We start from the raw sequence: 57299 nt of genomic DNA, 5'->3' as shown, positions 1-57299 counted from the left end.
ATCCGCCAGGAGACAAGCAGCGTTGACCCGCTTCCCTTCCAGGACGACGAGACCGTCTGGTCGGTGGTCGGCGAGGAGATCGCCGCGGGCCGGCGCTTCCGGGGCAACAGCCCGGGAGCCCGCTCCCTCTACGGGTGATCGCCGGCCGAAGTCGCCCACGCACCGCGCGGTCTGCGCGGTGCGCGGCCGCCCTGCACTGGACCGGCACCAACCCCACCAGCCCTGACGCCAGGTACGCAGAAGACCGTCGCGGTCTCAGCGGAGGAACTCGCGGGCACCGCGGAGCCGGGTCCGCAACCGCTTCTGTGTCGCGCCGCTGTCGAGGCGTACGTCCAAGGCCCCGCGCAGGGACGTGCCGGCTCGTCGTCCGGCGGGCAGCCGCGCCTCGTCGAGGCCATCGCGCCGGGCGATCAGCACCCCGAGGTCGAAGCGGCTCAGGGCCTCCGCCCCGGCGAGGTGGAACACCCCGGCTGCGTCGGACAGGGCAATCTCCCACAAGGCGGCGGCCAGATCGTCGACATGGACCGGGCAACGGATGTCGTCGGTGAACAGGATTCCGTCGCGGGTGCCGTCCGCCAGGGCGTGCACCATGCGCTCGTGGACGGACCGGCCGTGTCCGATGATCAGCGAGGTCCGGGCGACGGCGGCGTCCGGCATCAGCAGCCGCACCGCCGTCTCTGCGGCGGCCTTCGCGGCACCGTACGGGGTGACCGGATCAGGCGAGCAGCTCTCGTCGTAATGGACGCGCGCACCGGAGAACACCGCGTCGCTGGAGACATGGACCAGGCGGCAGCCCTGCTCGGCGGCGGCCAGCGCCACGCGGACGGCGCCGTCCGCGGTGACCGCCCAGTCCGCCCCGCCGCTCGACGCGTTGACCACGACCGAAGGGGACACGTCGGCGATCACCCCGGCAACACGTGCAGGGTCCCGGACGTCGAGCGGATGCCAGGCCACACCCGAGGCCCTGCCGGGCCGGGACGCGAACGTCGCGGACGTCTCCTGCCCCGCAGCGGTGGCCTGTCGGATCAGTTCACCGCCCAGGAAACCACTGCCCCCGATGATCAGAACCGTCATGAACGGACACGGTAGCGCTCGGGGACGGTGCCTGCGGCGTGCCGGGAAGCCGAATCGTGACGACGAGGCCGCCGGCGGGGCGGGGTGTGAGGTCGAGGGTGCCGTCGTGTGCTCGGACGATGCTGTGCACGATGGCCAGCCCGAGGCCGGCGCCGGCATGCTCGCCGCCGCGTATGCGTTCTGTTCCGCGTCGGAAGGGTTCCGTGAGGGTCGGTACCAGTTCCGATGCGAGCTGATGGCCCGTGTTCTCGACCCGCAGCACGCCCGCGTCGTGCTGCGGTCCGGTGTGGACCACTACGGTGCCGCCGGCGGGGAGGTTGTGGACGATGGCGTTCTGGACGAGGTTCGTCACCATCCGCAGTATCAGCGCCGCGGAGCCGAAGGTCTGTGTCGTCTCGCCGGTGACGCCGAGCGTGATCTGGCGCCTTTCGGCGAGGGGAAGCAGCGTTTCGGCGGCTTCTTCGGCTATGAGGGAGAGGTCGACGGGCTCGCGGGTGAAGTTCCCGCGGTCGGCGCGGCCGAGCAGCAGCAGGGCCTCGGTGAGGTTGATCGCCCGCGTGTTGACCGTGTGGAGGCGTTCGATGAGTTCGTCATGGTCCCGCTTGGGGTCGTCGCGGGCCGCGTCGAGGAGTGCCTGGGAGATTGCCAGTGGGGTGCGCAGTTCGTGGGAGGCGTTCGCGGCGAACCTCTGCTGCTCGGCGACGTGGGACTCGAGTTGTTCCAGCATGGTGTCGAACACGTCGGCGAGTTCGCGGAATTCGTCCTGGCGGCCTTCCATGCGGATCCGGTGGGACAGCGACCCGTTCGCGGCCATCCGTGCCGCGTATGCGATCCGGGTGAGCGGTGCGAGCATCCGGCCGGCGAGGATCCATCCTCCCAGGAGGCCGAACACGAGGAGGAAGGCCAGTGCTGTGGCCGCGGCGGGGGCGAAGCCACGCAGGAGGTCGGAGCGGTTGGGCCCGATGATGATCAAGCCGCCGAACGTCCTCCGGATGGATCTGGCGTCGGCGGTCGGTATCCAGCGCAGCACGAAAATCCATACCACGGCCAGCAGGAGAGCGCCGGCGAGGAGGAGGAATCCGGCGTAGCTGAGGGTGAGTCTCAGTCGGGCGCTGAGCCCCGGGTATCTAGTCATGGGTGCCGCCGGGGTGGGTGGTGTCCATGCCGGCGTCGATTCGGTAGCCGACGCCGGGCACCGTGGCGATGATCCACGGTTCGCCGAGTCGTTTGCGCAGTGCGGAGACGGTGATGCGGACGGCGTTGGTGAAGGGGTCGGCATTGTTGTCCCAGGCCCGCTCCAGCAGCTCTTCGGCGCTGAGGACACCGCCTTCGGCGGCGACGAGGACTTCGAGCACGGCGAACTGCTTGCGGGTGAGCGCGACGTAGCGTCCGTCGCGGAAGACCTCCCTGCGGAAGGGGTCCAGACGCAGGCCTCCGATCTCGCGGACCGGGGGCCGGGCGTGCGCGCGTCTGCGGTCGAGCGCCCGCAGCCGCATGACGAGTTCCCGCAGCTCGAACGGTTTGGTGAGGTAGTCGTCAGCTCCGAGCTCGAACCCGGAAGCCTTGTCGTCGATCCGGTCGGCAGCGGTGAGCATGAGGATCGCGATGCCGCTGCCGGAGGCGACGATGCGCCGTGCGACCTCGTCGCCGGAGGGGCCGGGAATGTCGCGGTCGAGGACCGCGAGGTCGTAGGAGTTGACGCTGAGCAGTTCCAGGGCGGAGTCGCCGTCGCCGGCGATGTCGGCGGCGATCGCCTCCAGCCGCAGACCGTCACGAACGGCTTCGGCCAGGTAGGGCTCGTCCTCCACGATCAGCACGCGCATGTCCGAAGCCTAAGCAGCACGGCATATCGCCGACGTATGCAAAGACGGGCGCACACCGGACACGTGGCTCAGCCTGCCGGTGCCGGCGCGGGGCGAGGCCGGTCCTCCGGCGCCTTTGCCGTACTGCGCCACCAGCGGCGCGACGCCAGCGCGGCCAGCACGGCGCCGGCGGTGTTGACCAGTACGTCGTCCACGGAGGACACCCGGTCCAGCCACAGGACGTACTGTGCGGTTTCGACCAGGATCGAGCAGCCCGCCCCGAGCGCCAGGATCCGCGGCACGGACGCCAGCGCCGCGAACCGCATCGGGGCGAAGAACCCGAGCGCCGCGAAGACCAGCAGGTTGCCGACGATCCCGAGCGGCCCCATCGTGAGCAGGTCCCGCAGCGGTACCAGGCTCACCCGGCGGGGGGCGGTGCCGACTCCGGCGCCCGGCATCAGGGTCAACCACAGGAACGGCACCGTCCCGTGGACCATGCCCACCTCGGCCAGCGACATCCGCCACGCCGAGGTGACGCCGGCGGCACGCCGACGGCGCGCCAGAGCCCACACCACCAGCGCGGCCAGCGGCAGCGCCACCAACGTCATGAGCACCACACCGTTGAACGTGTCGAAGCAGCCGTGCCACCGCCCGGCCATGCACATCGGAGCGGACATCATGAGCGGCCGCCGCACGACGAACGCGGCGCTCGCCACGCCGAGGATCGCCAGGCTGAGGAGCACGATCCTGCGCATGCGGCAGGCCGGTGCTGACAGGGATGCGTCGTGGTTCATGCCCCCATTGGAGAAGGAGGTCCGTTGCGGTGGCGTATCCGATTCTTGATACGCCCGCGATACACGCAATCCCCGGCAGGTGCTGGAACCTAGACGATCCGGGCGGGCAGTGAGCGGTGGCCGTTGGAGATGAAGGAGCCGACGGGCTCCAACTGTTCTTCGGGCACCGCGAGTCGCAGGGCCGGGAAACGGTCGAAGAGCGCCGGGAGCGCGATGCGGGCCTCCAAACGGCCCAACGGGGCGCCGAGGCAGTGGTGCACGCCGTAACCGAAGGCGAGGTGCTCCTTGTCGGCGCGGGTGACGTCGAACCGGTCGGCGTCCTTCCCGTGTCGCTCGGGGTCGCGGCCGGCGGCGGCGTACGCGGCGAGGATCGCCTCGCCCTTGCCGATCACCATGCCCTCCGGGCCGCCCAGTGCGCCGAGATCGAGGTCCTCCACGGCGTAGCGCAGGGGCAGGCTGGCGACCGGCGCGTCCGACCGCAGTGTCTCCTCGACCACATCGTCCCAGGTGGCGCGGCCGGCGCGCAGTTGCGCGAGCTGTTCCGGGTGGGTGAGCAACGCGTGGATGGCGTTGTCGATGAGGTTGACCGTGGTCTCGTGACCGGCGCTCACCATGAGGACCAGGGTGTCGAGCAGCTCCTGTTCACTCAGCCGGGTTCCGTCCTCCTCGTCACGGGCGGCGATGAGGCCGGAGGTCAGGTCATCGCCGGGGGACTCCCGCTTGGCGGCGACGAGTTCGGCGAGCACTACGTACAACCGCTCGTAAGCGGCGGTCATTTCGCCCGGGTCGGCGGAGGTGTCGAAGATGCGGTCCACCAGCCGCCGCAGCTCCGGCCCCTGCTCCTCCGGCAGGCCGAACAGGTCGCTGATCACCTGGATCGGCAGCGGGTAGCAGAGTTGCTCGCGCAGGTCGACGGTCCTGGAGTCGCGGCCGGCTTCCTCGATCCCGTCGAGGAGCTTCCTGGTGATCTCCTCGATACGCGGCTGGAGGGCCGCCGTCCGGCGGGCGGTGAACGCCTTGGAGACAAGGATACGAAGGCGTTTGTGGTCTCCGCCGTACGCGGTGAACATGTTCCGCACGGCGACCCAGGTGAACAGCGGCCACTCCGGGGTGATCTCGCCGGCCATGAAACGGGCCCAGTGCTGCCGGGGGTCCTTGGACACCCGCGAATCGGTGAGCAGTCGCTTGAGCAGGGCGGGGCTGCTGACCGCCCAGGCCTCCACACCGCCGGGCAGCACCACCGGGGCCAATGGGCCGCTCTCGCGGATACGGGCGGCTTCCGCGTGAATGTCACGGCCGCTCGCGTCTATCACTATGGGGCTTGGGTTTCCCATCGGGAGCCTCCCAGGCACTCGAAGTCGATACGGTACGTCACGCTACGCGGTGGACACGGGCCGCCGCGAGGGCGCGCGCCGTGCGCTGCGTACGAGATCAACTTCCTTGCTCTGGGGTCAGCAGGCAGGAACGGTCGAGGTGATCGCTCGGGTGACGGCCGTGATCGCCGGGGTGGGGCGGCCGGGCAGGCGCGCCACGAGAACACGGCGGATCTCAGGAGGCGCGCCTTCGACGTGTACCAGGCTCACCCCGGGCGGTAGCACCGGCGAGAGCCGGGACGGCACCGTCGTCACCCCGAAGCCGCCTGCGACGAGCTGGAGTTTCGTCAGCCAGTCGCGTGCGCGGTGGACGATGTGCGGCCGTCCGGGCAGACCCGGCCAGACACCGAGCAGTGGCTCGGAGTTCGACGACGGGGTGGCGATCCACGCGGCGTCCACCAGTTCGTCGGCGTGCACCGTGGTGCGGCCGGCGAACTTCCCGGTCGAGGGCGTCGCCAGGACCAGTTCGGTGTCCACGACGGTCTCGACGTGCAGGCGCGGCGACTCGCTGTCCAAGGGCCGGTGGGGCGGGCGGGACGTCAGCACGGCGAGGTCGATCGAGCCCGCCCGCAGCGCGCGGATCAGGGTGGGTGTGGTGCCCTCGGTCGTCATGACCGTGATCTGCGGGTCGGTTGCCTTGAGGCCGGTGAGTGCGGCGGGCAGGATGACGGCTCCCGCGCTCAGGAACAGTCCGAGCCGCACCAGTTCGGTCCGTGGGACGGTGCCGGTGAGGTCGGACTCGGCCGCCGCGAGACAGTCCAGGATGGTACGGGCGTGGCGCAGCAGGGTGAGACCCGCGGGGGTGAGCCGTACCCCGTCGGGGCGGCGGTCGAACAGGGTGGTGCCCGCGCTCCGTTCGAGGGAGACGGCCTGTCGTGAGACCGCCGACTGCGTGTAGCCGAGCCTGACGGCTGCCGCGGTGAAGCTGCCGGATTCCGCGATCTGCTGCAGGACCCGCAGACCCGTACTGGAGATGTCCATGCGCCATACGCATACCACGGATGCTGGATCGTCGCTTCCCGCATGCTCGCCGGACTCCTAGTGTCGATGCCGACGGACCCGGACGAACATGGAGGTCATCGCATGCGAGCAGCAGTACTGACGCGGTTCGGCGCCCCTCTCACGGTGCGGGAGATACCCGACCCCGAGGCCGGCGGCGGTGCGGTGGTGGTCGAGGTACTGGCCACCTGTGTCCCCCCGTACGCGGCCGAGGTCTTCGGCGGCGAACGGAACTACCCCCTGGAGCCTCCCGTCGTGCCGGGGGTCGGCGGCGTGGGACGGATCGTCCACGTCGGTCCGGACGCCACCCGGCTGCGCACCGGGGATCTGGTGTGGTGCGACTGCACGGTGCGCTCGCGGGACGACGCCCTGACACCCGACATCACGCTTCAGGGCTGGAGTTCCCGCGGCGAGGGCGGCGCGCGGCTGGCCCGGTATCTGCATGACGGGGCGTTCGCCGAACTCATGCGGGTCCCGACGGAGAACGTCTACGCGCTGCCGGCCGCCGCGGGGGACGACCCGGCCCGCTGGGCCGCGCTCAGTGTGCACACCATCTCTTACGGCGGGCTGCTGGCAGGCGGGCTCGCGGCTGGTGAGACGCTGCTCGTCAGCGGGGCGACCGGCAACCTGGGCAGCAGTGCGGTCGCGGTCGCGCTCGCGATGGGGGCAGGCCGGGTGGTCGCGCCGGGCCGCAACCGGGCAGCGCTCGGCCTTCTCGCCGACCGGTTCGGTCCGCGTGTGCGCCCCGTGCCGCTGACCGGGGACGAGGCCGTCGACCGAGCGGCGATGTCCGCGGCGGCCGACGGCCCGATCGACATGGTGATCGATCTGCTCCCGCCGAGCGCACCCAGCTCCGCGGTGCGTGTGGCGGCCATGACCGTGCGCGAGTACGGCCGTGTCGTCCTCATAGGCGGCGTCGGCATGCTCGGTGGAGACGCCCTCGCGCTCCCGTACCCGTGGATCATGCGCAACTCGGTCACCGTGCGCGGCCAGTGGATGTACCCGCGCACAGCGAACGCCGGCATCATCCGGCTCCTCGCCTCGGGCACGCTGGACCTCGCCCCCGAACACGTCCGGTCGTTCGGCCTCGATGCCGTCAACGACGCCGTGGCGTACGCCGCCTCACACGGTGGCCCGTTCGACCGCACCACCCTCGTCCCAGTGGCAACTGTCAGGCCGGCTAGCACCAGGTGAAGCCGGAAGCCCTCCAAAACCTCGAGGCCATCGACCGGTTGTTCGGCGAGACGGACGTCCGCGGTCACGCCAGTCGGTGGGCGAAAGCACTGACTGCCGATATGTCCTGGGGTGAGGCACGAACTCTGGCCCGCCGGACCCTCGTCGCCCGGCTGGGCGGCTGGCGTCTGCCACTGCCACGCCGCGTGCCGCCTCGACACATCCATGACTGATCACGTTCGTCCGTATGCGGTCGGATCCCCCCGTACCGCCGCCCTCAGGGCCTCAGTGCCTCAGGTCCGCGCGGCCCGCGGCGGCGACGACGTGATCCCTTTCGGCGCGCGTGAACAGTCCCTCGGACAGCCATCCGTCCGCAAGGGCGCGCACCGCCCGCACGAAGCGGCCTGAGGTGGCGAAGGGAGCCTGCTCCCAGAGCACGTCGAGGAAGGTCAGTCCGTCACCGCGGGCCCGGTTGGGTACGCCCGAGTCGGTCGTGCCGAACACGACGACAGGTTCCGAGCGCTTGAAGTAGGCGTGGTAGCGGGTGTCGTCCGCTACGTGGAACGGTGCGAGGGTCAGGCCGTGCGTGGTGAAGTGCATGGGGCGGCCCTCGGGTCGGATCGAGTCGGCGAGGTCGCCCCGGAGTGTGAAGTCCTTGTAGAAGGAGAACACACGGAATTGCCGTTCCTGGCTCCTGGCGACCAGCAGGACCGGCCCGTAGAACACCGACTGGACCATGGGGTCGTCCAGGGCCCTTTCGATGCGAAGGCGGTAGGGGGTGGAGATCCGGATCCGGTCACCACGCCTCCAGTTCCTGCTCAGGGTGAGGTAGCTGCCGGGCACCGCCTCGGCCTGTTGCCGGACCCCGTTGACCGTGACGGTGAACCCTCCCGTGGCCCAGGACGGAACGCGGAGCCTCACGTCGAGACTGCCGCTGCCCTCACGGATCGTCAGAGTGCTTACGCCTTCGGCCGGGTACGCGCTCGTCTGCTCGACGACGAAGCCCCGCTCCGGCCACCGCAGCGTCGAGGCGAGATAGAGGTTGACGTACAGGGCGGTGCCGTCGGCGGAGCAGAAGTAGACCGAGTCCTGGTATTTGGTGTGGTTCTCCATGCCGGTGCCGCCGCAGCAGGTGCCGGTGTTGTCGTACTCGCGCTGCGCCCCTGGGCCCATCCCGACGAAGTAGGTGACCTCCGGGCTGTCCGTGCTGGGGGCGTCCCGGCGGGAGGCGAGGATGTGGTTGGTCAGGCCCCGCTCGTAGTAGTCCATGCAGGCGGGGTCCTGCTGGTGGAAGAACAACTGCCGGCTCAGCTTGAGCATGTTGTACGTCGCGCAGGTCTCGGCGTTGTCGTCGTCCAGGGTGGCCGCGATGGCGCCCCTGGCGCGGAACATCTCGCCCTGACCCGTACCGCCCAGGCTGTACGTCCGGGGGCCTGCCACCATGCCCCAGAAGTTGCGGGCGGCGTCGGCGTACTCCTCCTCCCCTGTGGCGTCGAACAGCCGCAGGTACCCGGTGAACTGCGGGATGTGCTGGTTGGCGTGCCTGCCCTCCAGGATGTCGCGCTTCTCGGCGCAGGCCTCCAGCAACGCCGTGTTGTCGAAGCAGCGGGCGGCAGCGAGGTGCTCCTCCCGTCCGGTGAGGGCGTACAGGTCCGCCAACACCTCGTTCATCCCGCCGTACTCCCCCGCGATGTAGATCGACCACATCCGCTCCAGTTGGGCCTTCGGCAGACGCCCGAGCCGGCTGTGCACCCAGTCGCCCATTTTCGAGGCGATGGTCAGGGCCTGCGCGTTCCCGGCCAGGGTGTGCGCGTCGAGGAGACCGCGCATGATCTTGTGGCAGGTGTAGTACGGCGCCCAGATGGTGGGGTACGTCGTGTAACTCTCCAGCAGGATGAACTGCGTCTCCGGGTACGCCGCCAGGAAGCCCGGGTGGCTCGGTTTCGGCGATCCGTGCTCCGCCAGGGCCTGCTGGCACTCGCCGAGCGCTCCCACCAGGTAGTCCAGCTTGGTCTTGAGCGCGGCCTCCCCGGTACCGGCGTACGCCTGGGCGATCAGTGTGAGGAAGTGGCCGCCGTAGTGGCCGCGCAGATTGCCGTCTGAGGTCTCCCAGCCCCCGGGCGGCTGGGCACCACGGGTGTCGAGCCCGGCATTGGCCCGGAAGACCGCCAGGATGCGGTCGGCCGGATATGCCCTGGCGTAGTCGAGCATCAGGTCGCGCTTGCGGCGGAACACGCCGTCACCGAGCGTCACCTGGTCCAGTGGGAAGGGGCGCACGGCCCAGGTAGTCGGGGCGTGCACCGGAGCCGCGTCGGCCCGGGCGGTTACTGCGGACGGGACCGGGCCGGTCGTGTCGGCGTACGCCGGCGGGGTGGCGTACTCGAGCGGGGCCGCGGACGCGGCCACGGCCGCGAATTTCAACAGACGGCGTCGGGTGGGCGGTTGGGACATCGTCGGACTCCGGTCATCGGCTATCGGCTATCGGCTATCGGTCATGAGGGGCTGTCCGGCGGGGTGGCACGGTCCGGTTCCACGGCCGGCAGCCACACCCGCATCGTCGAAGGCCCGCGGTTCGCCCAGGAGTGGTAAGGGACCAGGACGATCCCCGTGCGGTCGGCGAACGGCGTGGCGGCGGTCGCGTCGAGCGGCCGGTACGGCCAGGCCTTGTCGCGCTGAACGTCGTACGCGCTGATCTGCCCAGCGGCGACCACCGTGTCGTCCGTCCCGTCCTCCGGCGGCGTGGACGGGTCCACCCGGATCACGTCGACGTCGTGTCCGTCCGGCAGATCCACGGACTCGGCGCAGTACACCAGCGGCCCGCGCTGGACGGCCACCGTGCCCCGGACGGCGTCGACGCGCGGGTCGGCCCTGATCCAGCGCGGCCGGACGGGCAGTTCGAGGCGGATCTCGTCACCGGGCCGGAAACGGCGGGTCACCTCGGTCATGCCCGGGGTCACGGTACGGCGGGCCCCGTCCGGATCGACCAGCCATGCCGTGGCGCCCGCCGTCCACGCGGGGACGCGCAGCGAAACGGTCCACGGGCGGTCGGCCGGCGACCGGTCGATGCGCACGGTCACGCTTCCGCCCGACGGATAGTCGGTACGGACGCGCAGCGCGACCCCGTGGCCGCCTGCGAGTGAGGTGGCGATCTCCGCGTCGGCGTACTGGTGCAGTTGCACGCCGTGGTCGTCGGCCGTCGCAAGGTACGCGGGCAGCTGGGCCAGTGTCCGCGCCACGTTGGTCGGACAGCAGGACACGGCGAACCAGGGCGCGCGCAGGCTCGACTCGGCGCGCGGGCTCACCGCGTCCATGGCGGGCACGGCGCCCCGGTGGCGTCGGTGCAGGGTGTTGGCGTAGAAGAAGGCCCGGCCGTCCTCCGCCGGGGAGGTCGCGACCACGTTGAACAGGGTCCGCTCGGCGAGATCGGCGAAACGCGGCTCGCCGGTGGCCAGCAGGAGCCGCCAGCTGAGCATCACGGAGGCGACGCCCGCGCAGGTCTCCGAGTACGAGCGGTCCGGCGGGAGGACGAAGTCGTCGCCGAAGGACTCGTCCCGGTGGTGCGATCCCATGCCGCCCGTCAGATGGGTCCGTCGGGCGACCGTCGCCTCCCACTGCCGGACGACCGCGTCGAGCAGGTCGTCGTCCCCCGTCTCCACGGCCACGTCGACGGCGCCGGCCGCGAGGTAGAGGGCGCGGACGGCGTGGCCGCGCAGCACCGCGGCCCGTCGTACGGGCAGGTCGTCCTGGTGGTAGGCGCGGCCGAACTCACCGTCGGCGAGCGTGCCGTGGCCGCGGCGGTCGACGAAGAGCGCGGCCTGGTCGAGGTAGCGCTGTTCCCCCGTCAGCCTGGCGAGTTCCACCAGGGCCGTCTCGATCCCGGGGTGGCCGCAGACGCCCTCGATGCCGCCCCGCCCGAAAGTCGCGCAGACGTGGTCGGCAGCCCGTCGGGCGATCTTCGTCAGCTCGCCCTCGCCCCGGGCGCGGGCCTGGGCCACGCCCGCCTGGATCAGGTGTCCGTGGCAGTAGAGCTCGTGGCCCCATTCGAGGTCGCTGTAGCGGGGCTGCTGTCCGGGGTGGCCGAAGGCGGTGTTCAGGTAGCCGTCCGGTTCCTGGGCGGGTGCGACGGCCTCGGTGAGTGCGGCGATGTCCGCGTCGAGCGTGCCCGCGGCGCCGGCCTGCCAGGCCATGGCCTCGAGGAGCTTGTAGAGCTCGGAGTCGGCGAACTCCCGGCCGCGCCGGTCCCGGTGGACGCGACCCTGCGCGGCGGCCAGGAAGTTGCCGGTCCAGCCGACGCGTTCCATCCAGTCGCGGCAGTGGCCGAGCGTGGCGCTCTCGTTGGTGTGACGGCGGCGAGCCCAGAATCCCCCGGTGATCCTGACCTCGTCGAGACCGAGCGGTCGCAGCCTGCCGCGGGTCGGCGCCACGGGCAGGACGGGTGACCCCGCTGTGTTCTCCTTCACCACTTCATGCCTTCGGTTCGTCCCTTCGGTTGTCGGGCCGGGTCGTCCGCGCGTCAGCCATCGGTCATCAGCCCTTGAGCGCGCCGGACATGAATCCCCGTACGTAGTGCCGTTGCAGCAGCAGGAAGAGGACGAGGCAGGGCACGGCGAGGACCACCACGCCCGCCTCGGTGGCGCCGTAGTCGACGGCGCCCATGCTCTGCTGCCGCAGGTTCGCCACGGCCAGTGGCAGCGGCGCCTTCGCGCTGTCGGAGATGAGGATCAGCGGTGCGATGAAGTCGTTCCAGGCCGCGAGGAACGCGAACAGACCGACGGTGATCAGTCCCGGTCGCACCGCCGGGAGGAGGACCCGCCGCAGCGCGCCCGCCGTGCCGCAGCCGTCGACCAGCGCCGACTCCTCGAGTTCGCGGGGCACCGCCTCGAAGGAGATCCGCATCATGAAGGTGGCGAACGGCAGTTGGAACATGGCGAGCACCAGGCTCAGCCCGATCAGCGAGTTCTGCAGGTGGAGTCTGCCGAGCAGTACGTAGAGAGGGATGAGGAGGGTGGCGTAGGGGACCATGAGGATGGCCAGCGTCACCAGGAACAACAGGTTCTTGCCGGGGAAGTCGAAGCGGGCGAAGGCGTAGCCGCCCAGCAGCGACACTCCGAGGGTCAGGGCGACGGTCAGGGCGGAGACGACGGTGCTGTTCAGCAGGTACTGCCACAGGCCCGCGTCGTAGTCGAGCAGCGTCCGGTAGTTGCCGAAGCCGTAACCGGACTCCTGTGCGGTGCCGGGCTGTCCACTGACGGAGGCCCAGGCGTTCCACAGCAGCGGAAAGAGGAAGACGACGGCCAGACCTCCGGCGACGACGTAGTGGGGCGTCCGGCCGAGGGCGCGGGTCAGCACCGTGGTGTCCCTTCTCATGAGCCGCGGCTCATGACTCGTCGGCGCGGCGAAGACCGCGGAACTGGAGGGCGTTGAGCAGGAGCAGGACGCCCAGCACGGTGATCGACAGGGCCGCCGCGGTGCCCAGGTTCAGCCGCTGGAAGGCCTCGCGGTAGATCAACTGGACGACGGTGACGGTGCTGTTGTCCGGTCCGCCCTTGGTGAGGATGAAGAACTGGTCGAAGGCGAGCAGCGATCCGGTCACGCACAGCAGCAGCGTCAGGGCGAGGGACGGCCGCAACAGCGGCAGCGTGATGGAGCGGAAGATCTGGCCGCGGCTCGCGCCGTCCATGCGGGCGGCCTCGAACACCTCCTGGGGGATGCGCTGGAGGCCCACGAGGAGGATCAGCATGTAGAAGCCGGCGAACTTCCAGACGATGAGGAAGACCGTCGACAGCAGGGCGGAGGTCGGTGTGCCGAGGAAGGACACCGGGCCGTCGACGAGGCCGAGTTTTCCCAGGATGCGGCTGAGCGGGCCGGTGGTGGGGCTGTACAGGCCCCAGAACAGCAGGGACGCCGAGGCCAGTCCCAGGGCGCCGGGCAGGAAGTAGACCGTACGGAAGAAGCCCGCCCCGGGCCGGGACTCCTGTACCAGCAGGGCGAGGAGGAGGGCGAGGCCGAGGAGTACGACCGTGACGATCACGGTGTAGAGGAGGGTGAAACGGATGGCGGGCCAGAACAGGGTGCTGTCGGTCGCATCGGTGTAGTTCTCAGGGGCGTTGAAGCCCCGGTCGCCCGCGAGGAGCGGCCAGTCACTGAGCGACATCTGCCCGACGAGCAGCAGCGGCAGCAGGAAGAACACCGCGACGAACACGGCCGTGGGGGCCGCGTAGGCGAGACCCTTCACTTTGCGGGACCGCCACCAGGGCGGGGTTGCGCGGGACGGACGGACCCGGCGTTCCGGCCGGGTCCGGGGTTCGGCCGCCGCCGGGTCGGCTGCCTTCACCTGCATGACTCTCCTCTGCCGTGTGACGTGGGAGGGGTGCTGCGGGAGCCGGGCGCCGTTCAGTCGGCCAGCGAGGCGCTGACCGCTTCGTTGTCCTTGTCGACGGACGACCCGTCGCCGAAGACGGCGTCGCGCATCAGCTTCAGCCAGGGCCCGTTGGGGTCGTTGAAGGTCTGGCCGAACTTCAGCGCGTACGGGGTCCGGCCGTCGGCCACGAGTTCGTTGATCGTCACCAGTCGCGGGTCCGCCTTGGAGTACTTGTTGGACGCGAGGTCGGTGCGCGCCACCACGTCCTTGTGCGCGGCGACCACCTCGACCTGCGCCTTGTCGCCCAGTGACCAGGCGAGGAAGTTCCAGGCCTCGTCGGCCTTCCTGCTGGTGGCGGAGATGCCGATGGCGTCACCGCCGACGAAGGTGGACTTACCGCCGTCCGGTCCGGGGATGGGCGCGACGCCGAGGTCGAGGCCCTTGGGCATCAGCCCCAGGGTGGTCGACGGCATGGGCATGACGCCGACCTTGCCCTTCGGGAAGACCGCGGTCCAGGTCGTGCCCGTCTCCTCGCGTGCGCCGGGGGCCACGATGCCGTCCTTCACCCATCCCCGGTAGGTGTCATAGACCTTCTTCGCGGTGCCGGAGGCGAGAGAAGCCGCGGTTCCGTCCTTGTCGAGCACCTCTTCCCCGGCGGCCCAGACGGACGGCCACCAGGTGAAGACGCCGCAGCCGCCGCAGTTGCCGCCGAAGAAGGTGCCGTTGACGCCTCCGCCCAGCGCGTCCACGGCCCGTGCCTGCCGGTCCCACTCGCTCAGGCTGGTGGGCGGCTTGTCGGGGTCGAGCTTGGCCTTGCGGTAGAGGTCCTTGTTGTAGAAGAGCACCGACAGGTCGAGGGTGTGCGGCACGACGTACTTCTTGCCCTTGTACGTGCCGGCCTTGATGTGTGACCGGGCGAGGTGCTTGGCGAAAGGCAGGGCGTCGATGCGATCGGTGAGGTCGGCGAACAGCCCGCTGGAGGTGTAGTTGGGGACGAACACCACGTCGGAGGCGAAGAGGTCGGGCAGGTTCTTGGACCCGGCGGCCGCACCGACCTTGGCCTGGTAGTCGTCGGTGGGGACGACGGTCAGCTCGATCTTGTTCTTGTGGCTCTCGTTGTACGCCTTGACCAGCGCCTCGCTCTGCGGCCGGGTCGCCGCACGCGTCCACATCGTCAGCTTCGCACCGTCGTCGACGCCGTCGGCATCCGCTGCCCCGCCTTCTCCCCCACTGCCGGAGCCGCCTCCCCCCGACCCGCAGGCCGTGACCAGACTCGCCGCGGCGAGCAGGGCGACGGCACCGGTGACGAGGCGGCGTACGCGTCCACGTGGTCCGACCGTGCTCCCCATGTTCGCTCCCCCTCTTGTCGCGGCAGGCCGAGCGCGGCCTGCCGTCGGTGCGATGGATGCCGATGGCTGTGGTGGCACTGGACCGTGTGGCGGGAAAGGGCCGAAAAGGTTTTCTGAGACGCTAGAACCCGACTTGGTGCTCGTCAATCCCCTTGCAGCAAGCGGGTGTCGCCGGATCATCGCAAGGCAGGACGGACCCGCCTCCGAAACCTTTCGCGTACTGTTCTACGCCCGACGTGTCAGCCCCGACGGCCTCGGCACGCGACACGAGACAGGAGCACCCATGGCACAGGCCACCGACCCCTCTCGTTCGCAGCCCGCCACGCTCAGCGACGTCGCCCGGCTGGCAGGCGTGTCCATCGCCACCGCGTCCAAGGCGCTCAACGGCCGCAGCCAGGTACGCGCCGAGACCCGGCAGCGGGTGATCGACGCGGCCGAGCGGCTGTCGTTCCGGCCCAACCAGCTGGCCCGCGGTCTGCTCGCCGGGCGCACCGGCACCGTCGGTCTGCTCACCAGCGACCTGGAGGGCCGGTTCAGCATCCCGATCCTCATGGGCGCCGAGGACGCCTTCGGAGCGGGCGAGGTCGCGGTGTTCCTCTGTGACGCCCGTGGCGACACCATCCGCGAGCAGCACCACGTCCGCGCGCTGCTGGGCCGCCGGGTCGACGGCCTCATCGTGGTGGGCAGCCGGACCGACCCGCGTCCGTCCCTGGGCCGCGAGTTGCCCGTCCCCGTCGTCTACGCGTACGCGCCGTCGGAGGATCCGGCGGATCTGTCCATCGTCCCCGACAGCGTGGGCGCGGGCCGGATCGCCGTGGACCATCTGCTCGCCTGCGGCCGCAGCCGGATCGCGCACATCACCGGCGACCCCGGATATCTCGCGGCGCGGGAGCGGGCCGAGGGCGCCCGGTCCGCGCTCGCCGACGCCGGCCTCGCCCTGGTCGGCGAACCACGGTTCGGGGCGTGGTCGGAGGGCTGGGGACGGGCGGCCACCGCGATGCTGCTCGACCAGCACGCGGACGTCGACGCCGTGCTGTGCGGCAGCGACCAGATCGCCCGCGGCGTCATGGACGTACTGCGCGAGCGGGGCCACCGGGTGCCGGAGGACGTGGCGGTCATGGGCTTCGACAACTGGCAGATCCTGACCTCCGCCTCCCGCCCACCGCTGACCAGCGTCGACATGAACCTCGAACAGGTCGGGCGGGCGGCCGCACGCGCCCTGTTCAGCGCGATCGCCGGGGCCCGGCTCTCGGGCGTCGAGACCCTGCCCTGCCGCGTGGTGATCAGGGGGTCCACCGCGCCGCTGTCCTGATCTCCGCGACCGGCACCCTGGGGCCTCTCGCAGCCCTCTTGACACTTCCGGGGCCCACACCTACGTTGCGAAAACCTTTTAGGTTCGTTTCAGCACCTCTCGGGGACGCGGGGGAAACACTCCCCGGCCGGCCCCCTTGCTCGCACTTCAGCGCTTCCACGTGCACAGCTGTATGTCATGAGCACTACATGAGCGACGGCGATCGATGCCCCTTCACCATGCGCGCCCGGGTGCAGGCGCTTGCTGTCGACCGGACAGGGAGCATCCGATGAGAAGAAGTCCAGAAACGGCAGGCCCTGTGATGAAGCGCCTCCTCCTCGCGCTGGTGCTCATCGTCTGCTCCGTCCTCACCGCGGCCCCCGCCCACGCGGCGCAGACCATCGGGTTCCCCACCTTCAGCGGACCCGCGATCCCGTCCCCGCCCGTCGCCTACACACCGGGCGACATGATGCGGAGCATCTACGACGCGGAGAGTTCGGGAACCGACTTCTGGATGGACCGCCTGCTGGCCCGCTCCGGCGACGACCCCTCCGGACCCTGGCTGATGAGCCGTGGCCGCGCCGTCTTCATGAAGGAACACGACCCCTCCAAGCTCGGGTTCGGCGGCAAGGTCGCCTACTGGGAGAGCATCAACGACAACAGCGCCTACACCGTCGCGATCACCCCGGGGACCTTCACGGAGCAGGTCTCCCAGCGTTGGCAGGCCCCCAGTTACTGGAAGAGCGTGCACACCAGCGGTTCGATCACGGTCAACCAGACCAAGTTCATCACCGACAACAACGTCGCCGTGACCAACCTGTCCATCAAGAACAACGGCACCAGCTCCACCACACTGCAGTTACGGGCGACATCCCCGTACGCCACCACGGGCACCGGCAGCGAACTGACCGGCCAGGTGAACGCGTACAACAACCTCACGACCATCCGCCCCCGGCTCACCGGCGACGGCTTCGCCGTCTCCAGCGGCGGCCTCAACCGGTCGGTGACGATCGCGGCCGGAGCCACGGTGACCACGAAGGTGGTCATGGGCTTCGTCACCGACGAGATCCCCGAGTCCCTCACTGAGTACAACGCCTATGCGGGCTACTCCCCCGCGACGGCCTTCGCGACCCACGTCAGGGCCTACAACCTGTGGTGGGCGCAGAACGTGCCCTACATCGACGTGCCCGAGCCCGCGATCAAGAAGAGCATCTACTACCGCTGGTGGCTGATGCGCTTCAACAGCCTCGACGCCGACATCCCCGGGCAGACCTTCCAGTTCCCGACCTCCGTCGAAGGCGCCCTCGGCTACAACAACGCCATCGCGCTCACCCAGCCCATGCACATCGACGACCTGAAGTACCTGCGCAACCCGGCCTACGCGTACGGGGACTGGCTGAACGTCGGCCAGATCTCCAAGAACGGCCGCTTCCTCGACAACCCCGGCGACCCGGAGAACTGGTCCAACAGCTACACCCAGTACATCGCCGAGGCCGCGTGGCGGAGCTACCAGATCCACGGCGGCCAACCCGCCATCGCCGGCAACCTGGCCCACTACGCGGAGGGCGACGTCAAGGGCCAACTCGCCTACTACGACCACGACAACAACAAGCTCATCGAGTACGACTGGGGCGCCCTGACCGGCAACGACGCCGACGCGGTCTCCTTCCACTGGAAGCCCGGCAACATGGACCGCGCCGAGTCCGCCTACCAGTACAGCGGCGCGCTCGCCGCCGCCCAGGCTTACGAGGCGACCGGCAACACGGCCAAGGCCACCGAGATGCGCACGCTCGCACAGCAGATCAAGGACGCGATCCTCAACGTGCTGTGGAACCCGAACCGGCAACTGTTCGAGCACCGGTTGAAGTCGACCAACGAATGGGTGCCCTGGAAGGAGATCAACAACTACTACCCGTTCTCGGTCGGAGCCGTCCCCAACACGGCGACCTACAAACAGGCCCTGCGCCTGTTCGACGACCCGGCCCAGTACCCCGTCTTCCCCTTCTACACGGCCAACCAGGCCGACAAGAAGGCGGCGGCGGACGCCGGCAACCCGGGCTCGAACAACTTCTCCACCATCAACTCCACCGTCCAGTTCCGGCTGTACTCCTCGGTGCTGCGGAACTATCCCAACTCCTGGATGACCGCGACCGACTACAAGAAACTGCTCTACTGGAACGCCTGGGCGCAGTACGTCGGCGGCAACACCCAGTGGCCCGACGCCAACGAGTTCTGGGCCGACTGGAACGGCAGCGGCATCGACTACCGGTCCTGGATCCACCACAACATCCTGGGCAGCAGCAACTGGACCGTGATCGAGGACGTCGCAGGCCTGCGGCCCCGCAACGACGCCAAGGTGGAGCTCTCCCCGATCGACATCGGCTGGGACCACTTCACCGTCAACAACCTCCGCTACCGAGGCGCCGACCTGTCCATCGTCTGGGACGACCCGGCCGACGGCGTGGTGCGCTACCCGGGCGTCCCGGAGGGGTACTCCATCTTCGTCAACGGCAACCGGGTCGCCACCGTCGACTCGCTGGTGCCCTTCACCTGGGATCCGGCCACCGGTGACGTCACCACGAGCGGCACGGTCACCCAGCACTCGGCCGTCCCCGCCCTCAAGGCCCCGGGCCAGGTCGTACAGGACAGCCCCCGGCTGGTCGACATGTTCTCCAAGGCCGGCGTCGACCTGACCGCCGACCTGACCGACCTCGCGGCCGGGGCGACCGCGACCGCCTCCTACACCGGCTCCGGCAGCACCCTCTCCGGCGCGGTCGACGGCTATCCCACCAACGAACCGTTCTGGGGCGCCGGCGGCTCCCCCAACAGCCAGGACTGGTACGAGCTGAACCTCGGCACCACTCGTACGTTCAACGAGGTGCGCCTGTACTTCAAGGACAGCCGCCCGGCGAGCACCACCTACCGGGCCCCGTCCTCGTACAGCATCCAGTACTACAACGGCAGTTCGTGGGTGAACGTGCCCGGCCAGACCAAGAGCCCGGCGGCACCGCGGGCCAACTACAACCTGGTGCAGTTCCCCGCGGTCGACGCCCAACGCGTACGGGTCCTCGCCACCAACGCCTCCGGGGCCAGGACGGGCCTCACCGAGGTGAAGATCTTCAACCGGGGCGGCGTCCAGCCACCGGTTCCGACCAACCTGGCGACGTCCGCGACGGCGTCCGCGTCGTACACCTCCTCCTGGGAGAGCGTCAACGCCGTCAACGACGGCATCGACCCGCCCTCCTCCAACGACACCGTGAACCCGCGGTGGGGCACCTGGCCGGAGACCGGACAGCAATGGGCCGAACTGACCTGGCCGTCGGCCAAGACCATCGACAAGGCCGAGGTCTACTTCTTCGACGACGACCAGGGCATCGACATGCCCGCCTCGTGGAAGCTCCAGTACTGGAACGGCAGCGCCTACGTCGACGTGCCCGGGGCGAGCGGCTACCCGCTGGCCAAGAACCAGTACAACACCGTCACGTTCACCGCGACGAACACCACGCGACTGCGGGTGCTGCTCACCGGCAACGGCACCAACTCCGTCGGCCTCCTCGAAGCAAAGGTGTACGGCCCGTGACTCGTTCCCGACGCCTGTCCGCGCTCCTCGCCCTCGACGGGGGTGAATCAGAACGGCGGCAACTGCCTCGACCTGCCCAACACCCCGGCCGCCCTCGGCGCCACACTGCCCGCACCCTCACGGGAGTAGCCCGACGAGACCCGGGCCGCGCACGTCGAACCGGCGGGTCAAGGCTCCCTGGCCAGCCGTTGCTCGGTCCAGATGACCTTTCCGCCGGACGTGTAACGAGTCCCCCAGCTGTCGGCGAACTGGGCCACCAGGAAGAGACCGCGGCCGCCCTCCTCCGTCGTGGTGGCACGGCGCAGGTGCGGAGACACGCTGCTGCCGTCGGACACCTCACAGATGAGGCTGCGGTCGTGAATCAGGCGCACACCGATGGGACCGGTCGCGTGCCGGATGGCGTTGGTGACCAGCTCGCTGAGGATCAGCTCCAAGGTGAACGCCTCCTCCTCCAGGCTCCAGTCCCGCAGGAGCTCAGTGGCAGCGGCACGAACTCCGGCAACCGCCGAGGGGTCGGGCGGCACCTCCCAGGACGCGGTGTGCTTGTCGTCGAGCAGCCGGGTACGGGCGACGACCAGGGCCACGTCGTCACGCGGCGGCCCCGGCAACATGGCGTCCATCGCTGCCTGGCACATCTGCTCCGGCGTGCGCCCCGCCGGCGCGACCGCACGGCGCAGGCGTTCGATGCGCTCGTCGATGTCGTGGTGCCGGTCCTCGACCAGACCATCGGTGTAGAGCACGATGCTGCTGCCCTCGGGCAGGAGCACCTCGCTCTTCTCGTACGGCAGCCCTCCCAGCCCCAGTGGCGGGCCGGCCGGTGTTCCGGGCAGGTGGGCGTGGCCGTCCGGGTGCACGAGGATGGGTTCCAGGTGGCCCGCCCTGGCCGTCGTGCACCGGCGTGAGACCGGGTCGTAGATCGCGTACAGGCAGGTGGCGCCCGTGAGCGTCGGTATTCCGCCGTCGCCGTCACGGTCCTGGTCGATGCGGGTGACCAGCTCGTCCAGGTGCCAGAGGAGTTCGTCGGGCGGCAGGTCGAGCGTGGAGAGGTTGTGGACGGCGGTGCGCAGTTGTCCCATGGTGGCGGCGGCGTGCAGCCCGTGGCCCACGACGTCGCCCACCACGATGGCGACCCGCGCCCCCGGGAGGGGTATGACGTCGAACCAGTCGCCGCCGACGCCACCGAGCCCTGCCTCGGCCGGAACATAGCGGTGCGCCACGTCGACCGCGTTCTGCTCCGGCAGGGCGTGCGGCAGAAGGCTGCGCTGCAGCGTGACCGCCATGGTGTGCTCCCGTGTGAAGCGGCGCGCGTTGTCGATGCTCACCGCCGCACGGGCGACCAGCTCCTCCGCGAGCGAGAGGTCTTCCCGGGTGAAGGGCGTCGGCTCCCTGGAACGCCAGAAGGTCGCCACGCCGAGGATCGCTCCGCGGGCCCGCAGCGGAGCGGCGATCATGGAGTGGACGCCGTGTGCCACCAGCCTGCGAGCACGCTCCGGTTCCTGTGCCTGCCAGCCGGAAAAAGCTGCCAGGTTGGCCTCCAGCACCATCTGCCCGGAACCAAAACCCGACGCCTGCGGGGTCGAGGGGTCGAAGTGGATGAGCGCACCGGGCGGGTAGAGCGGTACACCCTGCCGGACGCCGCGCAGTGCCACACGGCGCAGCTCCGCAGCGGGCAGGGGGGCCGGTTCCTTGCCACGCAGCACCGCGTCGACCAGGTCGACGGTGACGTAGTCGGCGAACCTGGGCACGGCGAACTCCGCCAGTTCTTCGGCGGTGCGTGTCACGTCGAGGGTGGTGCCGATGCGTATTCCGGCGTCGTACAGCAGCCTGAGCCGTTCCTGGACCACCTCCACCCGGCCCATCAGCGCGCTGAGTTCGGTCGTGTCCCGCAGCGTGGCGACCCGGCTTCCCGGCCCGGGCGGCTGTGCCGTGGGGCGCTGGCTGATGGCCAGCAGACGGTCACCGACCTCGATCACCTCGTCCGTGGTCGCCCTGCCGGACAGGAGGAGCTGTTCGGGCTCCGGGTCGAGTCCCAGGTCCGTGACGGCCCGGCCGTCCACGTCGGCCGCGAGCCCCAGCAGGCGCCTCGCCTCGTCGTTGGCCAGGAGCAGACGGCCCTGCGGATCGACGATGAGGACACCTTCGCGTACCGAGTGCAGAACGGCGTCGTGATGCTCGTACATGCGCGTCATCTGCACCGGTCCGAGACCGTGTGTCTGGCGGCCCAGGCGCCTGCCGATGAGGGCGCTTCCTCCGGTGGCCGCTGTGAGCACCAGTCCCGCGGCCACCAGGACGAGCGGAATCTGCCGTCCGGCCGCCAGACTCACGTGGTGGATGGTGATACCCGCGGCCACCAGCCCGGTGACCTTTCCTCCGGGGTTGGTCACGGGGACGACGGTCCGGACGGAGGGGCCCAGCGTTCCGGCAGTCGTTTCGGTGACGATGCCGCCGTGCTGTGCGGCGGCGATGCTGCCGATGTAGTGCCGGCCGATCTGGGCGGGGTTCGGGTGGGTGTAGCGGATGCCCGTGGGGCTCATCACGACGACGAAGTCCACATGGGAGCGTTTGCGGGTTTCCTCGGCCTGCTGCTGGAGCACGGCGCTCGGATGAGCGTCCGCCAACGCCTGCCGCGCCGTGGGGGACGATGCGACGGAGGCTGCCACGGCGAGTGAGCGCTTTTGTGCCTCGCGCTCGGCGTCGTTCCGCGACTGCAACAGGAGGGCGGCGACCGCGGTCGCCACGAGAACCAGGACGACCACGACCTGCAGAACGAACATCTGGCTGGCAACGCTGCGTATCCCGTACCGGGACCACACCCGCTGGAGCAGTTGGTGCATACGGCTCATATAACACCAAAGGTGTACGGCGATATCACCCCCGAGCATGGCGCCTTCACTCGCGGATACGCTGCGTGTTCACCCATGTGCAATCAGGGAGCAAGGTCTCGCAGGTCCGGCTGCGTGCCGTGCTGGACACCGGCGAGGACCCTGACCTCCGTCTCCGTGTAGTCCGCGCCCCGAGGCTCCCGCCGGTCGCTGACCGAGCCGAGCCATCCCAGAAGGAAGCCGGCGGGGACTGCGACCAGACCGGGGTTGTGCAGCGGGAACACCGCGAAGTCGGCGTCGGGCAGCAGTGCGGCGGGGTCGCCGGAGACGGCCGGGGAGAGCACCACGAGCAGTACGGCCGTACCCAGACCGCCGTACATGCTCCACACCGCTCCCCGGGTGGTGAACCGCCTCCACCACAGGTTGTAGAGGACGGCCGGCAGGACCGCGGAGGCAGCGATGGCGAAGGCGAGGCCGACGAGGAACGAGATGTTCAGGTGCTGGGCGAACATCGACAGGGCGATGGCCGCCGCCCCGATGACCCCCACTGCCAGCCGTGCCACCAGCAGTTCGCTCTGCTCCGAGGCACGTCCCCGCTTGATCACCTTTCCATAGATGTCGTGCGCGAGTGCGCAGGCCGCGGTGAGGGTGATGCCGGCGACGACCGCCAGGATCGTCGCGAACGCCACGCAGGAGACCAGGGTCAGCAGGGGGGAACCTCCCAGGCGTTCGGCGAGCGGCAGCACCGCCGTGTTGCCGGAGGAGGCGTCGGCGGTGATGGTGTCACGGCCGAGCAGGGCGGTGGCGCCCAGACCCGTCAGTACGGCCAGCAGACAGAAGAAGAGGTCCAGCAGGCCGGTCCACTGCACCGAGCGACGGGCCCTGCGGCCGGAGGAGACGGTCGCAATGCGCATCAGGACGTGCGGGAGTCCCGCCGCGCCCAGCACGAACGCCAGTTGCAGACTGAGCAGGTCCACCTTGCTGCCGCCGTCGTGGTACTTGACACCGGGACGCAGGAACGCCTCGCCGAGCCCGCTCTGCCGGACAGCCGAATGCAGCAGCTCCGCCGGGTTCCGGCCGAACCGCCAGAGCACGGCCAGGCCGACCAGCACGCTCGCGGTCAGCGGCACGGCCTTGGCCCCCTGCAACAGGGTGGTCACCCGCATCCCGCCGAGGACGACGAAGAGAATCATCAGTCGAGGCCGAGCTGCTGCAGCGCTTCGTCATCCTCTACGGCAAGCGGCTGTTCGCCGCCGTCGTGCTCACCGGTGCCCTGCTCCAGGCCGGGCTTTCCCTGCTGCTCCAGCAGGAGTTCCCGCTGTTGTTCGCCCACCAGGCCCTGGGGTTCATCGTCCCTGGGCTCATCACCTATCAGCTCCAGCGGCAGCCCAAGACGGCGACGGTTCTCTCCACCGGCACTGTCACCTTCGCCACCTGGGTGATTCCGGCGACCGGACTGCTGCTGGGCGCCCTGCCCACGACATGAGCCGCCCCACGAGGCGCAGCGACATCTCCCCTTCTCCTGACCGGAGTTGATCAGTGAATCGCTTTGTACACGGGATCCGGATGCTCTCGGTGACCAAGAACCCCGCCCTGTTCCTGGTGGCAGGCGTCATGCTCGCCGCGAGTTGCGTGCTGACCCTCCAGTTCGAGCACCGTTCTGACCGCCCATGGTCGTCACCCGGTGCCGGCAACCAGGTCCGAAGTGGTCCGCTGGACTACGAGCGGATCGGCAACCCCGCCCGCACAGTTGCTCGCGACCGGCGCGGCACCGTCATCGCCACGTTCACCGACGGCGCCCGTACAGCCGTACTGACAGGGCCCAGCAGGACCTTCGCGGAGCCGAGGACGACGGACGCCAAGGTCGTCACCCAGAACTGGGTACGGCTGTTGCCCAAGCCATGGGCCCGGGGTGCGGAGCAGAGCGGCTGGTTCAAGGGCTGGCTCAAGACCCGGCGCGGCAGCCGCGATCCCGACATCCTCGCCACGGTCCTCGACTACACAGCGGGTGCCCCGGACCGCAAGAACGCGGCGGGAGTGAGGTACAGCGGTGCCGCCCGCTACGGGCCCGGGATCATCGACGACGCGGGCCGTACCCGGCACGGGAAGCGGCACATGGGGTCGGACTTCTAAGACTACCTGGGTGTCCCCTGGACCTTCCCCGACGGAGTCACCCGCCGCCCCGGCAAGGGCCGCCGGCGCTCCGTCGACTGCTCCGGCTATGTCCGGCTGGTGTACGGATACCGGTCGGGGCTCTTGCTGAACAGCAGGAACAACCCAGCGGGCCGCGGGCTGCAGCGGACCGCCGACGCAATCGCCCACGGACCGCTCGGTGTGCAAGTGATCCCGCTCACCGACCAGCGCCCCTCCTCCACCCAGGGGCTCCAGCCCGGTGATCTGGTCTTCTTCAGGACACGACAGCTGTCGGGCGGCCGGATCGGCCACGTCGGCATCTACCTCGGTCTGGACACGGACGACCACCCGCGCTTCATCTCCAGCCGGAAAGTTGCCAACGGCCCCACCATGGGTGACGAAGGCGGTACTTCACAGCTGGACGGTGAGGGCCACTACGCGCGGGGCCTGCGCGGGGCGCGGCGCCTCTGACGGCCCCGACCCTGGCGTTCGACGGGGACCAGGGTGCGTCCTGGACGCCGGCAAGCCCGCTCATCAGGGCGTGGGCCTGGTCCTCAGTCCGCCTTCGCTGGCGCGGTGCTCTCGCGGATCACCAGCTCGGGGTCGAAAAGGAGTTCACCAACGGGGACGTCGCGGTTCCCGAGCAGGGCGAGGACGCTGCGGGCCACTTCCGGGGCCAGGCGGTCGGCGGGCTGGCGGACGGTGGTGAGCGGGGGGTCGACGAAGTCCATGATCATGGAGCCGTCGTAGCCGACGACGGACACGTCGCCCGGAACGTCGTACCCCTTGCGGCGCGCCCCGCGGATCGCGCCCAGGGCCATGTAGTCGCTGGCGGCGACGATGGCCGTGGCACCGCGGTCGAGGAGCGAGACCGCGGCGGACTGGCCGCCCTCGACGGTGTAGGACTGCCGGACCACCCACTGCTCCGGGTCCTCGATGCCGCGCCTGGCGAGCGAGGCGACGAAGCCGCTGACCCGGCGGTCGGCCGGCCGGTTGCCGACCGGGCCCGACGCCATGCCGATGCGACGGTGGCCGAGCCGGTGCAGGTGGTCGACGGCGAGTTCGGCGGCCCGCAGGTCGTCGGTGGAGAAGACCGGGGCGTCGCATCCTCCCTCGAACTGGCCGTTGACCCCGACGAACGGAATCCGGCGGGAGCGCAGGAGTTCGTACGCCTCCGGGTCCGCGCCCTCGATCGTGTTGCTGGCGGAGAGGAAGACGACGGCGGCGATGCCTCGGTCGGCGAGGGAGGTCACGTAGTCCAACTCCTGGACTCCGCCGGGAAAGCACGGGCACAGGATCGTCTTCAGGCCGTGCGGGGCGAGAGTGGACTCGATGCGTTCGCAGATGTCGGCGAAGAACGGGTTGGAGACCAACTCGGTGATGACCGCGACGAGTTGTCCCTGGGTCTGCCGCTCGTACCCAAGGTCGGCCATCGCCCGCTCGACCGCCTCCCGGGTCTTGCGGGACACGCCCTGGCGCCGGTTGATGACGCGGCTGACGGTGGCCTCGCTCACCTGCGCCCGGTCCGCGACCTCGGTGATGCCGACCTTCATGCGGTTCCCTCCGGTCCCTCACTGTTTCGTTCTGCATACCAGCCTTGCCCGCCTCTCGCTGACTTGCAAGATTGAGATGAAAATTTTCAGTCGAATACTGCATGAGGTATCGCAGCGACGTCACATAGCTTGCAATTTTTCTGTGCATGACCATTGAGGTGGATCTTCGGCTCCTGTTAGCTTTCGGCCACGACTCGGCCGCCCCCCACCGCCGTAGCTCAAGACCGGGAGACCCGATGAAGCCCTCAAGGCTCATGCTGCTCACCGCTGTGGCTCTGCTCACGCCGATCACCCCCGCGTCGGCGGCCTCGGCGGCGCCGCGCACCGCCACCGACTCCCGCCCCCAACTCGCCCTGCCCGACCCCGGCTTCGAGAACGGCGGCACCGGTTGGACCTTCGACCCGGGCACCGGGGTCGGCCAAGGCAACGTGCACAGCGGCTCCCGCTTCCTCTACCTCGACGCCGGTCTCGGCAGGACCGCCAGACAGACCCTTGTCGCACCCCGGGACGGCAGTTACGACTTCTCCGCATGGGTGGCGAGCGCCGGTGCCGGCGGTACCTACACCATCCGGCGCAACGGCGAGACCGTCGGAACGGTCGATCTGCCGCAGCGCGCCTCGTACGCCCGCTACACCATCAGCCGCGTCGACCTGAAGGCCGGCGACCGGCTGGAAATAGCCTTTGGCTCCGGCAGCAACTGGGTCAACGCCGACGACCTGATGATCTCCCCCGCCGCGCCCGCCGACCCCAAGGTCTCCTCGTCCGACCCCGAGGTCGCCGAGATGTTCGACTGGGCCAAGGGAAAGGCCAACAGCTGGGTGCAGCTGCCCGGCACGGTGGGCCCGGTCAACGTCGACGAGCACCACACCAGCGGCACCTCCACCGGGACGTACGGGCCCACCTACTGGGCCGGATACGCCAACCGCAGCGCCTACTACTCCCGTGACATGACCCACCAGCTGGACGGCGCCCACCTCATCGGCCTCGACACCGAGAACAAGACGATGCTCAGCTCGTACGCGGCGTCGGCCACCGCCGAGCAGAAGTTTTTCCCCGTGTGGTCCCTCAACTTCGACGCCAAGACGTACCTGAGCATCGACTACCACGGCCCGGACGACTTCGTGCGCGAGGTGCCGGCCGTCTTCGAACTCGTCGAGAAGGCGGCCGAGGCCTACCTCTGGACCGGCGACCGCAGTTACGTCGACGACCCGACGCTGTGGAACTTCTACCGGCACTCCACCGAGGACTTCATCGACCTGCACGACAGCGCCGTGCCCAACGGCAAGGTCAAGGTCGCCGAGGGCACGGGCAACGGCATCTTCTCCGGCGCCGCCAGCTACAACGAGCAGGGCGGCGACCACCTCGCCGAGGCCGGGGACACCATCGCCTCGCAGTACCAGGCGTATCTGGCGATGGCCGTGCTCGCGCGCGGCAGGGGCGACACCGCGCTGGCAAAGAAGTACGACCGGCGCGCCGCCGATCTGAAGAAGTACTTCAACGACGAGTGGAGCGGCAGCGGCAGCGGGGCCGACATGGTCCGCGCGTACACCACCTCCGACGTCCCGGTCACCGGCTGGGGCAAGGAGAACAGCGTGTTCATGCCGATGAAGCAGATCATCGACCCCGGTCCGCGCAACGACGCCTACCTCGACTACGTCCAGGCGCAGGAGCTGGGGCCGCAGGGGTCGCCCAACATCGAGGCGACCACGTACCTGCCCGACATGTTCTTCAAGAACAACCGCGACGACACCGCCTGGTGGTGGATGCGGAAGATCTACGGCGAACGGGAGCTCCAGCACGTCAACGCGGGCCAGGGCCCCGACGGCGACTATCCCGAGGTGTCGTTCACCCTGGTCAGCCAGACCGTCGAAGGCCTGATGGGCATCGCACCGAACGCGGCGGCGCACCGGGTGACCACCCAGTCACGGCTGCCCTCCGGGATGAAGTGGCTCCAGGTGGCGGACGTGCCCATCGGCACGGGCACGATCACCGTGCGGCACGACGGCGCGACGAGGACCACCCTGACGAACAACGCCCGCCACGGCACCTACAGCTGGGAGGCCCGCTTCCCCGGCGTCCACGAGAAGATCACGGTGAACGGCGTCCCGCAGCGGGTACGCACCAAGACGGTCGACGGCGTGACATACACCTATGCGACGCCGACAGTGCGGGCCGGTGCGACGGCGGTGGTGCAGGTGACCGGCTGACACGAGTCCGCCGGGGTCACCACGGTGGCGGCGTCGTCGGTGCCAGGGCGCGGTGCCGGCCGGTCGGCTTCGACGCCTTCTGCGTCCGGTCCCGCTCAGCTGAAAACCGCCGAAGGGGCCGTGCGCGACTTGCTTCGAGCCGTGCCATCTATCACACGATGTGTATGTTTCGGACAGGGTCGGTCCATGTCCTCGACGCCCGTCCACCGCCGCCGACCGGCCCTGAGCAACCCCCGTGTCCAGCGCACCCGCGTCCGGATCATGACCATCGCCAGGGAGCTCCTGCCCGAGGTGGGGCCGGCCGGACTGAGCTACGCCCTGCTGGCCGAGCGGGCCGAGGTCACCCGCCAGACCGTCTACCGGCACTGGCCGAGCCGCGCCGCCCTGCTCCTCGACCTCATCCTCGAAGGACCGGACCTCGGAGACCATCCAGAGCCGGGCGGCGATGTGCGCGCCGTGGCCACCGCCTGGCTCAGCAGCCTGCGCAACGGCACCAGCGACCCTGCCACCCGCGCAGCCGTCCTCGCCGTCACCGCCCACGCCGACCACGACCCCGACAGCGCCCAGGCCCTCGCCCGCCTCATCCAGGACCGGCACGCGGCTCTGAACGCACTGCTGGAACCCTCCGGCGTCCAGATCGACGACGACGAATTCACTCTGCTCTACGGGCCTGTCCTCGCCCGGCTCCTCGTCGACCGCGGTGAGGTCACCGACGCCTTCATCACCACTGTCGTCACCCAGTGGCTCACCACCCTGGAACACGCGGGCGCCCTGCGTCACGGGACGTCGCCGTAGGGCGCGGTGATGAACTCGGCCAGGACAGTGCCGCCGGGGTCGAGTGTGTAGAGGCCACGACCGCCGTAACCGTGGTTGATCTCGCCTTCGACGGACCTGCCCGGGTTCGGCCAGAACGGGACCGAGTTCTTCTTCAGGCGTGCCAAGATCGCGTCGAACTCCACGTCGGTCACCAGGAAGGCGACGTGGCTCTCGTTGATGCGGTCATGGGGGACCAGGTCGTCGGCGAAGTCGATGCCGACGTTGTTCGAGGTGGTCACCTGGGTGAATCGGCCCCAGTCGACCGGGGTGGGGGCGGCCGTCAGGTCGGCCAGGAACGCGGCGGACACTCGCCGGTCGTGGCAATGGACGATGATGTGGTTCAACTCGATCGCCATCTCGACTCCTTCAGCGAGAACTGCACAGGCGCGTCCGCGTCACCGACCCCTGGTACACCAGGCGGAGCCGGTCAGCCGGCGATGGCGTCCAGGTCGGCAACCAGGTCGTCCGGCAGCACCAGGCCCGCGGCGGCGATGTTCTCCAGCAGGTGCTCCGGCGAGGAGGTGCCGGGGATCAGCGCGATGTTCGGCGACCGGCGCAGCAGCCAGGCCAACGCCACCTGCTGGGGCGAGGTCCCCAGCCGGGCGGCGACCTTCGCCAGCGTCTCGGACTGCAGCGGGGAGAAGCCGCCGAGCGGGAAGTACGGCACGAAGGCGATGTTCTCGGCCGCCGTGCGCTCCACCAGCGCGTCGTCCTGCCGGTTGGCCAGGTTGTACAGGTTCTGCACGGTCACGACGGGCGCGATCGACAGGGCCTCGTCCAGCTGCGTCGCGGTCACCGTGCTCAGCCCCAGATGGCGGATCAGTCCCCGCTCGCGCAGCTCGGCCAGCGCCCCGAACTGCTCGGCCAGGGAGTCGTCGTTCGGGGAGTCCGCGTCCCCCCACCGCAGATTGACGACGTCCAGGGCCTCCAGGCCGAGGTTGCGCAGGTTGTCGTACACCTGTGCCTTCAGGTCCTGAGGATGCCGGGACAGCATCCAGCTGCCGTCGGCTCCCCGGCGGGCGCCGACCTTGGTGACGATGCGAAGCTGCGCCGGGTAGGGGTGCAGGGCCTCCTTGATGAGTTCGTTGACGACCACCGGCCCGTAGAAGTCGGAGGTGTCGATGTGCGTGATGCCCGCGTCCACCACCGCGCGCAGCACCGAGAGCGCCCGGGCGCGGTCCTTCGGCGGGCCGAAGACGTGCGGCCCGGCCAGCTGCATGGCGCCGTAGCCGACACGGGTCAGGGTCAGTCCGTCGGCCGGGGTGAGGGTGCCGCCGAGCTGTGCTGTCATGTCGTACCTCTCCTGGTGTCGGGCCACAGGGGTCTTTCCGGTGGCCTTGTTCTCCACCCTGCACCGGTTCCCGCTGCCGTGGCTAAGCCCCGCTGTTCCTGGGAGTGACAGGGACAGGCACCGCCGGCGGGGTCGGCCGTACGGTGTGGCCATGGACGGATCGAATCCGCTCGGAGAGTTCCTGCGTGCCCGCCGGGCGCTGGTACGGCCCGAGGACGTGGGGCTGCCCGGCGGCGGTCTGCGCCGGGTGCCGGGGCTGCGCCGCGAGGAGGTCGCGATGCTGGCCGGTATCAGCTCGGACTACTACCTGCGGCTGGAGCAGGGCCGGGACCGCAACCCCTCCGTGCAGATCCTGGAGGCCGTCGCCCAGGTCCTGCGGCTCGATGCCGACGCCACCGCCCACCTCGTCGGCCTCGCCCAGAACCGGCCCGGCCCGGGGGCGGGCTCCGGGCGCCGCACACGGCAGGTACCGGCGAGCCTGCTCCAGCTCATCGACGGCTGGCCGCGCAACCCCGCCTACATCCAGAACCGCTACTACGACTGCCTCGCCGCCAACGCCCTCGCCACCGCACTCACTGCGAACTTCCGGCCCGGGGTCAATCTGCTGCGGGCCGTCTTCCTCGACCCGGCGGAGCGCGAGCTGCGCCGCGACTGGGAGGAGCTTACTTCGGAGGCTGTGGCCGCTCTGCGGTCCACGGCCGGGGCGGATGTGGACGATCCGCGGCTGCGCGACCTGGTCGGCGATCTGTCCCTGCGCAGCGAACGCTTCCGCACCCTGTGGGCCCGGCACGAGGTGCGGCCCCGCCGCGGCCGGGTGAGCCATCTGACCCACCCCCTGGTCGGAGACCTCGACCTCCGCTCGCACAAGCTGTCCGTGGACGGCACGGACGGCCTCAACATGGTCGTCTTCCATGCCGAAACCGGCAGCCGCAGCGCCGAACTGCTGGACATCCTCGGCAGCCTCGCCGCACCCCCTGAGGGGAAGGCCCCGCGGGGCAGCACGCAGGATCGGATCGAGGACCAGTAGGCCCCGCTCGGTTCAGAACTCCTCACACATGACGTGTGACATCCATGTGCGCCACAGGCTAATCATACAATCCGTGTGAGTTCCTGATGTCTGCTGCGATCACCTTCTCCGCATACGGTGCGCCCGACGTGCTGACCCTGTCCGACGTCCCGACGCCTCAGCCGGGTCATGGCCAGGTCCGCGTCCGGGTCCGGGCCGCCGCCGTCAATCCCATCGACCTCAGGATCCGTTCCGGCGGGATGGCGGGGATCATGCCTGTCCAGTTCCCCGTGATCCCGGGCCAGGACGTCGCCGGAGTGGTCGACGAGGCGGGCGAGGGCTCCGGCTTCTCGCCCGGTGACGAGGTCTTCGGTTCGGTTCACTTCGGCGGCTACAGCGAGTACGTCCTGCTGGACCAGCCGTTCGCCAAGCCCGCGGCGGTGTCGTTCGAGACCGCGGCGGCCATGGCCACCGTCGGCGAGACCGCCTACCGGGCGCTCGACCACCTCGCCATCGCCCCCCGGGCAGACCCTGCTGGTCCACGGTGCCGGCGGTGCCGTCGGCGCCGTCGCGGTGCAGCTGGCCGTCGCCCGCGGGGTCACCGTGGTCGGCACCGCCGGCGAGCACGATTTCGACCGGGTCGGCAGGCTCGGTGCCTCGGTGGTCCGCTACGGCGAGGGCTGGGCGGACCGGGTGCGGGACGCCGTGCCGGGAACGGTGGACCGCGTGTTCGACGCCGCGGGCACGGGAGTCCTCGCCGAGTCCATCGCCCTGACCGGCGATGCCGCGCAGGTCATCACCATCGCCGACCTGACCTTCGCCGAGCACGGGGTGCGCTTCACCGGACTCGACCCGGCCGACCGGTTCCCGCAGGCCCTGCCCCTGCTGGCCGACCTCGCCGCCCGCGGCGACCTCGAGGTGCCCGTGTGGCGCACCTTCCCCTCAGCGAGGCCGCCAAGGCGCACGCCGAGATAGAAGCCCACCACGACAAGGGCAAGGTCGTCCTCCTGCCCTGACCCGTCCCACGCCGTCGATTCCGGGGACGCCGCCCGCGTCTCCCACACCTACCTCGCGGCGCAGACCACGACACTGCAGTTCAACGCCGACGATCCCATCGTGACCGTCGAGGCCATCCAGGAGTTCACGGCGCGGTTCTTCCATGTCGTCTCCGACATCACGCACACGGTGATCGACATCTGGACCACCCCGCTCGGCGTCATCATCGCGGACTACTCCCCGCTCGGGTTCCGGGTCCGGGGAGTGTCCGGGGTGACTGCATGGTGCGGCTCCTGGAGGGAGGAGGACCGGGGCCCGTGCGGTCCCGGTGCTGCGGGGAAGACGGCCGGTCAGCGGCCGTCTCGGTGTGCGTGCGCTTCGGCGAGGAGCAGGTAGCTGCTGGCCGTCCAGGTGTAGGCGCGGTCACGCAGGCCCGTTCCGGTCAGGGCGTCGAAGTTCTCGGCGAAGCCGTGGGTTTCGCACAGGGAGCGGAAGCGGGCACTGATGTCGTCCGCGAGGCGCTGGTGGCCGGCCCGGCGCAGGCCGTCCTCGATGAGGACGGTGGCGGGGGCCCAGATCGGGCCGCGCCAGTAGCCGTCCGCGAGGTAGTGCGGGGATGTGGTCAGTTCGGTGGCGAGGCCGTACGGCGTCAGATGGGCCTTGATGTGGTCGGCCAGTGCGCTGCTGACCTCGCCGGGCAGGTGCTCGCCCAGTACGACGGGCATCAGGTCGAGGAGGCCGGCGCTGCTCCAGGTGTCCCCGGTGCGGGCCCCTCTGGCGACGAACCTGTCTCCGGTCCAGAGTTGGTCGAGCAGCGCGGCCTGGATCTCCTCGGCTGCCCGGCTCCACCGGATCGCCTCGTCGCGCTTGCCCAACTCCTCGGCGAGGGAGCTGAGTTCACGGAGCTGGAGGACGAGGAAGGCGGCGAGATCGGCGGTGACGACGACCCGCTCGGGGTCGAAGGTGGTGGCGTTGTCCCAGCCGCTGTCGTTGCCGTGCTGGTAGTGGGCCAGTTCGGCGCCGGGAGCTCGCCGTGCGGTCAGCCAGAAGTCCGTCCAGCGTTCCAGCCTGTCGTACACCTCGGCCAGTTCGGCCCGGCCGGGCGGCGTCGGCAGGCGGCGGCGCAGATGGCCGAAGGCCCAGCCGTGGATGGGCGGCTTGACGAAGTTGCGGAGTACCTCGGAGTGGGTGACCGAGTCGGGCAGGGCGCCGCTGTCGTCCTGGTGGTCGAAGGGCAGGGCGAACTGGTCCAGTGCCAGCTCGGGGCAACCGGGCGCCAGGGCGAGGGCGTTGAAGCAGTGGTCCCAGCTCCAGACCTTGTCCATCCAGTGCTTGGACATCAGCACCGCCGGCCGGGTGACCAGACCCGTGGGTCGTACGGTCGCCGACCACAGGACGTAGGCGGCGAGTTCGGCGGCCGGGGTGGCGGCCGAGCGCCAGGGGGCCACCGCGTCGGCGAAGGCCGCGAAGGATCTCTGTGCGGCCTCCACGACCTCGTCGAAGGCCGTCGAGGACGCGTACGCCGGGCGGGAGGTGTCGAGTTCCTCGATCGCGAGCTCCCAGGCGCCCTCCGGCTCCGCGGCCACGGTGAGACCGCGGTCCGCGTCGCCCAGGGCCTGGGCTCCAGCCGTGCCGGTGACGGTTCCGGACAGCACGGTGACGCGGTAGCGGCGTCCGGTCTCGTACGACGTGAACACGTGCGCGCCGGTCGCCGGGTCGTCGAAGAAGTACGTTCCGCTGAACGGGGTCAGGACCTGCGCGGCGGCACGGACGCCGATGCCCAGGCCGCTCCCCCGCAGGCGCACGGTGTCCGGCGACTCGTAGGCGAGGTCGACACGGCCGCCTTCGCCGACCCAGCTGAGCAGGCCCGCGGTGGCCTCGACGCGGCTTTCGGCGCGGTCGCCCGTGGCTGCGACCAGGGGGATCAGCCGCAGGACGGCGTGCATGCCGTTCTGGTGCGAGACGAGGTGGAGGTCGCCGGCACGGGTCTTCTCCGCCACGACGGGCGAGATGCCGAACCAGGATCCGTGTGTGCTGAACGGGATGTCGTGGACGGAGAAGGCCGGACCGGGTCGGGCGGCGGTCATGACGCTGACTCGTTTCTGGAGCAGGGGACGCCGGCCGGCTGGCGGACAGGCGGCGGGGTCGTGACGGGGTGGGACGAGGGAGAGCTCAGTCCTTGACGGCGCCGGCGGTCACACCGGCGGCCACATAGCGCTGGGCGAGGACGAGGATCACCGCGGCCGGCAGGGACGCCACGACGGCGGTGGCCATGATGGCGTTCCACTCCTGGTTGTTGTTGCCGATGTAGTGGTAGATGCCCAGGGTGATCGGCTCCTGGGCGCCGCCGTTGACCAGGGTGTTGGCGAAGACGAAGTCGGACCATGACCACAGGAAGGCGAACAGGGACACGGTGACGACGGCGTTGCGGCTCATCGGCAGGACGATCGACCAGAAGGTGCGCGGGGCCCTTGCTCCGTCCATCTGCGCGGCCTGCAGCAGCTCGCCGGGGATGCCGGACATGAACGCGGTGAAGATCAGCACCGCGAAGGGTACGGCCAGCGTGGAGTCCGCGACGATCAGGCCGGGCACCGACTGGAGCAGGCCGAGCTGCAGGTAGATGGCGTAGAAACCCATCGCCATGATGATGCCGGGGATCATCTGGGCGGCCAGCAGGACGAAGCTCAGCAGACCACCGCCGCGCGGGCGCAGCTTGGCCAGGGCGTAGCCGGCGGGTGCGGCCAGGGCCACGGTCAGGACGACGGTGCCGAGGGCGACCACGAGGCTGGTGCCGAGGTAGGGCAGTTGCTCGTCGAGGACGGTGCGGTAGCCGGTCAGGGTTCCGTGGAGCGGCAGCAGGTCCGGCGGGCTCTTGCGCATGTCCTGGTCGCGGGTCAGGGAGACGTTGATCATCCAGTAGACCGGGAAGAGCATGACGGCGGTCAGCAGCAGGCCGAGAGTGGTCTTCCCCCACGTGCGGCGGATGCCTGGACTCATGACAGCGCCTGCTTTCGCTGGACTCGGACGTAGACCAGGCCGAACACCAGGGCCGCCACGACGAGCAGGTTCCCGACAGCCGCACCGGGCCCGAAGGCCGGCAGGAGGTTCCCGAAGCCGAGCTGGTAGGACCAGGTGGCGAAGGTGGTGGACGAATCCGCCGGACCGCCCTTGGTCATGATCCAGATGATGTCGAAGACCTTGAGCGTGTAGACGAGACCCAGCAGCAGCGTGATCGCGGAGACCGGACGCAGCAGCGGGAAGGTGATGCGCCAGAAGCGTTGCCAGGCGTTCGCCCCGTCCAGGGCCGCTGCCTCGTACAGCGCACCGGGGATGGACTGCAGGCCGCTGTAGAGGACCACGAGGTTGAAGGGGACGCCGATCCAGATGTTCGCGATGATCACCGAGGCCAGCGACCAGGACGGCGAGGTCAGCCAGTTCACCGGCCCGACACCGACGGCGTGCAGGGCGGCGTTGACGATTCCGGAGTCGCTGTTGAGCATCCACGACCAGGTGGAGGCCGACACGATCAGCGGCAGCAGCCAGGGCACCAGGAACAGGGCGCGCAGGGTGGCGGAGAGCCGGAAGTGCTGGTTGAAGAAGACCGCGAGGGCCAGACCGATGGCGTACTGGGAGACCAGGCACACGGCGGTGAAGACCACGGTGTGCACCAGGGCCGGGGCGAAGGTCGGGTCGTCGAAGACCTTCTGGTAGTTCTCGAGCCCGGTGAACGGCGCGTCGCCCTGGACGAAGGAGCGAACGGTGTAGTCGCGCAGGCTGAGGTCGAGGTTGCGGTAGAGGGGATAGGCGTAGAAGAGGACGAGGTAGAGGGTGACCGGGGCGAGGAATCCCCAGGCCGCCCACTGCGGGGAGGTGGGCCGGTGCCGTTTCCGGCTGCGTACCGGGGGCTGGGCGGCGGTGGCCGCCTCGCTCCGGGCGTGCGCGACCCGGTGGTCCGGCAGCTGTGTCGTGTGGTTCATCTGCGCGATCCGGGAGAGTCCTGGCTACTTGACAGCGGACTGGGCCGCCGCCAGCGCGTCCTTGGGGGACTTGGAGCCGCTGAGGGCGGACTGGACGGCCTTCCACATCTGCTCGGAGATCTTGGGATACTGGGTGCCCAGGTCGTCACTGGTGCGTCCCCTGGCCGCCCGGACCGCGTCGACCCACGGCTTCAGATCGGCGTTCGCCGCCACCTGCTTGTCCTGGACCTCGCTGGTGGGAGCCACGTAGGACAGGGTGGTGTCGGTGTCGTTCAGGTTCTGGGTGCTGGTCAGGCAGGAGACCAGCTTCTGGGAGGTGGCGTAGCGGCCGGTGTCCTTCTGGACCGGGATGGTGACGAACTCGCCGCCGGTCGGCGCCGCCGCGTTGCCTCCGGTGGCGGCCGGGATGGGCAGCACCCCGTAGTCGAAGCCGGCCTTCTTGGCGCCTGCGAGCTGCCAGGTGCCGTTCTCGCTGAACGCGTAGTCGCCGCTGGCGAACTCCTGCCAGCTCGTGGTCTGGGTGTTGTTGAGCACCGAGTTGGGGGCGTAACCGGCCTTCAGCCAGTTCTTCCACAGCGAGAGGGCGGAGACGGCCTGGGAGGAGTCGAGTTCGGTCAGTTTGGCGCCCGAGCCCCAGAACCACGGCAGGAACTGGAAGCTGCCTTCCTCCGTACCGATCGCCGAGAAGGTGATGCCCTTCTTGCCCGCCTTCTTGACCTTCTCCAGCGCCGCCGTCAGAGACTTCCAGTCCTTGACCGAGGCGATGTCCACCCCGGCCGCCTTCAGCACCTTCTTGTTGTAGTAGAGGGCGAGGGTGTTGGCGCCGATCGGCGTGCCGTACGTCTTGCCGCCCGACTGGCCCGCGGCGAGCAGGTTGGGGTCCGCCTTCGAGGTGTCCAGACTGCTTTCCTCGGTCGTGGTGAGCACGCCCGCCTCGGCCAGGGTCGACACCACCGGGTTGTCGACGATGAGCACGTCCGGTGAGTTGCCCTGCTGGGCGGCCAGCAGCGTCTTGTTGGCGAGGTCGCTGGTGTCGAACGCGGTCCGCTTGATCTTCACGCCCGCCTTGGTGCCGCACTGGTCCAGCAGCTTCGTCCAGGCCGAGTTCTCGGCGAACTGCGGGTAGGGGTCCCAGATGGTGAACGTGCCGCTGCCCGCGGACTTCGACCCGGTGCTGCCCGACCCCGAGGAACAGGCGGTGCCGACGACGGCGACGACAGTCGACACGGCCACTGCGGCAAGAAGTCGTCTGGAGGAGCTGTGCATGGCTGGTCCTTCGTTTTTGGCACGGGTGTGCCCTGGGAGGGGTGACGGGGGGGGGAAGCCGGGCACGCCGAAGGACGACGGTGAGGGGTTCGGGTGCTCGGTACGTTGCGTTCGGGTGCTCGGTGCGTCGAACCGCGCCGGAGCTTGGCCTCAGGGGGTGCCGACGACGGGCCCGGTGCTGGCCCGCAAGGAGATCGGTGGCGCGAGCAGGTGGTGCCGGGCCGGCGCGTCGGGGTTGTCGAGCCGCTCGATGAGCAGGTCGACGGCGCGCCTGCCCATGTCCTCCGCCGGTACGTCCGCCGCGGTGAGCTGCGGGGTGACCGTCTCCGCCCAACGGCCGGCCACGACCCCGGTGACGGAGAAGTCGCGCGGCACATGACGGCCCGCCTGGGAGAGCCCCCGGTAGAGGCCGCCCAGGGCGGCCTCGTTCAGCGTGACCAGGCCCGTGGTGGCCGGGTCGTCCCGCAGGATCCGCTCCAGGCATGCCTGGCCCGACGCGGCATCGTCCCCGCAGGTGTACGTCCGCACCGTCAGTCCGCGCTCGGCCGCCGCCTTGGTGAAGCCTTCCAGCCCCCTGTGCGCGGATTCGTAGCCGGCCCGCAGGAGCTGCTCGGGCCGGTTGACGAAGGCGACCCGGCGGTGGCCGAGGTCGGCGAGGTGGTGGACGCACGCCTCCACCAGCGCGGTGTGGTCGAGGCCCACCCACCAGCCGCCCTCCGGATCGGCGGTACGGCCGATGGCGACGGAGGGGAAGCCCAGGGCGGCCAGGTGATCGACCCGGTCGTCCTCCAGTCTGATCTCCATGAGGATGGCGCCGTCGACGCGCCGCTCCCCCAGCAGCCGCTGGAACGAGCGATCACTGTCGACACCGCTCGGAGACAGCAGCACGTCGTAGTCGTGGGCCGCGGCGGCCTCCACGACGCTGCCGATGAAATCCAGCTGCATCCCGGTGTAGTGGTTGCCGGCCGGAGGGAAGACCAGACCGATGGTGCTGGTCCGGCCGTTGGCCAGGGCACGCGCACTGGCATTGGGCCGGTAGCCCAGCTCGTCGATGACCTCCTGGATCTTCCTGCGCGTATCGTCCGACACGGGGCGTTTGCCGCTCAGCGCGTAGGACACGGTGCTCCGCGAGACACCGGCCCGGCGGGCGATCTCACCGATGTTCACGGGGAACTCCTTGCTCGAACCGGTTCGCTGCCCCGGTGAGGCAGAACGTCCGATCGCGTGGGTGGTGGGGTGAGGGAAGAGCGGCCACCGGCGGTCGAACCGGTTCGCGTGAAGTGAAGGTAGGAAGAAGCCAGGCGACTGTCAACACCTGGGACGGCACCTCTCGTAACGTCCCTGGAATCGGGACGAGCCGCGCACCTCTCCTGTGTCGGGGGTATTGCTGAGGGATTTCCCCGGTGCTAGCTTCCTGCGAACCGGTTCGATGAAGCGATCCTTCCGGCGGCCGGAGACCCGTTCCGCACAGCCTTCGACGTGCGGGGCACCATCACTGCCACCTCGGTAGGCCCCATCTCTCTGCGCGCGCATTCGATCGAACCGGTTCAACATCGCGTCAGCTCGGACTCTCCTCAGTGGAACGGCATGTGGACGAGCAGCGGGCCGAGGCGGGCCGACCGGAACCCGTTACTCAAAGGATTGAGGACGCACTCCATGCCATCCGATGACAGATCAGCCCGGCGCAGGGCCCCGGCCGTCCTGGCGCTGGCCCTCGGCGCGGGCGTGCTGGTCGCGCCGGCCGTTCCCGCACAAGCGGCCGGCACACCTCAGCCGACGGCCCGCTACACCTTCGACCAGGACGACCTCGCCTCCGGAAAGATCGTGGACAGTTCCGGCAACGGCCTGACGGCGAGCCTGGTGAACGGCTCCACCGCCCAGTCCGTCGAGGGCACCGACGGAGGCAGGGCACTCGCCCTGCCCGGCGGGGCGCCCACCTCCGACGGCGCGTACGTCCGGTTGCCCCGCGAAGTGGTCGGCGACGCGACCGACCTGACGGTGTCCGCCCGAGTGAAGTGGGGCGGCGACAAGTCGTCCTGGCAACGGATCTTCGATCTCGGCACCGACACCACCAAGTACCTCTTCACCACCCCGTCCAACAACGGCGGGGTGCTCCGCACTGCCATGACCGCCGGCGGAGGGGGCGCGGAGGCCCAGGTCTCCGGTTACGCGGCGCTGCCCGCCGGCCAATGGCGGACGGTCACCGTCACACTCGACACCGCCGCCGGCCGGCTCACCACCTACCTCGACGGTGTGGCGGTCTCCTCCGCCGCGACGACCGTCAAGGCAAAGGAGCTGCTGGACGGTTCGGCGACGGCCGCCGGCTACATCGGGAAGTCCTTCTACCCGGATCCGCTGCTCAAGGGCGCGATCGACGACTTCACCGTGTGGCACGCGGCGCTCAGCGCCGAGCAGATCGCCGGTGTGGTCGGGAACGTCCCCACGCTCCAGCAGCTCTCGCAGACCTCCTTCGAGGCCCGCACCACCACGGGGACGGCCCCCTCCCTGCCCGGATCGGTCCGCTCGTCCTTCACCGACGGCTACGACCGCGACACGCCCGTCACCTGGGACGCCGTACCGTCCGAGGAATACGCCCAGCCCGGCACGTTCACCGTGGCGGGAACGGCGGCCGGGCGAGCGGTGAAGGCAACCGTCACCGTGGTCCGCGAGGGACAGCTCACCGTCGATCTCGGCTCGGACACCGGCGCGTTCCACGGTGGCGCCTCCGGCACCCTCTACGGCGTGTACGGACCGGACGTCCCCACCAACAACCTCATCGAGGGCATGGGCCTGCGCACGGTCTCCACCAAGGCGCAGGACGGCCCGCAGCACCCCGGTGCCGACGCGCTGGACGTGGTCAAGCCGCTGGCCGACTCCACCGACGGCGACGTGTACATCTACATGACCGACATCCACCGCGGCTTCCCGTACGAGTGGCCCGGAGACACCCCCGCGCAGAAGCTCAAGCTCTACGAGGAGAAGATCGCCAAACAGGTCGACCAGGTCCTGCGGTTGCCGAAGCAGTACCAGGACAACATCGTCTTCGTGCCGTTCAACGAGCCCGAGGGCAACATGTTCGGCACCGGCGAGTGGAGCTACGACAAGGTCAGCTGGCTCAACGACCCGGACGACTACTTCGCCGCCTGGGACAGTGCCTACAAGCTCATCAAGGGCAAGATGCCCAGCGCCCGCATCGCCGGCCCCAACACCAGCGTCCTCTACGACCAGGTGAAGGGCTTCCTCACGCACACCCTGGCCGCCGGCACCCTCCCGGATGTCATCACGTGGCACGAGCTGAGCCACCCCGAGGCGGTGCGCGAGAGCGTCGCCAAGTACCGGGCGTGGGAGAAGGAGCTGTTCAAGGGCACCGCCAAGGAGGGCACCCAACTCCCCATCAACATCAACGAGTACGCCTTCAACTACCACACCTCGGTTCCCGGCCAGATGATCCAGTGGGTGTCCGCGATCGAGGAGTCCAAGGTGGACGCCGACATCGCGTACTGGAACATCGACGGCAACCTCTCCGACTCCGCGGTGCAGTCCAACCGCGGCAACGGCCAGTGGTGGCTGTTGAATTCGTACGCCTCGATGAGCGGCCACACGGTGAAGGTGACCCCGCCGTTCCCCGGCGAAAACTATCGCATGCAGGGCGTGGCCACGCTCGACGAGAAGAAGAAGCAGGCCCGGCTGGTCTTCGGCGGGTCCGCCGGGAAGGGGCACATCACTTTCGCGGGCGTCCCCGAGAAGGTCTTCGGGGCACGCGTCCACGCCTGGGTACGCGAGATCGACTGGAGTGGACAGGTCGGCGACAACTCCGGCCCGAAGCTGCTCACGGAGACGAACCTGAAGGTCGGTGACGACGGCACGGCCGTCGTCGACTTCGGCGACGGCGCGCTGCCGAAGCTCAAGGAGTCCTCTGCGTACGAGATCGTCCTCAGCCCGGCCGGGAAGGCGAAGGGCACGCAGTCGGCGCCCGTGCGCTGGCAAGGATCGTACGAGGCGGAGGACGCCGCCCACACCGGGTCCGGCTACTCCAAGAACGGCCCGGAGGGTACGACCAGCGACGTGTCGAAGTTCTACACCTCCGGCGGCTACGACGTGGGCGGCCTGCGCACCGGCTCGGACGTCACGCTCGACTTCACCGTGGACGTGCCCGAGGACGGCACCTACGACCTGAGCGCCTTCGCCAACTCCCTCAACACCTACGACAAGGTGAAGGAACAGGGCCCCACCAACGTCTTCCTGCGCGTGGACGGCAAGGCGGACAGCGAGCAGGAGCTGTACCTGCCGCTCGGCTACAAGTGGGTGGTGTGGGACCACACCGACACCAAGGTCCACCTCACCAGGGGCAGGCACACCCTGACGCTCGCCGCGAAGAGCGCCGACGGCAAGCGCGCCACCAAGGGCGACGCCATCGTCGACCGGCTCACCCTGTCCCTGCCGGACGCCTCGGCCGGTGCCCAGGTGTACGAGGGTGAACTCGCCTGGCTGGGCGGAGGGGCACGACCCGTCTACGACCTGCCGAAGCACACCAGGTCCGCCGCGACCGGCTCGGGCGCGGCCCGGATCCCGAAGAAGGGCACCGCCACGTTCTGGGTCTACTCACCCGCCGACCGCGAGGCCACTCTCAAAATCGACACCCTCGGCGGCTCGGACGCCCGGCTCTCCGTCAACGGCCAGAACGTCCTGCGCCTGGACAAGGACAGGAACAGGGTGGCGGTCTCCCTGTCCGGCGGCGTCAACAAGGTCACGGTGACCGGAGGTTCGGCCACCACCCTGGTCGACCGCCTGACGGTCACGCCCACCGAGGGCACCCTCAAGGCTCGTACGTACGAGGCACAGGACGCCAAGCTCGCCGGCTCGGCCACGCTGACCCCGCTCTCGCTGGCCACGGACGGCACGGCGATCACCGGGATCGGCGGCGACCCGGGCAACGGCAACACGGCCACGTTCACCGTCGCCGCGGACAAGGCCGGCCTGTACGCGCTGCGCATCCGCTACTCCAACCCCGAGCAGTCCCCGGCCACCCACTACAACCCTGACCCGCTCGCCCGCCACGCCGACCTCACCGTCAACGACGGCAGGCCACGGCGCGTCAGCTTCCCGCACACCTTCCATCAGAACAACTTCTGGGAGCTGACCGTCCCCGTCCAGCTCGAGAAGGGGCAGAACACGGTCACCTTCCGCTCCGAGGAACTGCCGAACTTCGACGGCACCACCTACGCCTCGGACACCTTCCCCGGGGTCCTGCTCCGCTCCCGCTACGCGCCGCTGATCGACCGGATCACCGTCGCACCGTACGCGAGGGAAGTCCGATGAGGTGATCACCACCCACGGCACCAGCGGGCGCCCGGGGCCGTCGCAGCCGACGAATCCGGGCGCTCTGCTCTTCGAAGGCGGTCGCCGCCCACCTCCGATGGAGCAGCTCCGCCGGCCCCTGCGGAACCGTGCATGCCGTGTTTGATGTCGTGCTGTGTCGTGGACACAGCCAAACCGAGATCCAGCTCCTGTCTCCCCTGGGCAGGCTCCGCATTGTTCGGAGCTGCAATGGGCCGCGTCGCCTGGTCGCTGAGTCTGAGCGGTCGGCATGTTGTCACCCCCCTGATTCTGGGGGATTCACTCGCCTTCCCGGCCGGGGCATCGTCCTGGGTGTGCTCCGAACTCCGGTGCACGCTCCGCACGGCAGCGCATTGCCGGCGATGATCAGGGGGAAAAGATGACGAGAAGTATCCTGCGGCGCCGTGGCGCCATCGTGGCGGTACTGAGCGCCGGTGCGCTGGCTCTGGCGACCGGCAGCGCGTCCGCCGCGGCCGCGTTGGTCCCCATCACCTCGACCTCCGGGGTGGGCGTCTACAACAAGCCGCATACGCGCGACGGCAAGGTGGGAGTCCCGGACATGGGCTTCGGGGACGCGATCATCGCCGACTGCTGGGATCGCGGTGACAACATCAGAAACCAGGGGAACGTCTGGTACCACACGCTGTCGGAGCGCTACACCGCCAGCACCGGACAGGAGTTGTTCGTCACGGGGTGGACCTACGGGGCGTATGTGGACGGCAACGCGGCATTCCACAGTGGGGCCATTCCGGAGTGCTGACGGGATGAGCTGAACCGCCCGGTCCGAAACGGCCTCAGGACCGGGCGACTCATCGGCAAGGACGGGAATCGTATCCTCCAATTCCAGTTCCTCCGGCAGAGGTTGGATACGCGCCACTGAGCGCTCCCTGTCGGCCAACGTGCCCGAACCGTAGGCTGTGGATGGTACGCCGATCCACACTCCTTCCATGAATCACGACCTGGAACTGATCTCCCGCACCCTGTCCTCAGCGACAGCGGAGGCCGCCACCGTTCCCGAACTGGGCATGGTGATTTCACGGCAGATCACTCGGCTCGTGCCGCACGACGGATACATGCTGAGAGGAACTGACCCGCTCACGGGCGCCGCGTGCTTCCTGGCCAAAGAACATGGATACGGAGCCGCCTTCTACCGTGAACTGGAAACCGAGGAAATCCTCGGCCAGGAGAAGCACACCGTAGCCGGCCTGGTCAAAAGCGCCCGTCCTGTCGCAGTCCTCGAATCCGACGCACCGGGCAGACGGCACAGCGTCCAACACGAAGCGATCATGAACGCGGCCGAAGTCGGCAGCGAAATGCGGGTCGCGCTGACCCTGAAGGGGATGACGTGGGGGGTATTGGTGCTGCTGAGGGGCAGAGGCAGCAGACCCTTCTCGGCGACCGACGCCGTGAACGCCGGGCGGCTCTCCAGACCCTTGGCCGGCACGCTGAGACAGTACGTCGCCGGCCGGTTCCTGCGTCCCGTCCGTAGCGCACCCGCGCCAGGCGTTGTGCTGATCGACAGCAGCGACACGATAAGAGCCGTGACCAGAACCGGCCGTGAATGGGTGCGCAGGCTCGTGCCGGAGAATGTGACGGCCGACGAGGATGAGATATTCGCGCACGTCTGGAACATCGCCCTCGCGGCACGACAGCCGGGCCGTCAAGCACTGAGCCGTATCCCCGGACCCGACGGGTGGATCGTATTGCAGGCCCAACCGCTCGACGAACCAGGCGTCGGCGGTGTGGCGGTCACCATCCAATCCGCGTCATCCGACGTGCTGTTACCCGCCGCAGCCGTTCTGTACGGGATCACCGCGAGAGAGCAGGCGGTTATCAGGCGGGCTCTCGACGGACTGGCCGTCAAACAGATCGCCCGCAGTCTGAATCTCTCCTTGCACACCGTCAATGATCATTTCAAAGCCATCTACCGAAAGACCGGAGTCAACAGCCGCGAAGAACTCATCGCCAGCCTTTCGAGATGACCTGCCCGGAGGACAACCGGAGGGGAATACGTACTACTTGGCGTCGATCGCGTCCGCCACGGTGGTCTCAGAAGCCGCTCCCGGTGTGCGGAGAGTCCGGCGGACGGCGTTGCGGAGCCAGTGGTGGGCGCCGTCGGCTGTGTGACGGGGGTGCCAGGCCATGCCGATGGTCAGCGGTGGCAGTGCCAGGGGGATGTCGAGGAGGTGCAGTCCGAGGGTGCCGGCGTCGTGGGTGAGGGGCGAGGGAGCGGCACCGGGGGGTGCGGCGGGTACGAGGCAGACGATGTCGCTGCGGGCGGCGAGGGTCATCGCGGCCAGGTGGCTGGGAAGGACGACGCTGACCCGCCGGTGGAGGTTCTGCTCGGCCAGGGCGGTGTCGAGGGGGCCGGTGAACCGGCCGCGGCGGCTGACCACGACGTGTTGGGCGGCGGCGAGCCGGGCCGGGGTCAGCGGCCCTTCGGTGAGCGGATGGCCGGGCCGGACGGCCGCCACCATGCGGAGGCTGACCAGTTCTTCGACCTGGGTTTCGGGGTCGACGTGGTCGATGGATCCGATCTCCAGGTCGATCCGGCCGTCGCGCAGGGCGGGTCCGGCCTCCAGTTCTTCGGTCCGGATCCGGAACGAGACCCCCGGCGCCTCCCGTTGGGCCAGTTGCAGCAGTCCGGGGGCCAGTGCCGCGCCGACCAGGTCGGCGGCCTGGAGGGTGAAGGTGCTGCGGAGGCCGGCGGGGTCGACGCTCGCGCCAGGACTGAGCAGCGCTCCGAGGCTGCGTACCACTGTGGCGGCTTCCTCGCGCAGGGCCTGGGCGCGTGGGGTGGGAACCATGGTCTGTCCGGCCCTGACCAGGAGGGGGTCCTGGAGGATGCGGCGCAGACGGGCGAGGGTGCGGCTCATGGCGGCGGGCGAGGTGTGCAGACGTGCGGCGGCGCGGGTCACGCTGTGCTCTGCCAGCAGGGCATCCAGCGCGATGGCGAGATTGGCGTCGATGACCGGATCCGGGCTGCTCACCAGCATTATTCCATTTCAGTCAATGATTCCGTGCCGAAGTTCCCATTGTGGCAGCACGGAGGTGCTCAGCAGGATGAGGGTCGTTCCGAACCAGCACGACCTACGAGGTTTTCATGATCGTCATTACTGCTCCCACCGGGAACATCGGCCGTCACCTGCTCTCCCGGCTCCTGGAGTCCGCCCCCGCAGCGGGCGAGGAACTGCGCGTGATCGTGCGCGATCCCGCCCGGCTTCCGGACGCGGCGCGCGGACGCGTCGACGTGGTCACCGGCTCGCACGCGGAAGCAGAAGTCCTCGACCGGGCCTTCGAGGGTGCGGACGCCGTCTTCTGGCTCGTCCCCCCGGACGCCTCCCGGGCCCCGCAGGACGCCTACAGCGGTTTCACCCGCCCCGCCGTCAAGGCGCTCGCCGCCCACGGTGTCGGCCATGTCGTCGGCGTCTCCGCGCTCGGCCGCGGCACTCCGCTCGCCCACCGGGCCGGCCTCGTCACCGCCTCCCTCGCCATGGACGACCTCATCGCCGACACCGGCGTCGCCTACCGGGCCCTGGCCAACCCGTCCTTCTTCGAGAACCTCCTGGAGGAGTCCGACTCGATCCGCGAGAAGGGCGTCTTCACCGACTCCGTCGACGCCGACCGCAAGGCCCCTTTCGTCGCCGTCGCCGACATCGCGGCCGCCGCGGCCGGCCTGCTGCTGGACCGCTCGTGGACCGGCACCGACAGCGTCCCGGTCCTCGGACCGCAGGACCTGTCCCCCAACGACCTGGCCCGCATCATGACCGAACAGCTCGGCCTCCCCGTCCGCTACGAACACCAGCCGCTCGACGAGCTGTACACCACCCTCGTCGGCTACGGCCTCAACGAGGCATTCGTCCAGGGCATCGTCGACATGAAGCGGGCCAAGGACGAGGGTCTCGACGCCGGCATCGCCCGCACTCCGGACACCACCTCCCCCACCAGCTTCGAGCAGTGGTGTGCCCAGACCCTCAAGCCCGCCGTCCTCTCCTGAAGCCCACCGCCCTTTGAAAGGCACCTGATGCCCACTGAAGAGACCGAACCGCCGGTCACGGCCTTCATACTGGTCAAGACCACACCCGAGTGGCTCGCCCTGACCGTCGAGGAACGCGTGGACGCGTTCACCACACAGGTCCTGCCGGCCATCGAGGCCAGGACCACCGGCGTCCGGTCACGTTTCTACGACACCGAGTTCTACTCCGCGCGCGTCACCGACGTCTGGGTGTGGGAAGCCGAAGACCACCACGCCTACCGGCTCCTCATCGACGCACTGCGCGAAACCCCGTTCTGGGACCGCTACTTCGAGGTCGTCGACCTCCTCGTCGGCACCGAGAACGGCTACGCCCGAACCTACGGCCTCGAACCCTTCGCCACCATCACCACCTGACACACCGCCCTGGCGACGCCGAAGGCGCCACGCCGGTGTCAAGCGGGTTGCGCGTGAGATGCCCGCAGCCCGGACAGCGGTAGCGGCGGATGCGGACGTGCGGGATCGTTGCCCGCCGGCCGAGGGGGACGTGCCACAGCCGGCGCAACCGCTGATCAAGCACGGTCGTGGAGCGTGACCTGGTAGCCGTCGGGGTCGGCGAAGGTGAAGGTCCGGCCGAAGGGACCGTCGATCGGTGCGGAGACGATGGTGTGACCGTCGGCGGCGAGCGCGTCGTGGATGGCCTGGACGTCGGTGGCGTGGAGCCAGATCGCGGCACCGATGCCGGGCTGGGCGACGGATGCGAGGTCGGTGCCGGGAATGACGTCGCGGACCGCGAACGCGATCGGCTTCGTCTCGAAGACGACGGCGTGCGGAGGTCCGGCCGGCGAGCGGACGAGGCCCAGGTACTGCTCGTAGAACGCCTGCGAAGCGTCGAGGTCGCGCACTTGGAGCGAGATGAAGTCGGGGCCGGTGGCGGGCATGATGAAACTCCCTCTTTTCATGTCAGCTTTCTGACATGCGTGAAGCTATGTCAGAATGCTGACATGAGTCAAGAAGGTGTCGGCGTCGACCTGGAGACGTCACTGGGCTACCTGCTCAAAGAAGCGTCGAGCGCCCTCCGCGCGGCCATGGAGGAAGTGCTGCGGCCGCTCGGGATGAGCGTGACGCACTACTCCTGCCTCGAGCTGCTGGCGCAACGGCCGGGCTTGTCGAACTCCGAGCTCGCGCGGGGCGCGTTCGTGACACGGCAGACGATGAACGTGCTGCTCCAGGCCCTGGAACGGGACGGCTACGTGACCAGGCCCGCGGAAGCACCCGTCGGGAAGGCGCTTCCCACGCGGCTCACGCCGCGCGGTCGGCGAAGCCTCGAGAAGGCGAGCGCAGCCGTCCGCTCCGTCGAGGCCAGAATGCTGGCCGGCCTGACCGAGACCGAGCAGTCGGACGCGTTCCGGATCATGCAGAGCATGATCCGTTCCCTGCGCGGTGACAACGAGGGTGCATAGCTCGTTCCACGGCGCACGTCTCATCGCGACGCTCGGACAGGAGTGCGGCCGAGCGGCTCAGACGACCACGACCCGGCGGCCGCGGGTGTGGCCGGCCTGGCTGTCGATGTGCGCCGCCGCGGCCTCGGTGAGCGGGTACGACTTCTCGACCGGGATGTGAAGCCTCCCCCGCGAGATGAGGCCGACGGCCTCGGTGAGCGCATCCGGCACGCTCCCGGCCACGCCGGAGAACCGGACACCGAGCCGCGGTGCGTCGAGATCGGCGATGGAGATCACCTTCTGCGGATCCCCGGTCAGCTCGACGAGTTCGCGGATCACGCCCGAGCCGGCCAGATCGAGGGCCGCGTCGACATGGCCGAGCTGCCGCACCCGCTCGACCCAGCCTTCGCCGTACGTCGTGGCCAGGGCACCCAGGCTCCGCAGGTAGTCCTGGTTCGCGGCGCCAGCCGTGCCGATCACCGTGATGCCGCGGTCGCGGGCGATCTGCAGCACCGCCGATCCGACTCCCCCGGACGCACCGCTGACCAGCAGCGTCTGCCCGGGCCGCACACCGACCTCGCGGATGATGCGCAGCGCGGTCTCCACCACGGAGGGGTACCCGGCCGCCTCTTCGAAGGTCAGCCCCTCGGGCATACGGGCCCAGGCCGACAGCACGGCGAACTCGGCATAGGTGCTCGAGCCTTCGCCGAACACGTGGTCGCCGACCTCGACCCCTTCGACGCCCTCGCCGACCTCGTCCACCACCCCGGAGGCGTCCAGCCCGACTCCCGCGGGCAGCTCGATCGGATGGGCCTTGAGGATCTGGCCTTCACGGATCCTCCAGTCGACGGGGTTCACGCCCGCCGCCCGCACGGCGATGCGTACCTGGCCGGGGCCGGCGTGGGGCTCCTCGGCATCTATGAGGTGCAGGACGTCCGGACCACCGAACTCGGTGAAGCTGGCTTTCTTCATGCGGTGGACCGTAACACTAACGGTTAGTGTTTTGAAACTGCTTCACCTTCGTACCTGATAGTGTTATGGCATGACCGTGCCGTCCGGACGCCGTGAACGCAAGAAGGCCGCGACCCGCCAGAAGATCGCCGACACCGCCCTGCGGCTCTTCCTGGACCGGGGGTACGACGCGGTGGGTATCCGTGAAGTGGCCTCCGAGGCCGACGTGGCCGTCACCACGCTCTTCTCCCACTTCGCCTCCAAAGAGGCCCTGGTGTTCGAGCAGGACGAAGACTTCGAGCAACGCCTCACCCAGGCGGTCACCGGCCGGGCGCCGCACGAGCCGCTCATTCCTGCGCTGCACCGGGAGATCCAGGCCCTGGTAGGACACTGCACGGCGGACAGCGCCGCCCCGATCTGGCGCATGATCGACGAATCACCCGCCCTGCGGAAGTACGAGGAGTCGATGCGGCTGCGCCACGCGGAGACGCTGGCGACGGCCATCGCCGCCGATCCCGAACTGTCACAGACCGCAACGGCGAGCCGGACGATCGCGAGGTTCGTGATCGACGCCTATGCGCTGGCCCGTGAGGCGGCCGAGCCACAGGCCGCGGTGGACGAGATCTTCCGGATGATCGAGGCAGCCTGGGAGGTCGCCCACCCTTCTCGACGTGCGTGAGGAACCCGGACGCGCAAGCCGGACCTGCCCTTCGCCGTGACCCCGCCGAGGTCCTGCCGCCTCTATTCGGGTGTGACCTAAAACGGTCGTCCCGTCCCGGGGAGTCGCACTGCACGGCACTGATCACCACATGCTCACGCCGCGCGCGCCCTGGTCGTGCTCGCAGCCGGCGGCCTGCGCCCGCAGCGGCGGCAGCGACACGACGGGCCGTCACAGAAACGGATACACACCAGCGGCATTCAGGCCCTCACCCGAAATGGTCGGGGGCCGGGCACAGGCATGTTCAGGCATCGGTCTCGCCCGGCTGGTCGAGGAGGGCCAGCTCCTCCTCGGTCAGACGCAGGGCGCCGGCGGCGATGTTCTCGGCAAGGTGAGCCGGGTCGGTGGTGCCGGGGATGGCCAGCACGTGGGGTCCGCGGTGCAGGGTCCAGGCGAGCCGTATCTGGGCGGGCGTCGCACCGTGGGCGCGGGCGACCGTGTGGAGGCGAGCGTCCCGCTCCTGGGCCGCGTTCGCCTCGCGCCGCAGCCCGGAGATCGCGAAGAACGGGACGAAGGCGATGCCCTGCTCCCGGCAAAGGTCCACGAGTCCGCTCTCGTCGGCGCGGCGCCAGTCCAGGCCGTAGGAGTTCTGTACGCAGACCACGGGCGCGATCGCCCGGGCCTCGGCGACGTGCTGTGGCCGGACGTTGGAGAGCCCGAGGTGCCGGACCAGGCCCGCCGCGCGTAGCTCGGCGAGGGCGCCGAAGTGTTCGGCGACCGAATCCATGCCGTTGCTTCGCAGGTTCACCACGTCCAGGTGGTCCCGGCCGAGCTGGCGCAGGTTCTCCTCGACGTGGCCGCGCAGTTGGTCGGGGCGGGCCATGCCGAACCACTCGCCGGAGGGATCGCGCCCCGGACCGACCTTGGTCGCCACGACCACGTCGTCGCGCCAGGACGCGAGGGCCCGGTTGATGAGCTCGTTCGCGGAGCGCAGCGGCGAGAAGTAGAAGGCCGCCGTGTCGATGTGGTTGACGCCCTGCTCGAATGCGCTGTGCAGCAGCCGGACCGCGGCATCGCGGTCGATCGGAGTGCCGTCGGAGTTCCCCATCATGCCGTTGCCCGTCAGCCGCATCGCGCCGTAGCCGACGCGGTTCACCTCCAGGTCCCCGAGCTTCCATGTCCCTGCTGCCGCCGCTGCGTTCACCGCGCTCCTTCACCTGTCGGCTCGTCGGGCTCTGGAGTATGGACGGCCGGCAGGGTGCTGCGACAGGTCAACAGGGCGGGCGAAACGTCACACCCGTATCGGGAACGAACCGTCGGCGCTCAGCCGTTGGACCTGGCGAGAGACACGTCCCCCGCCCCCTGCCTTCCGCCCGTACCGTCAACGCAGTGGCCGCCGCGCTCGCAGCCGTGGGTGCCCTACAGGCGACGGCCACCACGCACGCACCGATGCCCGGCACGTCCTGCTGCTGTCCGTCGGCGGTCTGCAGGACCAACGATCTCAGCCGTCGTCGGCCTTGACGCCTCCTCGAAGTCCCCACTCGTCAAGGCCGGAGTAGATCAACGCGATGCGACCCCTGGGAAAGTCGAGTGACGTGGCCTCCCCCGTGTAGAGCGCCACCAGCGAGTCGGATCCTCTCCACCAGGTGTCCGCCAGGCCCCTCACCTCGCGCACCGGCTCGTAGCGGTCCAGCTCGATGCCATCGACGTCATCGCCGACGAGCTTGGTGACCTCCTTCGCCCACATCGACGCGTGGTAGGCCAGTGCGAGCGACTCCACCCAGCCCTCGACGGCCGCATGGAGGGGTGCCCACCTGTCTGCATGAATGCCAAACTCCCCGGACGGACTGATCATGAATGAGTAAGGGACCGCCGTCCGCTGCATCCCGGCTTCGAACCACCACCCTGCGGAGTCCGATTCGGGCGAGTCCGGATCGAGGTACTTGGGCCCTCCGTCGTACTGAGATGCGGGTGGCAGGAGCAGGCCGCCCCACCGCTTTTGGTAGGCCGCCATACGGTCGATCACTGCCGCGGGAACGTCCCGCTCGAGCCACCACTGCCTGTGGCTCTCGACGGGCCGAACGTCGACCTTGACGCCATGCGTGCCGACAAACGATCGAGCTCGTCCGGTCAGGCCGTCGGGTACGTCGTTGATGAGGTGAACGTTCACCAGGTGGACGCTACCCAATAGCCGTGGGTAGGCCGGGACCGGCATGTCGTTCGGTGTGCCCGGTCCCTGACAGCGTCCGGGAGTCGCCGGCCCGGGTCAGGCTCGGGCGGGTGCCCGCACGGCGAGGAGGGCGACGTCGTCGTCGTTGTCGACGGGTCGGACCCGGCGAAGCAGCTGGTCGGTGAAGGAGGCCAGGGGGCGGTGGGCGAGGGCAGCGGCGTGCTGGCGCAGTCGGTGCAGGCCCTCGTCGAGGGTATGCCCGGGTGCTTCGATCAGGCCGTCGGTGTACAGCACCAGGGTGGATCCGGGCGGCAGCAGGGCGGTGGCGTCGGTGCGGGGATGGTGGGCTCCCGTGCCGAGGAGAAGGCCGTGGCCGTCCGTGAGGTAGTCGGCCAGGCCGTCATGGGTGATCAGGAGGGGCGGCGGATGGCCGGCGTTGGTCCAGGACAGTTTCCGATGGCCGTCTTCCGCCTCTTCGACCCGCGCGAGGATCATGGTGGCCATGGTGACGTCGGTGATGTGCTGGATCGCCTCGTCGAGCCGGTCGACGATCCGGCTGGGGGGTTCCTGCAGTGCCCAGGCGTACGCGCGGAGCATGTTGCGAACCTGTGCCATGCCGGCGGCGGCTTCCAGATCGTGGCCGACCACGTCTCCGATGGCCAGAGCAGTGGCGTCGTCGGACAGGGGGAAGGCGTCGTACCAGTCGCCGCCGACCTGTGAGGCGTCGGGTGCGGGCAGGTAGCGGACCGTCATCTGCAGCCCGGGCACGCGCGGCATCTGGGGCAGCAGATGGTTCTGCATGGTCTCGGCGACCTTGCGCTGCCGCTGGTAGAGGCGCGCGTTGTCCAGGGCGAGCCCGGCGCGGCGGGCGATGTCCTCGATCAGGGGAAGGTCCACGGCGGTGAAGTCCCCCGGCTGTCCGGCGCGGCCCAGGGTAAGGGCCCCGAGGACTTCTCGTGTGCTGCGGATGGGGGCGATGGCCACGGAGCGGATGCCGGTGGCGGCGAACATACGACGCTGTTCGACCGCTATGCCGGAGTCCGGTTCCCGCCGGTAGGTCTCGGGTCCGGCCACCGTGGAGGCGACCCCGCGCAGCGCCCTGGACAGGGGCATCGGGGAATCCTCCGGGATCGGCGGCATCGGTCCCTGGAGTTCTTCGTGGTGTACCAGGGTGTCACCGCTTGCTTGAACGACGACGGTGCGCCACACCTCGTCGCGCTCCGTGATCAGATCGATGATGGCCCAGTCGGCCAGCCGGGGCACCACCAGGTTCACCAGTCGGCGCAGCGCCTCGTCGACGTCAAGGGTGGAGGTCAGCTGAGTGGTGGTCTCGGCCAGCAGTGCGAGCCGTTCGAGTTCCGGCAGCGGCTTGGCCGCCGGCACCGGTCGCGGGCCGGTTTCACGTGGGCGGTCATGGGCGTGGAAGAGGACGAGGGTGCCCGGTTCATGGTCACCGACCTCATACGGGGTGATCAGCCAGGAGATGGGCAGCAGGGAGCCGTCACCGCGCGCGAAGTAGTCCTCCTCGGCCTGGACGGTGCGCCCGTCGTGGAAAGCCTGCCGCATGCTGCATTGAGTCCGCGGCAGGGGCTGGCCGTGGGCGTCTCGGTGCAGCAGGTCGTGCGCGTCGCGGCTGAGGAGATCCTCAGCCGGCCGGGCGAGCAACTCTTCGGCGTGGGCGTTGACCGCGATGATGCGGCCCTGCTCGTCCACGACGTACGCACCGGTCCCGATGGCCTCCAGTGCCCCGGGGAGCGCGGCAGCGGGTGCTGCCGGGGACCGCTTCCCGAAGGTCTCCGTCTGCTCCGGCCCTGCCATTCCTCATCTCCTTGTCGATCGGCCGCTCCCCTGCCGGCCGACGGCACGTCCGCGCCGCGGCATCTCCTTCCCGAATGCCCCAGCGTCGGCGAATCCTGCCTCACCCTTGGACGCGCCGCGCCAGGGAAACCGGGGCGCCCGGGCTCGGTGGCAGACCATTGGCTGTTACAAGGCTAGGGGCCGGACGCGCCTTGTGCCGGTCAGAGCCCGAGTCGGCCGGCATGCGGCGGGATGCCGCATGTGCCGTTGGCTGCCTCGGAGTGGGTAGCGGTAGGAACTCTGCATGGTCACTGCGAGCCGGTTCGGTGGACCGGTGCATCAGCGCTCTCGCGGATGAATCCGCCAGGGCCTGCGCGAGGTGCACGTCGTTGGGCAGGCCCTCCACGTACTCGTTCAGCCGGCGGCGCCGTCTTGGGCGATGCGGGTGGTGATGCGCTTGCCGACCGGCTCGGGCTGCGCTTCGAAGCCCTGGCCGACGGCCATGACGATCTAGGGCCTGTCAGGGTGGGTGCCTGGTCAGGGCAGGCAGACTGAGATACTCCGGCCATGAATGCTGGAGGGGCGGGGAACGGTACGGGATCGGACATGGCAATGCCTGCACGGGCCTCGTCGGCGCCCGTCGCGGGGTGGGTACTGCGTTCTGCGAGGGCCGGGGACATCGAGGTGATCGCGGAGTTGCGGGCCACGGTCATGCGTGCGGACTTGGAACGCCTTGGGCGTTACGACGAGCACCGGGTACGGCAGCGGCTGCGGGACTCCTTCTCCCCGCAGCACACCTCGGTCATCATGATCGACCGGGAGCCGGCAGGATGCGTCACGGTCCGGCCCGCCGAAGGCAGGCAGTGGCTGGAGCACTTCTACCTTGCTCCGCACTGTCAGGGTCGCGGGCTCGGATCCGCTGTGTTGCGCACGGTATTGGAGCGAACGGACGCGCAGGGCATGACCGTCGGCCTGAACGTCTTGCAGGGCAGTGCTGCCCGTCGGCTCTACGAGCGCCACGGATTCGTCGTGGAAGCCCAGGACCCGATCGACGTCTTCATGATGCGGCCCCCGAGGGCGATGGCGAGCACTCCCGCGAAAGCCTGACCCGCAACGGTTCGAGCGGCTGTCCACAACCCCCACCGTGGGCATACTCGTCACCCGTATCGCGGCCCTGCTCCACTATGCGGATGCACCGTCGACTTCGTCCAGTGCCATCAGCAACTGTGGCCAGGTCGCCGCGAATCCGGGATGCAGACGTAGCGAGCCCGCCTCGGCGGGCGTGCACCATGTGTAGGCGACGCCCTCCCCGTCGCCGCGACCGGGAGAGACCGATTCCACGAGATCCGCGGCGACGGTGTGATAGGCCCATCCGCCGTGGTCGTCCACGAACGTCACCAGGTGACGTACCACCGGAGCGGAACCGAGCTCTTCGGCGAACTCCCGCCAGGCCCCCTCGAACGGACTCTCTCCGGCTTTCAGCGCACCGCCGGGGATGCTCCAGCTACGGCCGTGGTGAACCCGCCAGGACCTGCGCTGGAGCAGGAAGCGGGAACCCTGGCGCAGCAGCAGCCCCGCGGCACCGTGCGGACCCCAGTGCCGACATCCGCGCCGGTCCCTGACATAGCCGTGGCTGCTGTCCGGCATGCTGCCTCCCCCGTACTGCGCACCGCCAAAGAATTTCCGTTCCCTCTATATCCCGATTTACCCGCGCGGTGCGATGCCTTCTTGATAGAACCGGGTGATGGTCGGGCACGGGGAAGCGAGGTACCCATGACCTCAATCGGAGAAGTCAATTCAGCGACGGGCACCGTTTCATTCGAGGTTCGTGATCCCGGAGACGATGTCGTCGCGACGGGGATCGCAGACCGCGTCATCCATACCACCGACCAGGCGCTCGACGGGGTTCTCTCGGTGATCGGAAGACTTGCCCGTTCCTTCTCGGCCGCGGTGGAACAAACCCCCGCCGCCTCCGCCGAGCTGGAGTTCTCCCTGGAGATGTCAGCTTCCGGTGACCTCTACATCGCCAGCGGATCCGCTACCGGCGTACTCCGTGTGGCACTCACCTTCGAACGGCCGCAGGCTACCGGCTAGACCGACCGGAGAGGACCCGGCGATGGCTGGAACACCGTGGTCTCCCTTGGTCGAGCGCGCGGTCCACGCGGTCGTGAAGGTCGTCGACGGCGACACGGGAGCGGTACTCGGAACGGGCGCGGTCATCACTTCGCATGGCGACGTACTGACCTGTCATCACGTGGTCAACGCGGTACGCGACGTCCGACTGGCCCATGGCTCGGAACTGCTGTCCACCACTCCTGGGCCGTGGGATCCTGAACGCGACCTCGCGATCATGCGTTGCCCAGACCTTCCGCTCGAGCCTCTCCCCGTGGCAGCCCACCGCACCGGCTGGGAGGGAACCGAGTACTGGAGCGGCGGTTTCCATCACCAGTCGGCCCAGGTGAGTGGCGTGCTGCCCACCTTCGGCCGGGTGGGGAACCGGTTACAGGTCTCGTACCCTGGCCCCGCCCGCCCGGGAAGCCGTTCGTACCGTGCGAACGTCGTGACTCTCAGCGGGCATCCGTACGATCCGGGGCTCAGCGGTGCCCCCGTCGTCGACGTGACGAGCGGTGCCATGCTGGGAGTCGTCACCTGCCGCTTCAAGAAGGAAGCCGGGGTGGTCGGTTTCGCCGTCCTCCTCGAACCGTCCGGGACGGACTCGGGACTCGACGACATTCTGCGCCAGTCGGCGGAGTCGGTACCGCGCTTCGGCTCTCAGCTCAACGCTCCGGGCGCGCTGGACCTCTGCGCCCGTCAGCGAGCCCTCAAGGTCGCCACGTACACCAGAAGTTCCGTGTACCTGCCCGATCGGTTCGTCCCACGGCGTACCGCCCTCGCACGGCTGGGTGCCACACTTCGCACGCGCCGGCGTGTGATCGCCGTAATCGGCCCCTCGGGGTCTGGCAAGTCGACGCTGTTCGCGCACATCGCAGCCACGACCGAGCCCGATCAGGGTGTGGTCCTGGTCCGCGGCGTGGACATCGCTCCCGGTCAGCGCGACGTGGGTGAACTCGTGTCTGCGGAACTGTGCGAGGCGGCAGGCGAGTTGGC

Annotated in this window: 49 protein-coding genes and 2 pseudogenes (2 of these 51 running past the window's edge); 22 read left to right on the top strand and 29 right to left on the bottom strand. The window is 69.4% G+C overall.

All coding sequences use genetic code 11. The annotated features are described in order from the left end of the window. A protein-coding gene (locus ACH45E_RS16140) for an SUKH-4 family immunity protein (RefSeq protein ID WP_361438471.1) crosses the window boundary here: on the top strand, window positions 1-138 show its 3' end. It extends 474 nt beyond the left edge of the window; the window shows 138 of its 612 coding nt (coding positions 475-612); the start codon falls outside the window, past its left edge; the stop codon is at window positions 136-138. Window positions 139-255: 117 nt separating this feature from the next. Here the strand turns inward: ACH45E_RS16140 and ACH45E_RS16135 are convergent, their stop codons facing one another. From ACH45E_RS16135 to ACH45E_RS16110, 6 genes are all read right to left on the bottom strand, one after another. Next, window positions 256-1074 carry a sugar nucleotide-binding protein gene (locus ACH45E_RS16135; RefSeq protein ID WP_361438473.1) on the bottom strand — a complete coding sequence of 273 codons (819 nt, stop codon included), beginning with the start codon at window positions 1072-1074 and terminating at the stop codon, window positions 256-258. Continuing rightward, window positions 1031-2209 carry a HAMP domain-containing sensor histidine kinase gene (locus ACH45E_RS16130; protein WP_361438475.1) on the bottom strand — a complete coding sequence of 393 codons (1179 nt, stop codon included), beginning with the start codon at window positions 2207-2209 and terminating at the stop codon, window positions 1031-1033. Before ACH45E_RS16130 ends, ACH45E_RS16135 begins: the two co-directional genes overlap by 44 nt. Continuing rightward, window positions 2202-2897 carry a response regulator transcription factor gene (locus ACH45E_RS16125; RefSeq protein ID WP_361438477.1) on the bottom strand — a complete coding sequence of 232 codons (696 nt, stop codon included), beginning with the start codon at window positions 2895-2897 and terminating at the stop codon, window positions 2202-2204. Before ACH45E_RS16125 ends, ACH45E_RS16130 begins: the two co-directional genes overlap by 8 nt. Window positions 2898-2965: 68 nt before the next feature. Continuing rightward, the gene (locus ACH45E_RS16120; protein ID WP_361438479.1) at window positions 2966-3670 is read right to left on the bottom strand and encodes a VanZ family protein; all 705 of its coding nucleotides are present in this window, start codon (window positions 3668-3670) and stop codon (window positions 2966-2968) included. Window positions 3671-3759: 89 nt separating this feature from the next. Continuing rightward, window positions 3760-5004 carry a cytochrome P450 gene (locus tag ACH45E_RS16115; RefSeq protein WP_361438481.1) on the bottom strand — a complete coding sequence of 415 codons (1245 nt, stop codon included), beginning with the start codon at window positions 5002-5004 and terminating at the stop codon, window positions 3760-3762. Window positions 5005-5121: 117 nt separating this feature from the next. Beyond that, a complete protein-coding gene (locus ACH45E_RS16110; RefSeq protein WP_361438483.1) occupies window positions 5122-6024 on the bottom strand; it encodes a LysR family transcriptional regulator in 903 nt (300 codons plus the stop codon). Between the two features lie 102 nt (window positions 6025-6126). Here ACH45E_RS16110 and ACH45E_RS16105 point away from each other — a divergent pair, with 102 nt between their 5' ends. Beyond that, window positions 6127-7236 (top strand): alcohol dehydrogenase catalytic domain-containing protein, encoded by a 1110-nt coding sequence (locus ACH45E_RS16105; protein ID WP_361438485.1) that lies wholly within the window; start codon window positions 6127-6129, stop codon window positions 7234-7236. A 264-nt stretch (window positions 7237-7500) separates the two neighbouring features. Here ACH45E_RS16105 and ACH45E_RS16100 read toward each other — a convergent pair whose 3' ends face one another. The 5 genes from ACH45E_RS16100 to ACH45E_RS16080 all read right to left on the bottom strand — a co-directional run bounded on the left by ACH45E_RS16100 (window position 7501) and on the right by ACH45E_RS16080 (window position 14925). Then, a complete protein-coding gene (locus tag ACH45E_RS16100; protein WP_361438487.1) occupies window positions 7501-9666 on the bottom strand; it encodes a beta-L-arabinofuranosidase domain-containing protein in 2166 nt (721 codons plus the stop codon). Window positions 9667-9707: 41 nt separating this feature from the next. Continuing rightward, complete coding sequence (locus tag ACH45E_RS16095) at window positions 9708-11675, bottom strand: beta-L-arabinofuranosidase domain-containing protein (RefSeq protein ID WP_361438489.1); 1968 nt, start codon at window positions 11673-11675, stop codon at window positions 9708-9710. Window positions 11676-11742: 67 nt separating this feature from the next. Continuing rightward, complete coding sequence (locus tag ACH45E_RS16090) at window positions 11743-12564, bottom strand: carbohydrate ABC transporter permease (RefSeq protein ID WP_361439135.1); 822 nt, start codon at window positions 12562-12564, stop codon at window positions 11743-11745. A gap of 28 nt (window positions 12565-12592) precedes the next feature. Then, window positions 12593-13555, bottom strand: a complete 963-nt coding sequence (locus tag ACH45E_RS16085; RefSeq protein ID WP_361438491.1) for a sugar ABC transporter permease — start codon at window positions 13553-13555, stop codon at window positions 12593-12595. Window positions 13556-13608: 53 nt separating this feature from the next. After that, complete coding sequence (locus ACH45E_RS16080; protein WP_361438493.1) at window positions 13609-14925, bottom strand: sugar ABC transporter substrate-binding protein; 1317 nt, start codon at window positions 14923-14925, stop codon at window positions 13609-13611. Between the two features lie 283 nt (window positions 14926-15208). Between ACH45E_RS16080 and ACH45E_RS16075 the strand changes: the two genes are divergently transcribed. Next, entirely contained in the window at window positions 15209-16237 is a 1029-nt protein-coding gene (locus tag ACH45E_RS16075) for a LacI family DNA-binding transcriptional regulator (protein ID WP_361438495.1), read from the top strand. 301 nt (window positions 16238-16538) lie between these two features. Then, the gene (locus ACH45E_RS16070; protein WP_361438498.1) at window positions 16539-19796 is read left to right on the top strand and encodes a discoidin domain-containing protein; all 3258 of its coding nucleotides are present in this window, start codon (window positions 16539-16541) and stop codon (window positions 19794-19796) included. 167 nt (window positions 19797-19963) lie between these two features. Here ACH45E_RS16070 and ACH45E_RS16065 read toward each other — a convergent pair whose 3' ends face one another. After that, window positions 19964-22630 carry a SpoIIE family protein phosphatase gene (locus ACH45E_RS16065; protein WP_361439137.1) on the bottom strand — a complete coding sequence of 889 codons (2667 nt, stop codon included), beginning with the start codon at window positions 22628-22630 and terminating at the stop codon, window positions 19964-19966. 92 nt (window positions 22631-22722) lie between these two features. Beyond that, window positions 22723-23811 carry a cation acetate symporter gene (locus ACH45E_RS16060; RefSeq protein ID WP_361438500.1) on the bottom strand — a complete coding sequence of 363 codons (1089 nt, stop codon included), beginning with the start codon at window positions 23809-23811 and terminating at the stop codon, window positions 22723-22725. Between the two features lie 11 nt (window positions 23812-23822). Between ACH45E_RS16060 and ACH45E_RS16055 the strand changes: the two are divergent. The 3 genes and pseudogenes from ACH45E_RS16055 to ACH45E_RS16045 all read left to right on the top strand — a co-directional run. Continuing rightward, a pseudogene (locus tag ACH45E_RS16055) lies at window positions 23823-24104 on the top strand (poly-gamma-glutamate biosynthesis protein PgsC/CapC); the annotation flags it as partial. An 80-nt stretch (window positions 24105-24184) separates the two neighbouring features. Further along, on the top strand, window positions 24185-24751 hold the full coding sequence (locus ACH45E_RS16050) for a hypothetical protein (protein WP_361438502.1): 567 nt from the start codon (window positions 24185-24187) through the stop codon (window positions 24749-24751). A gap of 6 nt (window positions 24752-24757) precedes the next feature. Next, window positions 24758-25222: an NlpC/P60 family protein gene (locus ACH45E_RS16045; protein WP_361439139.1), complete on the top strand. Its 465-nt coding sequence runs from the start codon at window positions 24758-24760 to the stop codon at window positions 25220-25222. Window positions 25223-25305: 83 nt separating this feature from the next. On the opposite strand, the gene ACH45E_RS16040 is transcribed toward ACH45E_RS16045, so the two are convergent. Beyond that, window positions 25306-26304, bottom strand: coding sequence for a LacI family DNA-binding transcriptional regulator (locus ACH45E_RS16040; RefSeq protein ID WP_361438504.1), 999 nt, complete (start codon window positions 26302-26304; stop codon window positions 25306-25308). Window positions 26305-26540: 236 nt separating this feature from the next. Between ACH45E_RS16040 and ACH45E_RS16035 the strand changes: the two genes are divergently transcribed. Continuing rightward, a complete protein-coding gene (locus tag ACH45E_RS16035; RefSeq protein WP_361438506.1) occupies window positions 26541-28511 on the top strand; it encodes a hypothetical protein in 1971 nt (656 codons plus the stop codon). A 186-nt stretch (window positions 28512-28697) separates the two neighbouring features. Beyond that, entirely contained in the window at window positions 28698-29306 is a 609-nt protein-coding gene (locus tag ACH45E_RS16030) for a TetR/AcrR family transcriptional regulator (protein WP_361438508.1), read from the top strand. On the opposite strand, the gene ACH45E_RS16025 is transcribed toward ACH45E_RS16030, so the two are convergent. Further along, entirely contained in the window at window positions 29288-29683 is a 396-nt protein-coding gene (locus ACH45E_RS16025) for a VOC family protein (protein WP_361438510.1), read from the bottom strand. The genes ACH45E_RS16030 and ACH45E_RS16025 overlap by 19 nt on opposite strands. Before the next feature lie 71 nt (window positions 29684-29754). Continuing rightward, window positions 29755-30618: an oxidoreductase gene (locus tag ACH45E_RS16020; RefSeq protein WP_361438512.1), complete on the bottom strand. Its 864-nt coding sequence runs from the start codon at window positions 30616-30618 to the stop codon at window positions 29755-29757. 151 nt (window positions 30619-30769) lie between these two features. On the opposite strand from ACH45E_RS16020, the gene ACH45E_RS16015 reads away from it, so the two are divergent. The 3 genes and pseudogenes from ACH45E_RS16015 (at window position 30770) to ACH45E_RS16005 (ending at window position 32599) form a co-directional block, all read left to right on the top strand. After that, window positions 30770-31645, top strand: coding sequence for a helix-turn-helix transcriptional regulator (locus tag ACH45E_RS16015; RefSeq protein WP_361438514.1), 876 nt, complete (start codon window positions 30770-30772; stop codon window positions 31643-31645). An 86-nt stretch (window positions 31646-31731) separates the two neighbouring features. Further along, window positions 31732-32031: pseudogene (locus ACH45E_RS16010) on the top strand (alcohol dehydrogenase catalytic domain-containing protein); the annotation flags it as partial. Window positions 32032-32197: 166 nt separating this feature from the next. Beyond that, on the top strand, window positions 32198-32599 hold the full coding sequence (locus ACH45E_RS16005; RefSeq protein WP_361438516.1) for a hypothetical protein: 402 nt from the start codon (window positions 32198-32200) through the stop codon (window positions 32597-32599). A gap of 89 nt (window positions 32600-32688) precedes the next feature. Here the strand turns inward: ACH45E_RS16005 and ACH45E_RS16000 are convergent, their stop codons facing one another. The 6 genes from ACH45E_RS16000 to ACH45E_RS15975 all read right to left on the bottom strand — a co-directional run bounded on the left by ACH45E_RS16000 (window position 32689) and on the right by ACH45E_RS15975 (window position 39030). Further along, entirely contained in the window at window positions 32689-32847 is a 159-nt protein-coding gene (locus ACH45E_RS16000; protein WP_361438518.1) for a hypothetical protein, read from the bottom strand. Between the two features lie 123 nt (window positions 32848-32970). Continuing rightward, entirely contained in the window at window positions 32971-34707 is a 1737-nt protein-coding gene (locus ACH45E_RS15995; protein ID WP_361438521.1) for an MGH1-like glycoside hydrolase domain-containing protein, read from the bottom strand. A gap of 85 nt (window positions 34708-34792) precedes the next feature. Continuing rightward, window positions 34793-35617: a carbohydrate ABC transporter permease gene (locus ACH45E_RS15990; protein WP_361438523.1), complete on the bottom strand. Its 825-nt coding sequence runs from the start codon at window positions 35615-35617 to the stop codon at window positions 34793-34795. Next, window positions 35614-36597: a sugar ABC transporter permease gene (locus ACH45E_RS15985; protein WP_361438525.1), complete on the bottom strand. Its 984-nt coding sequence runs from the start codon at window positions 36595-36597 to the stop codon at window positions 35614-35616. Before ACH45E_RS15985 ends, ACH45E_RS15990 begins: the two co-directional genes overlap by 4 nt. A gap of 24 nt (window positions 36598-36621) precedes the next feature. After that, window positions 36622-37863, bottom strand: coding sequence for a sugar ABC transporter substrate-binding protein (locus ACH45E_RS15980; protein ID WP_361438527.1), 1242 nt, complete (start codon window positions 37861-37863; stop codon window positions 36622-36624). Between the two features lie 150 nt (window positions 37864-38013). Further along, window positions 38014-39030, bottom strand: a complete 1017-nt coding sequence (locus ACH45E_RS15975) for a LacI family DNA-binding transcriptional regulator (protein ID WP_361438530.1) — start codon at window positions 39028-39030, stop codon at window positions 38014-38016. A gap of 489 nt (window positions 39031-39519) precedes the next feature. On the opposite strand from ACH45E_RS15975, the gene ACH45E_RS15970 reads away from it, so the two are divergent. The 3 genes from ACH45E_RS15970 to ACH45E_RS15960 all read left to right on the top strand — a co-directional run bounded on the left by ACH45E_RS15970 (window position 39520) and on the right by ACH45E_RS15960 (window position 45182). Further along, window positions 39520-43182 (top strand): LamG-like jellyroll fold domain-containing protein, encoded by a 3663-nt coding sequence (locus ACH45E_RS15970; protein ID WP_361438532.1) that lies wholly within the window; start codon window positions 39520-39522, stop codon window positions 43180-43182. A gap of 397 nt (window positions 43183-43579) precedes the next feature. Continuing rightward, on the top strand, window positions 43580-43960 hold the full coding sequence (locus ACH45E_RS15965; protein WP_361438534.1) for a hypothetical protein: 381 nt from the start codon (window positions 43580-43582) through the stop codon (window positions 43958-43960). A 187-nt stretch (window positions 43961-44147) separates the two neighbouring features. Then, the gene (locus ACH45E_RS15960; RefSeq protein ID WP_361438536.1) at window positions 44148-45182 is read left to right on the top strand and encodes a helix-turn-helix transcriptional regulator; all 1035 of its coding nucleotides are present in this window, start codon (window positions 44148-44150) and stop codon (window positions 45180-45182) included. 33 nt (window positions 45183-45215) lie between these two features. On the opposite strand, the gene ACH45E_RS15955 is transcribed toward ACH45E_RS15960, so the two are convergent. Continuing rightward, window positions 45216-46196 carry a LysR family transcriptional regulator gene (locus ACH45E_RS15955; protein ID WP_361438538.1) on the bottom strand — a complete coding sequence of 327 codons (981 nt, stop codon included), beginning with the start codon at window positions 46194-46196 and terminating at the stop codon, window positions 45216-45218. Between the two features lie 107 nt (window positions 46197-46303). On the opposite strand from ACH45E_RS15955, the gene ACH45E_RS15950 reads away from it, so the two are divergent. Beyond that, window positions 46304-47197: an NAD(P)H-binding protein gene (locus ACH45E_RS15950; protein ID WP_361438540.1), complete on the top strand. Its 894-nt coding sequence runs from the start codon at window positions 46304-46306 to the stop codon at window positions 47195-47197. A gap of 27 nt (window positions 47198-47224) precedes the next feature. Beyond that, a complete protein-coding gene (locus tag ACH45E_RS15945) occupies window positions 47225-47590 on the top strand; it encodes a darcynin family protein (protein ID WP_361438542.1) in 366 nt (121 codons plus the stop codon). A gap of 155 nt (window positions 47591-47745) precedes the next feature. Here the strand turns inward: ACH45E_RS15945 and ACH45E_RS15940 are convergent, their stop codons facing one another. Continuing rightward, entirely contained in the window at window positions 47746-48114 is a 369-nt protein-coding gene (locus ACH45E_RS15940) for a VOC family protein (RefSeq protein ID WP_361438544.1), read from the bottom strand. A gap of 63 nt (window positions 48115-48177) precedes the next feature. On the opposite strand from ACH45E_RS15940, the gene ACH45E_RS15935 reads away from it, so the two are divergent. Further along, window positions 48178-48636: a MarR family transcriptional regulator gene (locus tag ACH45E_RS15935; RefSeq protein ID WP_361438546.1), complete on the top strand. Its 459-nt coding sequence runs from the start codon at window positions 48178-48180 to the stop codon at window positions 48634-48636. 57 nt (window positions 48637-48693) lie between these two features. On the opposite strand, the gene ACH45E_RS15930 is transcribed toward ACH45E_RS15935, so the two are convergent. Further along, window positions 48694-49587, bottom strand: coding sequence for an NADP-dependent oxidoreductase (locus tag ACH45E_RS15930; RefSeq protein WP_361438548.1), 894 nt, complete (start codon window positions 49585-49587; stop codon window positions 48694-48696). Between the two features lie 70 nt (window positions 49588-49657). On the opposite strand from ACH45E_RS15930, the gene ACH45E_RS15925 reads away from it, so the two are divergent. Further along, a complete protein-coding gene (locus ACH45E_RS15925; protein ID WP_361438550.1) occupies window positions 49658-50245 on the top strand; it encodes a helix-turn-helix domain-containing protein in 588 nt (195 codons plus the stop codon). A gap of 283 nt (window positions 50246-50528) precedes the next feature. On the opposite strand, the gene ACH45E_RS15920 is transcribed toward ACH45E_RS15925, so the two are convergent. The 3 genes from ACH45E_RS15920 to ACH45E_RS15910 form a co-directional block, all read right to left on the bottom strand. Further along, window positions 50529-51428, bottom strand: coding sequence for an oxidoreductase (locus ACH45E_RS15920; RefSeq protein WP_361438552.1), 900 nt, complete (start codon window positions 51426-51428; stop codon window positions 50529-50531). 297 nt (window positions 51429-51725) lie between these two features. Continuing rightward, window positions 51726-52394, bottom strand: a complete 669-nt coding sequence (locus ACH45E_RS15915; protein ID WP_361438554.1) for a hypothetical protein — start codon at window positions 52392-52394, stop codon at window positions 51726-51728. 96 nt (window positions 52395-52490) lie between these two features. After that, the gene (locus ACH45E_RS15910) at window positions 52491-54212 is read right to left on the bottom strand and encodes a SpoIIE family protein phosphatase (RefSeq protein WP_361438556.1); all 1722 of its coding nucleotides are present in this window, start codon (window positions 54210-54212) and stop codon (window positions 52491-52493) included. 585 nt (window positions 54213-54797) lie between these two features. On the opposite strand from ACH45E_RS15910, the gene ACH45E_RS15905 reads away from it, so the two are divergent. Next, the gene (locus ACH45E_RS15905; protein WP_361438558.1) at window positions 54798-55298 is read left to right on the top strand and encodes a GNAT family N-acetyltransferase; all 501 of its coding nucleotides are present in this window, start codon (window positions 54798-54800) and stop codon (window positions 55296-55298) included. A gap of 75 nt (window positions 55299-55373) precedes the next feature. On the opposite strand, the gene ACH45E_RS15900 is transcribed toward ACH45E_RS15905, so the two are convergent. Beyond that, complete coding sequence (locus ACH45E_RS15900; RefSeq protein ID WP_361438560.1) at window positions 55374-55838, bottom strand: NUDIX hydrolase; 465 nt, start codon at window positions 55836-55838, stop codon at window positions 55374-55376. 126 nt (window positions 55839-55964) lie between these two features. Here ACH45E_RS15900 and ACH45E_RS15895 point away from each other — a divergent pair, with 126 nt between their 5' ends. Then, a complete protein-coding gene (locus ACH45E_RS15895; RefSeq protein ID WP_361438562.1) occupies window positions 55965-56285 on the top strand; it encodes a CU044_2847 family protein in 321 nt (106 codons plus the stop codon). 73 nt (window positions 56286-56358) lie between these two features. Then, window positions 56359-57299, top strand: partial view of a trypsin-like peptidase domain-containing protein gene (locus ACH45E_RS15890; protein WP_361438564.1) — the 5' portion only. It continues 2557 nt past the right edge of the window; only the first 941 of its 3498 coding nucleotides appear in the window; the start codon lies at window positions 56359-56361; its stop codon lies beyond the right edge, outside the window.

The organism is Streptomyces sp. NPDC020299 (assembly GCF_044387825.1).
In the GTDB taxonomy this organism is placed as follows: Bacteria; Actinomycetota; Actinomycetes; order Streptomycetales; family Streptomycetaceae; genus Streptomyces.
The sequence above is the reverse complement of the archived record's forward strand: the minus strand, read 5'-3'. Positions and strand labels throughout refer to the sequence as shown.

Coding starts and splice junctions, on each gene's coding strand:
- ACH45E_RS15995 (WP_361438521.1), bottom strand. CDS start 34,707: ATGACCGCCGCCCGACCCGGTCCGGCCTTCTCCGTCCACGACATCCCG.
- ACH45E_RS15910 (WP_361438556.1), bottom strand. CDS start 54,212: ATGGCAGGGCCGGAGCAGACGGAGACCTTCGGGAAGCGGTCCCCGGCA.
- ACH45E_RS15925 (WP_361438550.1), top strand. CDS start 49,658: ATGACCGTGCCGTCCGGACGCCGTGAACGCAAGAAGGCCGCGACCCGC.
- ACH45E_RS15990 (WP_361438523.1), bottom strand. CDS start 35,617: ATGAGTCCAGGCATCCGCCGCACGTGGGGGAAGACCACTCTCGGCCTG.
- ACH45E_RS16035 (WP_361438506.1), top strand. CDS start 26,541: ATGAAGCCCTCAAGGCTCATGCTGCTCACCGCTGTGGCTCTGCTCACG.
- ACH45E_RS16110 (WP_361438483.1), bottom strand. CDS start 6,024: ATGGACATCTCCAGTACGGGTCTGCGGGTCCTGCAGCAGATCGCGGAA.
- ACH45E_RS16085 (WP_361438491.1), bottom strand. CDS start 13,555: ATGCAGGTGAAGGCAGCCGACCCGGCGGCGGCCGAACCCCGGACCCGG.
- ACH45E_RS15985 (WP_361438525.1), bottom strand. CDS start 36,597: ATGAACCACACGACACAGCTGCCGGACCACCGGGTCGCGCACGCCCGG.
- ACH45E_RS16015 (WP_361438514.1), top strand. CDS start 30,770: ATGGACGGATCGAATCCGCTCGGAGAGTTCCTGCGTGCCCGCCGGGCG.
- ACH45E_RS16125 (WP_361438477.1), bottom strand. CDS start 2,897: ATGCGCGTGCTGATCGTGGAGGACGAGCCCTACCTGGCCGAAGCCGTT.
- ACH45E_RS15965 (WP_361438534.1), top strand. CDS start 43,580: ATGACGAGAAGTATCCTGCGGCGCCGTGGCGCCATCGTGGCGGTACTG.
- ACH45E_RS16060 (WP_361438500.1), bottom strand. CDS start 23,811: ATGATTCTCTTCGTCGTCCTCGGCGGGATGCGGGTGACCACCCTGTTG.
- ACH45E_RS15955 (WP_361438538.1), bottom strand. CDS start 46,196: ATGCTGGTGAGCAGCCCGGATCCGGTCATCGACGCCAATCTCGCCATC.
- ACH45E_RS16025 (WP_361438510.1), bottom strand. CDS start 29,683: ATGGCGATCGAGTTGAACCACATCATCGTCCATTGCCACGACCGGCGA.
- ACH45E_RS16050 (WP_361438502.1), top strand. CDS start 24,185: ATGCTCTCGGTGACCAAGAACCCCGCCCTGTTCCTGGTGGCAGGCGTC.
- ACH45E_RS15940 (WP_361438544.1), bottom strand. CDS start 48,114: ATGCCCGCCACCGGCCCCGACTTCATCTCGCTCCAAGTGCGCGACCTC.
- ACH45E_RS16120 (WP_361438479.1), bottom strand. CDS start 3,670: ATGAACCACGACGCATCCCTGTCAGCACCGGCCTGCCGCATGCGCAGG.
- ACH45E_RS15900 (WP_361438560.1), bottom strand. CDS start 55,838: ATGCCGGACAGCAGCCACGGCTATGTCAGGGACCGGCGCGGATGTCGG.
- ACH45E_RS16115 (WP_361438481.1), bottom strand. CDS start 5,004: ATGGGAAACCCAAGCCCCATAGTGATAGACGCGAGCGGCCGTGACATT.
- ACH45E_RS16100 (WP_361438487.1), bottom strand. CDS start 9,666: ATGTCCCAACCGCCCACCCGACGCCGTCTGTTGAAATTCGCGGCCGTG.
- ACH45E_RS15945 (WP_361438542.1), top strand. CDS start 47,225: ATGCCCACTGAAGAGACCGAACCGCCGGTCACGGCCTTCATACTGGTC.
- ACH45E_RS15960 (WP_361438536.1), top strand. CDS start 44,148: ATGAATCACGACCTGGAACTGATCTCCCGCACCCTGTCCTCAGCGACA.
- ACH45E_RS16040 (WP_361438504.1), bottom strand. CDS start 26,304: ATGAAGGTCGGCATCACCGAGGTCGCGGACCGGGCGCAGGTGAGCGAG.
- ACH45E_RS16080 (WP_361438493.1), bottom strand. CDS start 14,925: ATGGGGAGCACGGTCGGACCACGTGGACGCGTACGCCGCCTCGTCACC.
- ACH45E_RS15980 (WP_361438527.1), bottom strand. CDS start 37,863: ATGCACAGCTCCTCCAGACGACTTCTTGCCGCAGTGGCCGTGTCGACT.
- ACH45E_RS15970 (WP_361438532.1), top strand. CDS start 39,520: ATGCCATCCGATGACAGATCAGCCCGGCGCAGGGCCCCGGCCGTCCTG.
- ACH45E_RS16075 (WP_361438495.1), top strand. CDS start 15,209: ATGGCACAGGCCACCGACCCCTCTCGTTCGCAGCCCGCCACGCTCAGC.
- ACH45E_RS16020 (WP_361438512.1), bottom strand. CDS start 30,618: ATGACAGCACAGCTCGGCGGCACCCTCACCCCGGCCGACGGACTGACC.
- ACH45E_RS15930 (WP_361438548.1), bottom strand. CDS start 49,587: ATGAAGAAAGCCAGCTTCACCGAGTTCGGTGGTCCGGACGTCCTGCAC.
- ACH45E_RS16030 (WP_361438508.1), top strand. CDS start 28,698: ATGTCCTCGACGCCCGTCCACCGCCGCCGACCGGCCCTGAGCAACCCC.
- ACH45E_RS16000 (WP_361438518.1), bottom strand. CDS start 32,847: ATGATGACGCCGAGCGGGGTGGTCCAGATGTCGATCACCGTGTGCGTG.
- ACH45E_RS15895 (WP_361438562.1), top strand. CDS start 55,965: ATGACCTCAATCGGAGAAGTCAATTCAGCGACGGGCACCGTTTCATTC.
- ACH45E_RS15950 (WP_361438540.1), top strand. CDS start 46,304: ATGATCGTCATTACTGCTCCCACCGGGAACATCGGCCGTCACCTGCTC.
- ACH45E_RS16135 (WP_361438473.1), bottom strand. CDS start 1,074: ATGACGGTTCTGATCATCGGGGGCAGTGGTTTCCTGGGCGGTGAACTG.
- ACH45E_RS15905 (WP_361438558.1), top strand. CDS start 54,798: ATGGCAATGCCTGCACGGGCCTCGTCGGCGCCCGTCGCGGGGTGGGTA.
- ACH45E_RS16070 (WP_361438498.1), top strand. CDS start 16,539: ATGAAGCGCCTCCTCCTCGCGCTGGTGCTCATCGTCTGCTCCGTCCTC.
- ACH45E_RS15935 (WP_361438546.1), top strand. CDS start 48,178: ATGAGTCAAGAAGGTGTCGGCGTCGACCTGGAGACGTCACTGGGCTAC.
- ACH45E_RS16065 (WP_361439137.1), bottom strand. CDS start 22,630: ATGCACCAACTGCTCCAGCGGGTGTGGTCCCGGTACGGGATACGCAGC.
- ACH45E_RS16105 (WP_361438485.1), top strand. CDS start 6,127: ATGCGAGCAGCAGTACTGACGCGGTTCGGCGCCCCTCTCACGGTGCGG.
- ACH45E_RS16130 (WP_361438475.1), bottom strand. CDS start 2,209: ATGACTAGATACCCGGGGCTCAGCGCCCGACTGAGACTCACCCTCAGC.